This is a genomic window from Pseudoalteromonas sp. McH1-7 (genome assembly GCF_013366255.1).
GTDB classification, from domain to species: Bacteria; Pseudomonadota; Gammaproteobacteria; order Enterobacterales; family Alteromonadaceae; genus Pseudoalteromonas; species Pseudoalteromonas peptidolytica.
The window spans coordinates 1-57,671 of record NZ_JABWPQ010000014.1 but is presented as its reverse complement, the minus strand read 5'-3'; the positions used below and the strand labels follow the sequence as shown (position 1 = coordinate 57,671).

At 43.2% G+C, this 57,671-nt stretch carries 52 protein-coding genes, 7 tRNA genes and 1 pseudogene (1 of these 60 running past the window's edge); 31 read left to right on the top strand and 29 right to left on the bottom strand.

Annotated features, from left to right (window positions below):
- The 9 genes from ntrC to HUZ36_RS11515 form a co-directional block, all read right to left on the bottom strand.
- A protein-coding gene (gene ntrC, locus HUZ36_RS11555) for a nitrogen regulation protein NR(I) (RefSeq protein WP_125251351.1) crosses the window boundary here: on the bottom strand, positions 1-1,351 show its 5' portion. The gene continues 47 nt to the left of window position 1, outside the view; only the first 1,351 of its 1,398 coding nucleotides appear in the window; the start codon lies at positions 1,349-1,351; its stop codon lies beyond the left edge, outside the window.
- Entirely contained in the window at positions 1,348-2,430 is a 1,083-nt protein-coding gene (gene glnL / locus HUZ36_RS11550; protein ID WP_176032914.1) for a nitrogen regulation protein NR(II), read from the bottom strand. The genes ntrC and glnL overlap by 4 nt, the downstream gene beginning before the upstream one ends.
- 290 nt (positions 2,431-2,720) lie before the next feature.
- Positions 2,721-3,251, bottom strand: a complete 531-nt coding sequence (locus HUZ36_RS11545) for a DUF4124 domain-containing protein (protein WP_241651667.1) — start codon at positions 3,249-3,251, stop codon at positions 2,721-2,723.
- A gap of 413 nt (positions 3,252-3,664) precedes the next feature.
- Entirely contained in the window at positions 3,665-5,071 is a 1,407-nt protein-coding gene (gene glnA, locus HUZ36_RS11540; protein ID WP_128731747.1) for a glutamate--ammonia ligase, read from the bottom strand.
- A gap of 931 nt (positions 5,072-6,002) precedes the next feature.
- A complete protein-coding gene (locus HUZ36_RS11535; RefSeq protein WP_128731748.1) occupies positions 6,003-6,725 on the bottom strand; it encodes an ABC transporter ATP-binding protein in 723 nt (240 codons plus the stop codon).
- Between the two features lie 26 nt (positions 6,726-6,751).
- Positions 6,752-8,002 carry an efflux RND transporter periplasmic adaptor subunit gene (locus HUZ36_RS11530; protein ID WP_225740789.1) on the bottom strand — a complete coding sequence of 417 codons (1,251 nt, stop codon included), beginning with the start codon at positions 8,000-8,002 and terminating at the stop codon, positions 6,752-6,754.
- Positions 8,003-8,152: 150 nt separating this feature from the next.
- On the bottom strand, positions 8,153-9,448 hold the full coding sequence (locus HUZ36_RS11525) for a sensor histidine kinase (protein WP_147390088.1): 1,296 nt from the start codon (positions 9,446-9,448) through the stop codon (positions 8,153-8,155).
- Positions 9,435-10,802, bottom strand: coding sequence for a sigma-54-dependent transcriptional regulator (locus HUZ36_RS11520; RefSeq protein WP_176032913.1), 1,368 nt, complete (start codon positions 10,800-10,802; stop codon positions 9,435-9,437). The genes HUZ36_RS11525 and HUZ36_RS11520 overlap by 14 nt, the downstream gene beginning before the upstream one ends.
- A 30-nt stretch (positions 10,803-10,832) precedes the next feature.
- Positions 10,833-13,277 (bottom strand): ABC transporter permease, encoded by a 2,445-nt coding sequence (locus HUZ36_RS11515; RefSeq protein ID WP_176032912.1) that lies wholly within the window; start codon positions 13,275-13,277, stop codon positions 10,833-10,835.
- A 369-nt stretch (positions 13,278-13,646) separates the two neighbouring features.
- Between HUZ36_RS11515 and typA the strand changes: the two genes are divergently transcribed.
- Complete coding sequence (gene typA, locus HUZ36_RS11510; protein WP_125251358.1) at positions 13,647-15,467, top strand: translational GTPase TypA; 1,821 nt, start codon at positions 13,647-13,649, stop codon at positions 15,465-15,467.
- Positions 15,468-15,541: 74 nt separating this feature from the next.
- On the opposite strand, the gene HUZ36_RS11505 is transcribed toward typA, so the two are convergent.
- From HUZ36_RS11505 to HUZ36_RS11485, 5 genes are all read right to left on the bottom strand, one after another.
- Positions 15,542-16,390 carry a CZB domain-containing protein gene (locus tag HUZ36_RS11505; protein WP_125251359.1) on the bottom strand — a complete coding sequence of 283 codons (849 nt, stop codon included), beginning with the start codon at positions 16,388-16,390 and terminating at the stop codon, positions 15,542-15,544.
- 44 nt (positions 16,391-16,434) lie between these two features.
- Positions 16,435-17,529, bottom strand: coding sequence for an ABC transporter substrate-binding protein (locus HUZ36_RS11500; protein ID WP_176032911.1), 1,095 nt, complete (start codon positions 17,527-17,529; stop codon positions 16,435-16,437).
- Positions 17,510-19,579, bottom strand: a complete 2,070-nt coding sequence (locus HUZ36_RS11495) for a GNAT family N-acetyltransferase (RefSeq protein ID WP_176032910.1) — start codon at positions 19,577-19,579, stop codon at positions 17,510-17,512. Before HUZ36_RS11495 ends, HUZ36_RS11500 begins: the two co-directional genes overlap by 20 nt.
- Positions 19,557-21,722 (bottom strand): DNA helicase II, encoded by a 2,166-nt coding sequence (uvrD, locus tag HUZ36_RS11490; RefSeq protein WP_176032909.1) that lies wholly within the window; start codon positions 21,720-21,722, stop codon positions 19,557-19,559. The genes HUZ36_RS11495 and uvrD overlap by 23 nt, the downstream gene beginning before the upstream one ends.
- Positions 21,723-21,861: 139 nt before the next feature.
- Positions 21,862-22,809 (bottom strand): chemotaxis protein CheV, encoded by a 948-nt coding sequence (locus tag HUZ36_RS11485; RefSeq protein ID WP_176032908.1) that lies wholly within the window; start codon positions 22,807-22,809, stop codon positions 21,862-21,864.
- 122 nt (positions 22,810-22,931) lie between these two features.
- Here HUZ36_RS11485 and HUZ36_RS11480 point away from each other — a divergent pair, with 122 nt between their 5' ends.
- On the top strand, positions 22,932-24,011 hold the full coding sequence (locus HUZ36_RS11480; protein ID WP_176032907.1) for a potassium channel protein: 1,080 nt from the start codon (positions 22,932-22,934) through the stop codon (positions 24,009-24,011).
- 170 nt (positions 24,012-24,181) lie between these two features.
- Here HUZ36_RS11480 and HUZ36_RS11475 read toward each other — a convergent pair whose 3' ends face one another.
- Positions 24,182-24,643, bottom strand: a complete 462-nt coding sequence (locus tag HUZ36_RS11475; protein ID WP_176032906.1) for an EVE domain-containing protein — start codon at positions 24,641-24,643, stop codon at positions 24,182-24,184.
- Between the two features lie 125 nt (positions 24,644-24,768).
- Here HUZ36_RS11475 and tesB point away from each other — a divergent pair, with 125 nt between their 5' ends.
- From tesB to HUZ36_RS11435, 8 genes are all read left to right on the top strand, one after another.
- Positions 24,769-25,626: an acyl-CoA thioesterase II gene (gene tesB / locus HUZ36_RS11470; protein ID WP_128731758.1), complete on the top strand. Its 858-nt coding sequence runs from the start codon at positions 24,769-24,771 to the stop codon at positions 25,624-25,626.
- Positions 25,627-25,973: 347 nt separating this feature from the next.
- Positions 25,974-26,642 (top strand): CsgG/HfaB family protein, encoded by a 669-nt coding sequence (locus tag HUZ36_RS11465; RefSeq protein WP_125251367.1) that lies wholly within the window; start codon positions 25,974-25,976, stop codon positions 26,640-26,642.
- Positions 26,643-26,676: 34 nt separating this feature from the next.
- On the top strand, positions 26,677-27,021 hold the full coding sequence (locus HUZ36_RS11460) for a DUF4810 domain-containing protein (protein ID WP_147390096.1): 345 nt from the start codon (positions 26,677-26,679) through the stop codon (positions 27,019-27,021).
- A 1-nt stretch (position 27,022) separates the two neighbouring features.
- Positions 27,023-27,682, top strand: coding sequence for a DUF799 domain-containing protein (locus HUZ36_RS11455; RefSeq protein WP_176032905.1), 660 nt, complete (start codon positions 27,023-27,025; stop codon positions 27,680-27,682).
- A gap of 85 nt (positions 27,683-27,767) precedes the next feature.
- Positions 27,768-28,568, top strand: a complete 801-nt coding sequence (locus HUZ36_RS11450; protein WP_125251370.1) for a VOC family protein — start codon at positions 27,768-27,770, stop codon at positions 28,566-28,568.
- Between the two features lie 132 nt (positions 28,569-28,700).
- On the top strand, positions 28,701-29,366 hold the full coding sequence (locus tag HUZ36_RS11445; protein ID WP_176032904.1) for an SDR family oxidoreductase: 666 nt from the start codon (positions 28,701-28,703) through the stop codon (positions 29,364-29,366).
- A gap of 84 nt (positions 29,367-29,450) precedes the next feature.
- A complete protein-coding gene (locus HUZ36_RS11440) occupies positions 29,451-29,819 on the top strand; it encodes a hypothetical protein (protein ID WP_125251372.1) in 369 nt (122 codons plus the stop codon).
- Positions 29,820-32,153, top strand: a complete 2,334-nt coding sequence (locus HUZ36_RS11435) for a fatty acid cis/trans isomerase (RefSeq protein WP_176032903.1) — start codon at positions 29,820-29,822, stop codon at positions 32,151-32,153.
- A 51-nt stretch (positions 32,154-32,204) separates the two neighbouring features.
- Here HUZ36_RS11435 and HUZ36_RS11430 read toward each other — a convergent pair whose 3' ends face one another.
- Positions 32,205-32,831 (bottom strand): peroxiredoxin-like family protein, encoded by a 627-nt coding sequence (locus HUZ36_RS11430; RefSeq protein ID WP_176032902.1) that lies wholly within the window; start codon positions 32,829-32,831, stop codon positions 32,205-32,207.
- A gap of 113 nt (positions 32,832-32,944) precedes the next feature.
- Here HUZ36_RS11430 and HUZ36_RS11425 point away from each other — a divergent pair, with 113 nt between their 5' ends.
- Positions 32,945-33,565 (top strand): dUTP diphosphatase, encoded by a 621-nt coding sequence (locus HUZ36_RS11425; protein WP_125251375.1) that lies wholly within the window; start codon positions 32,945-32,947, stop codon positions 33,563-33,565.
- Here HUZ36_RS11425 and yrfG read toward each other — a convergent pair.
- A complete protein-coding gene (gene yrfG, locus HUZ36_RS11420; RefSeq protein WP_176032944.1) occupies positions 33,562-34,218 on the bottom strand; it encodes a GMP/IMP nucleotidase in 657 nt (218 codons plus the stop codon). The two genes, HUZ36_RS11425 and yrfG, sit on opposite strands and share 4 nt — an antisense overlap.
- Before the next feature lie 61 nt (positions 34,219-34,279).
- Here yrfG and nudE point away from each other — a divergent pair, with 61 nt between their 5' ends.
- From nudE to HUZ36_RS11390, 6 genes are all read left to right on the top strand, one after another.
- Positions 34,280-34,843: an ADP compounds hydrolase NudE gene (gene nudE, locus HUZ36_RS11415; protein ID WP_125251377.1), complete on the top strand. Its 564-nt coding sequence runs from the start codon at positions 34,280-34,282 to the stop codon at positions 34,841-34,843.
- A gap of 1 nt (position 34,844) precedes the next feature.
- Positions 34,845-35,648 (top strand): 3'(2'),5'-bisphosphate nucleotidase CysQ, encoded by an 804-nt coding sequence (gene cysQ, locus HUZ36_RS11410; protein WP_176032901.1) that lies wholly within the window; start codon positions 34,845-34,847, stop codon positions 35,646-35,648.
- A gap of 237 nt (positions 35,649-35,885) precedes the next feature.
- Positions 35,886-35,962: transfer RNA gene (locus HUZ36_RS11405), tRNA-Met, on the top strand.
- A 162-nt stretch (positions 35,963-36,124) separates the two neighbouring features.
- Positions 36,125-36,201 (top strand) — tRNA-Met (locus tag HUZ36_RS11400).
- Positions 36,202-36,362: 161 nt separating this feature from the next.
- Positions 36,363-36,439, top strand: a tRNA-Met gene (locus HUZ36_RS11395).
- A 383-nt stretch (positions 36,440-36,822) separates the two neighbouring features.
- Positions 36,823-38,412, top strand: a complete 1,590-nt coding sequence (locus tag HUZ36_RS11390) for a methyl-accepting chemotaxis protein (RefSeq protein ID WP_176032900.1) — start codon at positions 36,823-36,825, stop codon at positions 38,410-38,412.
- A gap of 48 nt (positions 38,413-38,460) precedes the next feature.
- On the opposite strand, the gene HUZ36_RS11385 is transcribed toward HUZ36_RS11390, so the two are convergent.
- Positions 38,461-39,645: a dipeptidase gene (locus tag HUZ36_RS11385; RefSeq protein ID WP_147390653.1), complete on the bottom strand. Its 1,185-nt coding sequence runs from the start codon at positions 39,643-39,645 to the stop codon at positions 38,461-38,463.
- A 177-nt stretch (positions 39,646-39,822) separates the two neighbouring features.
- Here HUZ36_RS11385 and HUZ36_RS11380 point away from each other — a divergent pair, with 177 nt between their 5' ends.
- The 3 genes from HUZ36_RS11380 to HUZ36_RS11370 all read left to right on the top strand — a co-directional run bounded on the left by HUZ36_RS11380 (position 39,823) and on the right by HUZ36_RS11370 (position 42,361).
- Complete coding sequence (locus HUZ36_RS11380; RefSeq protein WP_128730825.1) at positions 39,823-40,464, top strand: hypothetical protein; 642 nt, start codon at positions 39,823-39,825, stop codon at positions 40,462-40,464.
- Between the two features lie 114 nt (positions 40,465-40,578).
- Positions 40,579-41,655 (top strand): sensor histidine kinase, encoded by a 1,077-nt coding sequence (locus HUZ36_RS11375; protein WP_128730824.1) that lies wholly within the window; start codon positions 40,579-40,581, stop codon positions 41,653-41,655.
- Positions 41,633-42,361, top strand: a complete 729-nt coding sequence (locus HUZ36_RS11370) for a LytR/AlgR family response regulator transcription factor (protein ID WP_125254225.1) — start codon at positions 41,633-41,635, stop codon at positions 42,359-42,361. Before HUZ36_RS11375 ends, HUZ36_RS11370 begins: the two co-directional genes overlap by 23 nt.
- A 3-nt stretch (positions 42,362-42,364) precedes the next feature.
- Here HUZ36_RS11370 and HUZ36_RS11365 read toward each other — a convergent pair whose 3' ends face one another.
- The 5 genes from HUZ36_RS11365 to HUZ36_RS11345 all read right to left on the bottom strand — a co-directional run bounded on the left by HUZ36_RS11365 (position 42,365) and on the right by HUZ36_RS11345 (position 46,553).
- Entirely contained in the window at positions 42,365-42,622 is a 258-nt protein-coding gene (locus HUZ36_RS11365) for a YheU family protein (RefSeq protein ID WP_125254224.1), read from the bottom strand.
- A gap of 4 nt (positions 42,623-42,626) precedes the next feature.
- Positions 42,627-43,619 carry a hydrolase gene (locus HUZ36_RS11360; RefSeq protein ID WP_147390650.1) on the bottom strand — a complete coding sequence of 331 codons (993 nt, stop codon included), beginning with the start codon at positions 43,617-43,619 and terminating at the stop codon, positions 42,627-42,629.
- Between the two features lie 257 nt (positions 43,620-43,876).
- Positions 43,877-44,023 carry a hypothetical protein gene (locus tag HUZ36_RS11355; RefSeq protein ID WP_010374526.1) on the bottom strand — a complete coding sequence of 49 codons (147 nt, stop codon included), beginning with the start codon at positions 44,021-44,023 and terminating at the stop codon, positions 43,877-43,879.
- Between the two features lie 158 nt (positions 44,024-44,181).
- The gene (locus HUZ36_RS11350; protein WP_176032899.1) at positions 44,182-44,631 is read right to left on the bottom strand and encodes a TIGR02444 family protein; all 450 of its coding nucleotides are present in this window, start codon (positions 44,629-44,631) and stop codon (positions 44,182-44,184) included.
- The gene (locus tag HUZ36_RS11345; protein ID WP_176032898.1) at positions 44,625-46,553 is read right to left on the bottom strand and encodes an ATP-binding cassette domain-containing protein; all 1,929 of its coding nucleotides are present in this window, start codon (positions 46,551-46,553) and stop codon (positions 44,625-44,627) included. The genes HUZ36_RS11350 and HUZ36_RS11345 overlap by 7 nt, the downstream gene beginning before the upstream one ends.
- Positions 46,554-46,890: 337 nt before the next feature.
- Here HUZ36_RS11345 and HUZ36_RS11340 point away from each other — a divergent pair, with 337 nt between their 5' ends.
- Positions 46,891-47,091: a YheV family putative zinc ribbon protein gene (locus tag HUZ36_RS11340; protein ID WP_147390647.1), complete on the top strand. Its 201-nt coding sequence runs from the start codon at positions 46,891-46,893 to the stop codon at positions 47,089-47,091.
- A gap of 27 nt (positions 47,092-47,118) precedes the next feature.
- Here the strand turns inward: HUZ36_RS11340 and HUZ36_RS11335 are convergent, their stop codons facing one another.
- Together HUZ36_RS11335 and HUZ36_RS11330 are read right to left on the bottom strand one after the other, a co-directional pair.
- Entirely contained in the window at positions 47,119-47,331 is a 213-nt protein-coding gene (locus tag HUZ36_RS11335; protein ID WP_125254219.1) for a SlyX family protein, read from the bottom strand.
- The gene (locus HUZ36_RS11330; RefSeq protein ID WP_147390646.1) at positions 47,328-48,341 is read right to left on the bottom strand and encodes a WD40 repeat domain-containing protein; all 1,014 of its coding nucleotides are present in this window, start codon (positions 48,339-48,341) and stop codon (positions 47,328-47,330) included. Before HUZ36_RS11330 ends, HUZ36_RS11335 begins: the two co-directional genes overlap by 4 nt.
- 266 nt (positions 48,342-48,607) lie before the next feature.
- Here HUZ36_RS11330 and fkpA point away from each other — a divergent pair, with 266 nt between their 5' ends.
- The gene (gene fkpA / locus HUZ36_RS11325) at positions 48,608-49,363 is read left to right on the top strand and encodes an FKBP-type peptidyl-prolyl cis-trans isomerase (protein ID WP_125254217.1); all 756 of its coding nucleotides are present in this window, start codon (positions 48,608-48,610) and stop codon (positions 49,361-49,363) included.
- 99 nt (positions 49,364-49,462) lie between these two features.
- Here fkpA and rsd read toward each other — a convergent pair whose 3' ends face one another.
- Positions 49,463-49,933 (bottom strand): sigma D regulator, encoded by a 471-nt coding sequence (rsd, locus tag HUZ36_RS11320; protein ID WP_125254216.1) that lies wholly within the window; start codon positions 49,931-49,933, stop codon positions 49,463-49,465.
- 464 nt (positions 49,934-50,397) lie between these two features.
- Here rsd and hemE point away from each other — a divergent pair, with 464 nt between their 5' ends.
- Entirely contained in the window at positions 50,398-51,462 is a 1,065-nt protein-coding gene (gene hemE / locus HUZ36_RS11315; protein ID WP_125254215.1) for a uroporphyrinogen decarboxylase, read from the top strand.
- Between the two features lie 155 nt (positions 51,463-51,617).
- On the opposite strand, the gene HUZ36_RS11310 is transcribed toward hemE, so the two are convergent.
- The 3 genes from HUZ36_RS11310 to HUZ36_RS11300 all read right to left on the bottom strand — a co-directional run bounded on the left by HUZ36_RS11310 (position 51,618) and on the right by HUZ36_RS11300 (position 54,049).
- On the bottom strand, positions 51,618-51,788 hold the full coding sequence (locus tag HUZ36_RS11310; RefSeq protein WP_176032897.1) for a hypothetical protein: 171 nt from the start codon (positions 51,786-51,788) through the stop codon (positions 51,618-51,620).
- Between the two features lie 50 nt (positions 51,789-51,838).
- Positions 51,839-52,009 (bottom strand): hypothetical protein, encoded by a 171-nt coding sequence (locus HUZ36_RS11305; protein WP_176032896.1) that lies wholly within the window; start codon positions 52,007-52,009, stop codon positions 51,839-51,841.
- 192 nt (positions 52,010-52,201) lie between these two features.
- A complete protein-coding gene (locus HUZ36_RS11300) occupies positions 52,202-54,049 on the bottom strand; it encodes a M1 family metallopeptidase (protein WP_176032895.1) in 1,848 nt (615 codons plus the stop codon).
- Positions 54,050-54,229: 180 nt separating this feature from the next.
- Here HUZ36_RS11300 and murB point away from each other — a divergent pair, with 180 nt between their 5' ends.
- The 8 genes and pseudogenes from murB to HUZ36_RS11260 form a co-directional block, all read left to right on the top strand.
- Positions 54,230-55,249 (top strand): UDP-N-acetylmuramate dehydrogenase, encoded by a 1,020-nt coding sequence (murB, locus tag HUZ36_RS11295; protein ID WP_147390643.1) that lies wholly within the window; start codon positions 54,230-54,232, stop codon positions 55,247-55,249.
- Entirely contained in the window at positions 55,236-56,228 is a 993-nt protein-coding gene (gene birA, locus HUZ36_RS11290) for a bifunctional biotin--[acetyl-CoA-carboxylase] ligase/biotin operon repressor BirA (RefSeq protein WP_176032894.1), read from the top strand. Before murB ends, birA begins: the two co-directional genes overlap by 14 nt.
- Complete coding sequence (locus HUZ36_RS11285; protein WP_176032893.1) at positions 56,225-56,923, top strand: type III pantothenate kinase; 699 nt, start codon at positions 56,225-56,227, stop codon at positions 56,921-56,923. Before birA ends, HUZ36_RS11285 begins: the two co-directional genes overlap by 4 nt.
- Positions 56,924-57,041: 118 nt before the next feature.
- Positions 57,042-57,117 (top strand) — tRNA-Thr (locus HUZ36_RS11280).
- A gap of 47 nt (positions 57,118-57,164) precedes the next feature.
- Positions 57,165-57,249 (top strand) — tRNA-Tyr (locus tag HUZ36_RS11275).
- A gap of 44 nt (positions 57,250-57,293) precedes the next feature.
- Positions 57,294-57,368 (top strand) — tRNA-Gly (locus tag HUZ36_RS11270).
- A gap of 13 nt (positions 57,369-57,381) precedes the next feature.
- Positions 57,382-57,457 (top strand) — tRNA-Thr (locus HUZ36_RS11265).
- 137 nt (positions 57,458-57,594) lie between these two features.
- Positions 57,595-57,671: pseudogene (locus HUZ36_RS11260) on the top strand (GTP-binding protein); the annotation flags it as partial.

The window sequence follows — 57,671 nt, the reverse complement described above, 5'->3', positions numbered from 1 at the left end:
GTCCCCAACCTATCTTTAATGCAGCATCTTGCTTGTGACCATGGCATGCATGCAGTGCTGATTTTATTAAACGCGTCTCCAATTGTGCCTGTATATCTGGCCAAATATGATCTTTGCCTTTACGCAGTTCCGTATCAAGCCAAGATTGAAAAGCATCAAGCCAATGGGCTTGCTCAGCGGCTTCGAGTTGCTGTGGTTGCGCTAGTTCCTCTGGTAAGTCAGCAGCAGTAACAAGCTCACCAGGGGCCATTACTGTTAGCCAACGACAGGTATTTTCAAGCTGGCGAACATTACCAGGCCAATGATACGCCTGCATTTTTTGTAAGGCTTGTGTGGAGATAATTTTAGGATCAGCTTTTAGCTCTTTGGCACTTTTTGCTAAAAAATGGTCGCATAGTGCTGCAATGTCCTCAGGTCTTTCCCTAAGTGCCGGTAGCTTGAGACGTACAACGTTAAGGCGGTGAAACAAATCTTCACGGAATTTGCCCTGTTTTACCAGTGCTTCTAGGTTTTGGTGTGTGGCAGCTACAATTCGAACATCGACTTTAACACTGTTGTGGCCCCCAACGCGATAAAACTCGCCATCAGCAAGGACTCGCAATAATCGAGTTTGCACATCCAATGGCATATCACCAATTTCGTCAAGGAACAAAGTACCGCCATCTGCTTGTTCAAAACGTCCTCTACGCATGCTATCGGCCCCAGTGAAAGCCCCTTTTTCATGACCGAAAAGCTCAGACTCAACAAGATCTTTTGGTATAGCAGCCATATTGAGCGCAATAAATGCAGCATCTTTGCGCGGACTATGATTATGTAGTGCGCCTGCTACTAACTCTTTACCTGATCCGGACTCACCGTTGATGAGTACACTCATACTCGATGCTGAGAGTTTCCCAATGGCGCGAAACACCTCTTGCATGGCCGGTGCTTCGCCTATGATATCCGGGCTAGTCGCTTTGCTATTTGTGCGTTTGTGTTTTTTAGTCTGTTGACTGGCACGAAATGCTCGTTGCACCAGTGACACCGCTTCGTTTAAGTCAAAAGGTTTGGCAAGATACTCGAAAGCGCCTTTTTTGAACGCATTGACAGCGGAGTCTAAATCAGAATGCGCTGTCATAATGATGACAGGCAAAGTTGGGTGTAGACTCGCTATCTTGTCTAATAAGGCCATACCATCAATGCCTGGCATACGTACATCTGAAATCAGCACTGCGGGTTGCTCATATTCAAGCGCAGTTAACACGTCCTGAGCACTGGCGAAGCTTTCGGTTTCAAACTCTGCTCGCTTTAATGCTTTTTCTAAAACAAATCTAATTGAAGCGTCATCATCGACTAACCACACTGATTTCATTGCACGGTTCCTGTTTCGGTGTTGTCAAAGGGAAGGTAGATACTAAATTCAGTGTGTCCCGGCCAACTATCGCATTCGATAAACCCTTGGTGTTGCTCCACCAGCGTTTGTGCAATAGACAGCCCAAGCCCTGAGCCACCTTCTTTGTTCGTTATCATCGGGAAAAATAACGTTTCTTTTACCTCTTCTGCGATACCCGGACCATTATCGCTGATCCGCACAAGTAGCGCTTTTTTAAGCAGCCGCTCGCCATGATGCAGACGATGCTTAATACGCGTTGTGATGGTAATAGTGCCATCATGTTGTAGTGCTTGTTGAGCATTACGAAGCATATTGAGTAGCACCTGCTGGATTTTCGCCTGATCTATCACTATGGCTGGGATACTGGGATCATAATCCTTCACTAATTTGATCTCTGCATCGCGCTCCAAGGTAGTGAGCTTAATTACCGACTCTAGTGCTTGGTGTATATTACACGGCGCTTTTTGTGGTAATTGGTTTGGCCCAAGTAACTTGTCTACAAGTTCTCTGAGCCTGTCAGCTTGCTCAATGATAAGTGCTGCGCATTCTTCCCGTTCTTGCTGATCAGTTTCATACTGCAATAATTGCGCCGCACCTCTAATGCCACCAAGAGGGTTTTTTATCTCATGTGCTAAACCACGGATCAAATTTCTTGCTGCTTGAAACTGGTGCATCTGATTCGATGCTTGATCATAGCGCAGGGCGTCATCAACACGGCGGCACTCTAGTAATATATATGCTTGATCTGACTGCAATATCCGCCTTGCATGAAGGCTTAATGTTGCGACCCGGTTATCGACAAACACCACGTCAACCCTGTGCTGCTGGCAATCAACACCATCTTGGAGTACATATTTGGAGAGCCTTGCTAGGTCAATATGATGATGGTTAAAGATATTATCAATGGCCAATCCAGTGAGGCGCTTCGTACTCAATCCTAACAGCTCACTGCTGCTGTAATTCGCAAAGCAAATAGTAAGGTTATGGTCGAGCACTAAAATTGCAGTCGAAAGAGATTGCCACACTTTGTCTAAGTCAATTGAATTGTTTTGATCCATTTGTGTTCACCGTGCACCAAGTTGGTGCAATGAGAATAGCACAGTGTGTTACACATGTACGAAAATTATTATCCTGCCCAATACATTCATCGTTCTGAGCTTGCTCTTACTTATCCATTAATAAATCATGCCAACTTGATAAAGCGCTAATCCGCAACCGTTTGATTTGTGCTCATAGGGAATATTTTGTGACTCGTTAAATTTCAAAGGGAAGCATTATAGGTAACCTCTTGCCGCCTACCCAAAGGGGTGGTGCGCAACACACGTAGAAGGGGATTATTTTTGGAGGATCAGTTATTTACTGTGTTGCGATGTAAATAGAACTTATGCTCATTACTTTGGGCGACAACTTGACCTTTTTGATTGAAGACTTTTAGCACTAGCGCATGTTCACCACGATGTATATTGCGCAGCGAAAACTGAGCATTGGACTGTTTTGGTCCAGTTGCCTCACCATTTAGATAAAGCTGTACACTTAACCCCTGAGTAAACCTAGGTTCTACAGAGCCTGTGACATATACGCTACCGCTGTTGTCACGAATGGTTTGTTCATTTTCAGGGGAGGTTATCTTAGCTTGATAAGTAATGGTTGGTGTAGTGTCAGATTGTGATGCTAAAACTTTTGTATCGATGCTTGGCATGGTTAATATGTTCGAGTGTAGTTTGACCTCTTTAGAGCCAGGTTTCGGTATATCAGAATAAACCCAATGCCCGTTTTTATCTTTCCAGCGATAGATTTTAGGGTTGGACTCGGCAGTAGCATCAATGCTTATTATGGTTAGCATCATGCTAACCGAAAAAAAAATACCCCACTGACGCACCACAACTCTCCAAACTACATAACTCATCATACTTTAGTATAGAGTACTTTGAATTGCGAGTTTAGGCTTATACTAATTAGCCTGAATACTTGCTCAATTTGAAGAAGTAAACCTGACGCTAACCGCGTTAAAACTTCTTCTTTAGAACAACTAAATAGCGAAATTATTGGTTAGTTATCGACAAGATTTTCTCGCTTCAAAATAGACCACTTAATTAAGCTAATTGGTATAATATGCTGAGTTTTTACTCATCAAATGCGATTTCGGCCGAATTTGATAGCGGTGAATAAAAAAGCCCGCATAAGCGGGCTTGAGAACACATATGATTAAGAGTGCCAGAAACACATAATGCGTTTAGGCTCTACAAGCTCAATATCTGCACATTGAGCCAAGTAGCAGGTTTACTACAGAGCTTATACGCTGTAGTACATTTCGAACTCAACAGGGTGAGTTGTCATGTTTAATTTTTCAACTTCTTTTGACTTAAGCGTGATGTAAGCGTCAATTAAGTCGTCAGTGAATACGCCACCTTGAGTTAAGAACTCGCGGTCAGCATCTAGCGCAGCAAGTGCTTCATCAAGTGAAGCCGCAACGGTAGGGATCTCAGCTGCTTCTTCTGCTGGCAAGTCATATAAATCTTTATCCATTGCATCACCAGGGTGGATCTTATTCTTGATACCATCTAGGCCAGCCATTAACATTGCAGAGAAAGCAAGGTATGGGTTTGCAGTTGGATCTGGGAAGCGTACCTCAATACGACGCGCTTTTTCTGATGGCACCACTGGAATACGGATTGATGCAGAGCGGTTACGTGCAGAGTATGCAAGCATTACTGGCGCTTCAAATCCTGGTACTAAACGCTTGTATGAGTTAGTTGATGCGTTAGCAAAGGCGTTTATTGCTTTAGCGTGCTTGATGATACCGCCGATGTAATAAAGTGCATCTTCAGATAGACCGCCGTATTTATCGCCAGCAAAAATGTTTTTACCATCTTTAGCTAATGATTGGTGGCAGTGCATCCCTGAACCGTTATCGCCAACAATAGGTTTAGGCATAAACGTTGCTGTTTTGCCGTATAGATGTGCCATGTTGTGAATAACATACTTCATTTCTTGGATTTCATCTGCTTTTAGCACCATAGTGTTAAAGCGAGTTGCAATCTCATTTTGGCCAGCGGTTGCCACTTCATGGTGGTGCGCTTCAACTACCTGACCCATTTCTTCTAACACGAGGCAAGTAGCGCTACGCCAGTCTTGCGAAGAGTCAACAGGTGCAACTGGGAAGTAGCCGCCCTTAACACCTGGGCGATGACCTGTGTTGCCACCTTCGTAATCTTTGTCCGAGTTCCAACATGCTTCTTCTGCATCGATTTTATACATTGAACCAGACATGTCTGTTTTAAACTTAACATCGTCAAATAAGAAAAATTCTGGCTCTGGACCGAATAAAACCGTATCTGCGATACCCGTTGAGCGCATGTATTCTTCAGCGCGCTTTGATACTGAGCGAGGGTCGCGCTCGTAGCCTTGATGTGTATTTGGCTCAACCACGTCACAACGTACAATAAGGGTTGTTTCTTCTGCGAATGGGTCTAGCTTTGCGCTTTGTGCATCAGGCATAAGCACCATGTCAGATTCGTTGATGCCTTTCCAACCAGCAATAGATGAGCCGTCAAACATCTTGCCGTCTTCAAAGAAATCTTCATCGGCTTGATGGTGTGGGATAGATACGTGTTGTTCTTTACCTTTTGTATCAGTAAAACGTAAATCAACAAATTTTACGTCGTGCTCTTTAATAAAATCTAAAACCGATTGTGACATGTGTCCTCCGACTCGTTGGGTTATTTTGCTGCAATGTACTGCAATTGAACACAGATAAGCTTGATCTGTGCCAAAGTTTTATCAGTATGATAAGTAAAGGCTTTTTAAGTATTTCATGACGTGTCAATTGTTGTGTTGCACCAAATTGGTGCTCTGTTGCTACACGGTGGTGCGCAAGTGTAGTGCTGTTCGTTCCATGCCTTTATTACTTTTACCTATAAATGAATGTGGGTGCTGGCTTTCGCTGTGAGTAACGACCTATTCTGTAATTACCGCCGTTCTCTATCAATTTGCTTTGTAGCACGCTGCTAATTTCGAATTCAGATTAGTTTAAGAACCTCTGTTAGGCAAAATGATTGGGCTGATATTTTGATAAAAAGTGCAACATGCGACTTCATTACTACTGGTCTCAAGGAGTAACGAGATCAGTGTGAAATCGCTACATCCTACTGTGTCTCTGATCTATAAAGCGGCTTTAGGAGCCTTAGCGCCGTTTAGCATTTGGGTAGGGTGGGCAGCGCTTAATTAGCGTGTCTGCTGCGCAGCCCCACATAGATGTGGGGGAAGGTGACTTTGCATGAGCACCAAGTTTTTATCATCTGACTCACATAAAATAACTATGCTACGCAAGCTCTGCCTTGCATTGATACCAAGTAAACTGATGCGACAATAATACCAATTTGACTTAATACTTGCTCAATTTGAAGGAGTCAATCTGGCGCTAACAGCGTTAAAAATTTCTTATTTAGAACAACTAAATAGCAAAATTTTTGCTTTGCTTACACGGAGGTAGGTACCTTGGCGATAGCAGGACGCGGTAGCGGGGTTATCGACAAGATTTTCTCGCCTCAACATAGACCACTTAATTAAGAAAATTGGTATTACCCAGCACGCATGCCCGTGCTGAGATACTTTTGATTTCCGAATACTTTTAAAACGCATCAACCAGTGTAGGGTGAGCTGTTTGCGCTTGTGGAGCCAGTATCTTTCCATCTAACAGATGTAGCTTGCGTGTTGCCATATCTGCATACCTGGGATCGTGCGTTACCATGCATAGTGTTGTGCCTTCCAAGTTTAGTGTTTTAAGCATATCCATTACCGCATCCCCATTTTTAGAATCGAGGTTACCTGTCGGCTCATCCACAAGCAGTAAAGCAGGGTTACCTACCAAGGCTCTGGCAATCGCTATCCGCTGCTGTTGTCCACCAGATAATTGATTAGGGCGGTGCTTTGTACGATGTGCCATATCGACTTTTGTTAGGCAGCTCATTACCGCTTGGTCAATGTCCGAGTTACTCATTGGGTTTTGACGGTAGCGTAATGGTAGCGCAATATTGTCATACACAGAGAGTTCGTCGATTAGATTAAAAGACTGAAATATAAATCCAATTTTTTCATTTCTGATATGTGCGGCAGCGGTCAAGCTAAGTTGGCTGACTTCTGTACCTTCAATAACATAACTCCCTGTGCTGGGCATATCGAGTAACCCGAGGATGGAGAGTAGAGTGGACTTACCGCAGCCAGATGGGCCACAAATTGAAACAAAATCACCTTTGTCAATCTCGAGGTTAATTCCACGTAATGCGTGTGTCTCCATTTCTTCAGTGCTAAATACTTTGGTAATATCTGACATCTTTAAAATCGTTTCTTTCATAACTTAGTCCTAATATTGAGGATGACTTACTGCATGATCCGTACTTGTTTTGCATTTTTATAGGTGCTGGTATCGGATAATATAATTTGTTGATTGGCCGAGATGCCGCTTTCAATTTGCAAGAACTTTCCGGCATCAATACCAAAAGAAACTAACTGAGGCACCGCAATATCCTGCTCTAACACAAACAATGTTTGCTGACTATGAGATTGGGTATTACTGGGGCGTTCCACGTATAAAACGTTTTTGAGTTGATGTGTGTTGATCTGTGCATCAACATTAAGTTCAGGCCTTGCTGAATCAGGCACGCCATTGATAAAGGTGAGCTCAACTTCAATCGTTCCCTCTTGGACTTGAGGGCTGATGCGAGTCACTTTTGCTTGTACTTGTTCACGGCGAGTATTGACCATTGCTGATTGACCAACTTGAATTTGCTCTGCTTTGGATTGTGATACTCGAACTAAAGCTTGGAGATCCTTACTGCTCCCGACTTGTGCCAGCTCTTGACCTGCAACTACGCTTTGACCTAGCTCAACGGCTAAACGTTGTAAAACGCCTTCTGTGCCAGCCCGTACGGTTAGTTTTGCTTCCCGCTCTGCTAATCGAGCAAGGATCGAGTGTGCTTGATTGATAAGCTCTTGTGATATGGTTAAATCTTCAGAATGTACCAACTTTAGCTGCGCTATTCTTTGCTCTTGAAGCTTTACCCGCTCGGCAAGCTGCTGCTCCTCAAGTTCTGCTGTCTTGACCTCAATTGCTGGCACTACACCTTGATCTCTTAATGTTTGCTGGGCTTCACGGCGCATAACAAGTGATTGGTGCTGACTGGTTAGTTCAGCTAATGTAGCCATTTCCATCAGTAGCTCACGCTGATTGGCCAGCTTTTGTCGGCGAAAGTTGGCTTGTTGACGATTAAGCTCCATTTCTGCACTTTCCAGCTGTTGCGTGAGATCTGGATCTTGCATCTTTAGAATAATGGTATCGGGCTTAACAGCTCCACCAGGGCGAACAAGTATTTCATATACGGTTGCTGGGTCTTGTGTAGTGATGAGTTTTTGTTTATTTGAGCGCAGTACCCCATAACCATCAACACTGACATTTAAGTCACCTTGTTTTACTTGCCCCACAATGATCGCCTGTCTTTGCAATTTAAAATCATCTGAGGTTGAAAATAGCTCAAGGCTAAGCCAAGCGAATAGGAGCACCATCGACACACCGATGATAAGCCTCACTTTTTGCAAAGGCCTTACTTGCTTTTGCTTTACTACATCCATCATAAGTTACCTTGATTGGTTCGATTAACTTACTTTGAGCAAGCCATATGCCAAATTTTAAACCATTGATCTAGTTATTATTTTATATTCTTGTGATGGAGTGGAGTCCGATTATGGACGCTGTGTTATAAAAACTGGACTGTAAGATAAGCATTAATTTATCAAAACAGGAAAGCTCAGCTGGCAAATAGCTCCCGTTTTATCTTGTCGGTTGGTTAGGTTGATCGTGCCCGACATTTGCTCAACAAAGTAGCGACTGATATACAAACCTATCCCTTCTCCTGCTTGTTTTGTTGAGTAAAAAGGCACAAAGAGGTTATCGCTGTTTGCCACCCCGTTTCCTTCATCAATGACTTCAAAATACGCCATATTATCTTTGGTATATATTTTCAGTGTAATGGTGGCGTGAGCAGAGCTTGCCTCTATCGCATTTTTTACAATATTTATTAAAACTTGATTGATAAGCGTTGGATCAACATGAAAATAGGCTGGCGATAACTCAACTTGCCATTGCACCTCTGGGAAAAAGCTTTGAATCGACTGACTCAGCTCTAAGCCTGATATTCGCCGAAGGTCGACTTTGATTGGTTGATTTAATTGGCTGTATTTGTGGATGAAATCCTGCAAGTGAAAACATCGTTCAAGTACGATATTAAATGCCTCATTATCTCTGGGGTCTTTGGCTCGAGTCTGTAAACGCTCAAGTATCGCTGAGACAGGAGTAAGGGAGTTGCGTATTTCATGACTAATGACACGTATTAATCGCTGCCAAGCTTGTAACTCTTGATCGCGCAGCGCTTGATGAATATCAATGCAAGCAACGAGATGGTAAGAGGAATTTTGTCGGGTAAACGTACTGTGTCTCACTTGCCATCGCTTATTCCGCTCAGGGTCGATGAAATGCCAATTAGGTTCAGGTGTTAGCCCGATTGCTTCTGGTGGACTGTATCTTAGTGTTTGCCACGGTTTTTGGAAAAGTTCTACGCATTCGTCATTACCAAAGCATAGTTGCATACGTTGGTCGAAAATAAAGATGGGAGTGTTTAACACGCTGATTAACTCTGCAACTAAAAAGGACTGTACATCTTCATCTGTTTTTTCACTTTGAAGCATTTCAGAAACACCATTTAGTTGCTGGTGCAGATGCGCAACCACCCCTGTTGAGAATGTAGGTTTAGCTCTGAGGCTAAAGTCGCGCTTTAGCCATGCCTCTGCTTGGTAGCTACATCGCTCAAATGAGTGTTTGCAGCGCATGTAGAGTTGTCTGAATAGTAGACCCTGCATAATCAAAAAGCTGGTGATAATTAGCGCGGTTGATGTAGACAAAGCCGTCGGCAAGTTTATGTCTAAGTGCCAACTGAGTGCAGCAACCCCGAAAACTTCAACGGCTACCAACAATATAAACTTAACAATAAAGTAGCCCGCTAGAGGTTCTTTAATTATGGCCATACTTTTCAAGACGACGGTAGAGCGCTTGCTTAGTAATACCCAATAACTCAGCGGCTTGCTGCTTGTTTCCAGAGGTATTTGCTAGCGCTTGTGTGATTAATTGCTGCTCAGCTTGCTCCAACGTAATAAGAGGCAAGGGGGCGGTTGCACTGCTGCTTAGCGATAAGGAAGATGATGCACTTAGTTGTAGTTGTTCAGTGCTGATCTCTCCTGTGCGGCTCAATAAAACGGCACGCTCTAATAAATGACTCAATTCCCTAGTATTACCTGGCCAATCATACTGTTTTAGTTGCGCTATCGCCATGGGTGTAAGTGAGCATTCACTTTTTCCATATCGGTTACCATGTGATTTGATAAAATGTCGAGCGAGTAACTCAATGTCTTCTGGGCGTGAGCGTAAAGGCGGGATCTCGATAGTAAAGGTGTTGATGCGGTAAAACAAATCTTGACGAAACTCTGCTTTGGCGATTTGTTGCTCCAATTTGGCATTAGTCGCACTGATTAGTCTGACATCGGCTATTTCGGTTTTACTTGAACCCACAGCTTCATATTCTCGAGATTCAAGGACGCGAAGTAGTTTACTCTGCTGATTAATGGGAAGTGTGCCAATTTCATCTAAGAATAAGGTGCCGAGGTTAGCCAGTTTAAATCGTCCGGCACGATCAGATTTAGCATCGGTAAACGCGCCTTTGGTATGACCGAATAGTTCACTTTCAAACAGCTGATCGGGAATGGTAGCCATATTTACCGAGATAAATGGTTGCATCGCTCGCGTTGAGTGCTGGTGGATCCACTGCGCTATCAGGCTTTTGCCAACACCGTTTTCTCCAGTAAGGAGAATATTTGCATCGGTTGGTGCCATGATCTCCAGCTGCTCCATCAGTTGCTGCATCGCATTGCTCTGCCAAAGCACGGTGCTTTTCTCTCCAGCCAGCGCATGTTGTAATGCCTGATTTTTATTACTCAGTTCACTGAGTTGGAGTTGGTGGCGAATGACTTGCTCGAAACGTTGGTTTTTCCATGGTTTTTCTAGGAAGTCCGCAGCACCAAGCTGCATTGCTTGTACAACTAACTCGGTATGTGACCATGCCGTCATTGCGACCACGGGGATGGTGTTGCCCAGCTGCTGTTGTTGACGTAAAAACCTAAGCCCTTCTTGTCCAGAGGTGGAATCTAGCTCAAAGTTCATATCGAGCAAAATCAGACTAGGCTGGCGTTGTTCGAGGAAAGTGAGTGCCTGAACCGGATTTTCGACTTCTTCTACAGCTAAGCCTAAATCTTCCAGTACAAATCTTGCTGCTAATCGGACTTCTCTGTTGTCTTCGACTAGTAATATTAGTGGCTTGGCACTCACAGTAAACTTCCTTGATGGTAAAAAATGTTATTATTCTCCGCGCAGTGCGTGCAGTGCTGGGCGGGCAATAATGTCTCTGGCAGAGGCTAGGGTCACACCAGTAACTAAAGTTATCACAGCCGCCAACGATACTAGCCAGTGCACAATACTACTGGCTGTATTAGGTACAAGCGTATCCTGAAGTGCTGAAATACTCAATAAAATACATGCAGATGCACAAACCGCGATAAGTAGGGGTCGCAAGTTATCCTTTAATATTAGAATCAATACGGTTATCGGTGTTGCGCCTATGGACATTCTCACCCCCAGCTCGAAACGGCGTAATGCAATGTTATATTTGCAGACACCATAGATCCCGATTGCAGCTAGGACTAAGGCAATGACAGACAATACCAATGTAAAGATACTAGCGACACGATCTCGCTGTAAATGTGTTGCAAGTAGTGTTGTTGTCGACTGAAAATTATAGACTCGCATCTGTGGGTGAATATCGACCAAAAGCTGGTTTATTTCTGCTTTGCTGATACCTGTATTGGCCTTAGTTTCAATCATGATAAAAGGGTAGCCAGTTGGTATTGCGGGAATAAAAATTCTAGCAATATTTGGCTGATTAGGTAGATAAATATCATCGACTACGCCAATAACTTCAACACTGTTTTGACTGTTACGGGAATATAATTTGGCACCGAGCACTTGTCCTCTTTCTCTAAGCTGCCTTGCCAGATACTGATTGATAATAACGACGGACTCGTTGTTAATGGCTTCTTCCATCGTGAAGGCTCTACCATCAATGAGCTTGGTTCCGAAAGCGTTAAAGTAAGATGCCGTACCAGCCGTGCTTTGAAATTCAAATGAGTTTTTCTTGATCCCTGGCTCAAATTGCATCTGACGACTAGAAAAGCCAGGAACCCAATAAGAAATGGGAGGGTAGCCGCCGATCCCTGCATGCTCGACTTGTGGTAATGCCCGCAGGGAGTCTAATGCTGAGAGTAATAGCTGCCGGCGTTCCTCAAGCGTCATTTGTTGCAGTAATGTGCCAAGATTCAGTGCCACTTGGTAGGTATTTTGTTCTTTTATGCCCGTTTCACGCTGTAAATGCTGCCAGCTTGTTTGAAATACACCAAGGCAAACGGTAAGCAAAGAGAGGCAAATAAGCAGTTGAAAAGAGATGAGTAAGTTACGGGTGGTAGCAGAGATTTGTACACCAGTCCCTTTACCACTGCTTTGTAATTGGCGAATAATGTTCTGATAATTAAGCTGACGGCTGACAATCCAAGCGAGCATCAAACACAAGGCAACACTAGTAATTAAAGCAAATACCACGGTATGCAGTTCAAGTTGTAGTGTTTGCAAACGCGCAAGAGGCCCCGCCATGCCAGATTTTAGTAACCAGATAATAGCGGTTGCGACTACAAGGGAAATCGCGGCCGCGCAGGTAAACAAGAGCCCTAACTCTGTTACTATGTGATGAAACAAGTGGCTTGGTCTTGCACCTAAAGCAGCTTGAACAGCAAAGTTTCTTTGTTGCTCTACAGCTCGCGATAGTACTAAGTTACAGATATTACTTAGTGCAATTAACAACAATACAATGCTGCCAAGTAACATCATCAAGCTGACCTGTGAGGCATCGCCAACAATACGAGTTTTGAACGGGATCAATTCCAGTTTGACTCTACTATTTGCGAAATCTTGCATACCTCTGGTTTGCTGATGTAGCTGCTCATTAAACCAGTTTTCCAGAGACAGCTGTGCTGTTTGAGAGTCTGCTGACTTATGTAATTTTAGGATCTGGTAGGTTTGAATGTTGTTACGTTGCCACTGAGGAGCCGGTGAATCGTTGTAGTCATAGGTTAGCCAAACATCAGTATGCCAATTTGGTGTTGAAAGCACTGGTTCGTCAAATTGTGAGGCCGTTACACCAATAATTCTGAAACTGACGCCTTTAAAAACCACCGTTTTTTCTAAAACATCAGGGTTACCAGCGAAATATTGTTGCCACACAGAATATGAAATCATTGCAACCGGCTGCTGACTACCTAGACCTTCATCGCTGGAAAAGTAGCGACCGAGTGCCATCGGTGCATCAAGTAACTGCATGTACTCAGGGGTGATGGCACCGATATTAAATGTAGGACTACTTGGTAAGCTTTGCTCCACATCAATACTAATGTTTTGTAGTGCTATGTTTTCAATCTCGGGGAATTGGGGTTGTTTCTCATAAGACGTTAAGCTTCCAGCGTGTGGAATAAAGTTGCTTTGTTTTATTTCATTATTGTCATCGACTAGCGCGCCGCGTAACAACATCAACCGCTCCGCATCTGGATAAGGGAGTGGTGCTGCGAGTAATTGATAATTGAGGTTGTATGTCGACACCAAAGCACCTAGTGCGAGCCCAAGTGTCAGAATAATAGTGACTGTATAACTGATATGACGTTTGAGCCGTTGCCAAGCCATGTTTATTGAATGTGTTACCATATTTGCTCCAAGTACAGTGAGGTGTCACGATGGTTTATTATTAATATTTCACCTTGATTGGTACTTTAGCAACGTATGTGCCAAACGCTATTGTCATGATATTAATAGGCTTTATTGTATTTTTGCAAGGGCTAAGTCCAGAATCGGACGAGCAAAGTATTGTAATCGGACTCGACCTAGTCGCGTTTTACTGCCCTCTTTACCAGAGAAATTCATGCTAGATTATTGAAAAAAATGTTGGATAAACTTTCATCTGTCACATTAATAGTAGATAATACGCGACCTTTAATTCTCAATCGGGCAATCTCAACGCGCATTTTTGCGTAGATCGACTAGGATCACTGAGGGCCAACTTCACTGAGTAATAATATGAGCATCGAAAAGTTAAGAAATATCGCGATTATCGCGCACGTAGACCACGGTAAAACAACGCTTGTAGACAAGCTACTTGAGCAATCAGGTACACTACAGCAGCGCGGTGGTAATGAAGAGCGAGTGATGGACTCAAACGATCTTGAAAGAGAACGTGGTATCACCATCCTTGCAAAAAATACCGCAATCAAGTGGAACGACTACCGTATCAATATCGTAGATACTCCGGGACACGCCGACTTCGGTGGTGAAGTAGAACGTGTTCTTTCGATGGCTGACTCAGTATTACTACTAGTTGATGCACAAGAAGGTCCGATGCCACAAACGCGTTTCGTAACACAAAAGGCGTTTGCTCAGGGTCTTAAGCCTATTGTTGTAATCAACAAAATTGACAAGCCGGGCGCTCGTCCTGATTGGGTAATGGACCAAGTTTTTGACCTATTCGACAACTTAGGTGCAACTGACGAACAGCTAGACTTTAAAGTGATTTACGCATCAGCAATCAACGGCTGGGCAACACTTGATCTAGATGAGCCGTCTGACAACATGGAACCAATGTTCCAAGCTATCGTAGATGAAGTTGAAGCGCCTAACGCGGATCCTGAAGGTCCGTTCCAGATGCAAATTTCTCAGCTTGATTACAACTCATACGTAGGTGTTATCGGTGTTGGCCGCATCAAGCGTGGTTCAGTTAAGCCTAACCAACAGGTGACTATCGTCGGTGCTGATGGTAAAACACGTAACGGTAAAGTAGGTCAAGTACTTGGTTACTTAGGTCTTGACCGTCATGAGGTTGAGCAAGCAACTGCAGGTGATATCATCGCAATCACAGGTCTTGGCGAACTGAAAATTTCTGACACTATCTGTTGCCAGAACAATGTTGAAGCATTGCCTCCGTTATCTGTTGATGAACCAACAGTAACAATGACTTTCTCTGTAAACACGTCTCCATTCTCAGGCCAAGAAGGTAAATACGTCACCTCGCGTAATATCCTTGAGCGTCTAGAAGCTGAGCTTGTGCACAACGTTGCACTACGTGTTGAAGAAACCGATAACCCAGATAGCTTCCGTGTATCTGGTCGTGGTGAACTTCACTTGGGTATTCTTATTGAGAATATGCGTCGTGAAGGCTACGAGATTGCAGTATCTCGTCCAGAAGTAATCCTACGTGAAGTTGATGGTCAGCTAGAAGAGCCGTACGAAACAGTAACCATTGACTGTCAAGAAGAGCACCAAGGTTCTATCATGGAGCAGCTTGGTCTTCGTAAAGCAGAAATGACTGACATGTCTCCAGATGGCAAAGGTCGTGTGCGTATGGACTTCATGATGCCTGCACGTGGTCTAATTGGTTTCCAAACAGAATTTATGACGTTAACGTCTGGTTCTGGTTTGATGTACCACACGTTCTCGCATTACGGTCCACACAAAGGCGGTAACATTGGTCAGCGCAAGAATGGTGTACTAATCGCGAATGCACCAGGTAAAGCGCTAACAAACGCACTATTTAACCTACAAGAACGTGGTCGTCTATTTATCGGTCACGGTGTTGAGGTTTACGAAGGTATGATTATCGGTATTCATAGCCGTGACAACGACCTAACGGTAAATGCACTTAAAGGTAAGCAGTTAACTAACGTACGTGCAGCAGGTACTGACGAAGCACAAAACCTTGTGCCACCTATCGTGATGTCGCTAGAACAAGCGCTTGAGTTCATTGATGATGATGAGCTAGTAGAAGTAACGCCTGAAAGCATCCGTATTCGTAAGAAATTACTGACTGAAAGCGAGCGTAAACGCGCTAGCCGCCAAGCTAAGTAATCACTAATCTGAGCTCAGATTATAAAGTACAAAACGCCGCGAATAGCGGCGTTTTTGTGTGTAACTGTATAGTGTTAAAACAAACCGTACTCTTCGGTTTCTTCTGGCTCATAATGTTGTAAATGTTCTGGTCGGAAAATAGCACTAGGGTCAATCAACACGCTGTGGCGTTCACCCATTTTTACTAATCCTTTCATTAATTTCTTCGTTTGTGCATCGATCTCGAAGCCAATACTGGTCATTTCATGAAGTGACTTGATATCGCTTTCTTCACAGTGCACGTTATCTTCGACTTTGTCGACAAGCAAGCCAATATGGGGGCTTTGGCCATCCTGGGTCGTGAATACAATAATAGGCTTATGATCTAGCATAATTTGGTCGCGGGCAGACTCAAAGAGTCGCATGAGTTTATTGAATGTCGTTCTTTTCTCTCGCGCTAACATGTCTAATGCTTCTTGCTTGTTGCCTTTGGCACAAAGGGTGAGGAGTTTATCGGCTAACGCATGTAACTGTTCATGTGGGATCTCAAAGCGTTTTAGTAACGCTTTGAGATCATCATTGTCAGTTTTAAAACTATAAAACCATTGTCCAAAAGCGCACTGTTTTGGATCTTTCGCTTTTAAAAAAGGGGCATCATTAAAAATACTTGCTTCTAGAGCGTGTAGCCATTCTTTATGGTCTTCTTCTCGCTTTTTAAGCATGTCTACAAGTTCTTGGTTAGTATCATAAGAAGAACGTTTGTTGAGGATGATCCCTAAGTCGAATATGGGAGTGGGTATTCCCATATAATCTTTAACACCAAGAAAGCTCGGGTTGTCGTTAGGTAAGTCTGTTAAGTTTTCTTCGTAACGCTCAGTTAATAAAATATCGAGGATTTGCAGTGATATTGTTTTTTTTCCGACCCGAAAGTTAATTAAATCCATGTCAGCCTCGCCTATAGTCAATCTCTCCTAAGGATAGAACATTATTAGAAAAATGAGCGGTAAACTGGCAATTTCTTTTGTCCAGGTTGCAACATAAATACATCACGAATAAGTTGGTTATTTTCTAACTGATCTTGTAACGCATTCAGTAGGCAGGTACTTTGCAGCGGCAACTGACAAGCTTGAATAGCGCTGGTGAGTAAATAGGCGTTGAGAAACCCTTCAAACACCTGTTCATTTAAGGGCAGGTTAGTTTGATTGATGGTCTGTCGGAAGTGATCACACAGTTGTGCTTTGCAAATCACAGGATCAGGGACAACTTCGGTGACGAGTACCTTAGGCTGTCCTTTGAGGCGGGCAAATAGCTCGTTAGAAGAAGCAAAAGAAACCGTTGCATAGTGTGCTTCTAACCCTGAAAATTTTGCTTGATTAATAAACTTGGCTAAAGGCTGATAGGTACCAACCATGGCAAACGCCTCTATTTTATGGCGCTTAGCTCGTTTCAGTGCTTTATCTATATCGTCACTATTACGCCTAAAGCGTGTAATAACAACAGGCCGCATGCCATGTTCTGACAAGGCTTTGGTCAGGCCTTTTTCAACCGTTAAGCCAAATTCATCTGCTTGAATAAGTAAAGCAATACGTTTGAATTTTAGCTCATCTACAAAGTAGTGAATGATATCTTGGGTTTCTTTATTGTAGCTGGCGCGTAGGTTGAATACATCGAAGGTAGTAGGGTTTTGTAAAAACTCAGCGCCTGTGTACGGCATTAATAAAGGGATGTGGGAGTGCTCTAGTATGGGCTTAATTGCATAAGAGGTGGGGGTGCCCATTACTCCAAATAACGCATCTACTTTGTGTTCATAAATAAGCTTGCGTGCATTGATGACGGTTTTATGCGGTTCATAACCATCGTCTAAGGCTTCGAGCGTCACAGGCAACGCGTCAGCCGGTTTATGCTGATTATAGTGATCCAAGTGTAACTCTGCACCGGCTTTTAACTGCTGACCAATCTCCTGGGCTGGTCCTGAAAGTGCCGTCGACATTCCCATTTTGACCGCTTGTTTGGCAGATAACGGAAGGCTCGAGCTCAGAATCATGACTGCCAACAGCAGCAGTTTAATGCCGGAAATATTCATATACTTGCTGTAAGGCCTCTCTTAATTTAATAACTAATGCTTTTTTACCAGAAAGTCCTAGCATTTGCTGTACGACTTGGGTTGCATGCTGCTGTAATACTAGCCTAATAATTAATTCTGAGGAAATATTAGTTAAGCTTTTAACTAATATTGGTTGTAGTGTGACAAGTTGCCATAAAAAGGGGCATATTTGTTGTTCATTAGGTGTACTTTGTGAAAGAAAGTGCAGGTAGCTCAGTTGCTCACTACTTACTTGCTGTGATTGTAGTGTCGCCAAGACCGCTGTGACGGTACTAGTATCAAGGTGTTGATAAGTCGTACGTAACTGGTAGACAAACCCTTGCCTAAATAACGCTTGATAAGAAGCCGATATTGGCTCTTTTCTGGGCTTTAGAGCAATCAAGGCATATTCACCGCTGGCTTTATCTTGTTTAAAACCGATTTTTAAAGGTTGGTATCCTTGCTGATGCCAAAATGTCAGCAACTCGGTGGTGAGGCCAAAACTGGTACCAACTGCGCTGATATGCCTAGGCAACGAGTTCTCAACAGCGCTTAATAGTTGGCTGCCAATCCCGCGACGCTGCATATCTGGGTGTACTGCAATACGGATAATGCGAGCATGATGAGCGCTAACAAAGTGGCGATCGCCGTAGGTGGTGGCGAGCTGTTGTGACATCAGGTGCCCAGCTGGCCTGCGCTTACCATTGATAATATCCTGCGCCAATGGGTCAGGCATTCCGCCTTCTAATACCGCGAGACAAATTGCTACCAACTGATCATCGCAAAAAGCGCCGTACAGGTACAGATCTGGTGCATCTAACAGTTGTCTCAAATCATCAACACTGGTTTGATAATGCGCCAATACTAACAAAGAAAACACCTGTTCAAGCAATGTGTTATTCGTAGCCAATTCGGCTTGTGTAATTGCGCGCATTGAGTACTGATAAGAGGAGGAGGGCGGTTTGATTTTACACTCTAATGCGAATAACCGCCGAATTTGTTGCTCTAATGGATCATTGGACGCATAACGAATAGGTGATGTTAGAGTGAAATCAAGATGTTTTGGGTAGTGGGTGGCAAGGTGGCGTTTAAACCTTAAGGTATAGCCCCGGCCATTTCCTTCATAACCTACTAAGGTACTCGAAAATACACAACGAAAGCCAAGCTGCGCAACTTGAATTAAAAAAGGCACTGGCAGTGTGGCTGCTTCGTCTATTAACAAAATCGTATTGCTATCCAGAGATGGCGCTTGCTGTAGTAACGCATCTGGTGCTAGATAACTTAGATTGGCGAGTGTTTTGCTATTGTGCTTGACGGGCTGATTGAGTGTATTCGCACGCATCGCAAAACAACTGTGCAAAGCATGGAAATGACGGCTGCAAATAACAAATGGTTGTTCAGGCAGCTTTGCTGCTAGTAACCCTAAAAGCGCACTCTTACCGCGTCCGCGATCGGCACTGAGCAAGATAGGAGTATGGTTATTTATTAGTGCACTAGTGATGCGGGATAATACGTGTTGCTGCGCTTCGATACCGCACGTCGTCGGGCCCGATGGGTGGTAATTTTTGGGCAGCGAGCTTTCGTGTTTTTCGCTAATTTGCCAAGCTGGTTGGTGCTGCCATAGTTGCTGCCATCGGTTTAAAAAGTAGCTGTGTGTTGGCGCATACCCCTCTGAACTCCAGCGTTGAATTGCGGAGTCTATCCAGTGTTCCAGCTCGCTCAACTCAGGAAGTAGTAGTACAAACAAACCGCCCGCTTTTACGGTACCGGCAGCTGCTGCGATTTTGTTGGGGAGAATCCCACTAAAGCCATCGTAAATTAGGTGGTCAAACTCTTGTCCAAGTATTTGATGTAAGTGATCCGGCCATATTGCTTGGCTAAGTAATTGGTTATTACTGAGCACCAAACAGTCACTTGATTGCGTAAGCAGTTGTTCAGATTGTTGATAACACCAAGCTTGGCGACCAGTGACGAGCAACAGCTGCCGATGGCGGGCATCAGCAAGCTGTTTGAGTAAGGTTGGGAGGTTAGAGTGCTTGTAATCTAGCATAGGCTGTCACTAACCACTTGCTACCCACGTCATCAAAATTGACTTGAATACGTGATTGCGCTCCTGCGCCTTCGTAATTCAATACGGTGCCTGCACCAAACTTCGCATGTAGTACACGTTGTCCAAGGTTGAAGCCACTTTCTTCAAAAGTTGCATGGCTGATTGAAGGGCTGAATCTCCCCGTATTTGCAGGGCGAGAGATTTGCGTTTTAATTCGGATCTCTTCCATACAGTCTTCAGGGATTTCTCGGAGGAAACGTGATGGGCTGTGGTGCTTTTCTTGACCATATAAACGCCGACTTTCTGCATGGCTAATGTAAAGCTTATCCATGGCGCGTGTCATACCAACGTAGCAGAGGCGGCGCTCTTCTTCTAGTCGACCGGACTCTTCATTACTTTGCTGTGATGGAAACATGCCTTCCTCCACACCAACCATAAATACTAAGGGGAATTCTAGACCTTTAGCTGAGTGCAGCGTCATCATTTGCACTGCATCCTCGTGCTCGTCTGCTTGGCCTTCACCAGCTTCTAATGAGGTATAGGCTAAGAAGCCCTGTAGCGGTGAAGTGAAGTCTTCATCAATAGGCAGTTCATACTGACCACAGGCGCTGATGAGTTCTTCCAAGTTTTCTACTCGTGCGCGGCCTTTTTCGCCTTTTTCTGCTTGATACATAGCCATCAAACCTGACTGTTCAATCGCTGTCTGTGCTTGCTGCGCAAGTTCCAGTTCAGTGATTTTGTCGTCTAGTTGTTCGATTAAGTCGATAAACTTAGTGACTGCGGTGGCGGCTCGCCCTGCCAAATGTTTTTGCGCCAGCACTGCTTTTGCTGCATCCCAAAGTGACAAGGATTCATGACGTGCACAGTCGCGAATATGACTTAGGGTTTTATCACCAATCCCCCGTGCTGGAGTATTAATAACGCGCTCAAAGGCGGCATCATCGTTACGGTTACTGATAATGCGTAAGTAAGAAAGCGCATCTTTTATTTCTTGGCGTTCGAAAAAGCGCATACCACCGTAGATCCGGTACTTTAGTCCTTCTTGCAGTAGTGCTTCTTCTAATACCCGTGATTGTGCGTTATTTCTATACAGCACCGCGCTGTCGCTCAGCGCATTACCAGCTTGCAGCCATGACTTGATTTTACCCACGACAAATCTTGCTTCATCAAGCTCATTGAAAGCCGCGTAAATTGAAATGGGTTCACCTTGATTACCGTCCGTCCATAGGCTTTTTCCCATACGCTCTGAATTATTTTCAATTAGCGCATTTGATGCTTTTAGAATCGTCGCGGTAGAGCGGTAATTTTGCTCAAGGCGAATGGTCTGTGCGTTAAAGTCATCTAGGAATCGTTTGATGTTTTCAACTTTTGCACCGCGCCAACCATATATACTTTGGTCATCATCGCCTACGATCATGATGTTGTTTTCGCTTCCAGCAAGCAGGCGTAACCATAAGTATTGAATACTGTTGGTATCTTGGAATTCGTCTACCAGCATGTGGCGAAATCGCTGTTGATAATGACGCAATAAAGTCGGTTGTTGCTGTAACAGTTCATAACAGCGGAGTAAGATCTCAGCAAAATCAACCAAGCCGGCTCTGTCGCAAGCATCTTGATAAGCGCTGTAAACTTTTAACATCAGTTGTTCATTGACATCATATGCTTGAATATCTTTTGGCCTTAACCCTTCATCTTTTCGAGCACTGATATACCAGCTTAACTGTTTAGGTGGCCATTTTTTCTCATCGATATTCATAGCTTTGAGCAAGCGGCGGATCATCCGCTGTTGATCATCGCTGTCTAAGATTTGAAACGACTCAGGCAGTTTTGCTTCACGATGATGGGCGCGTAACATTCGGTGAGCAAGGCCGTGGAAGGTACCAATCCACATACCACCAACAGGAGCACTTATCGTTGCCTCGACGCGCGCACGCATTTCTTTGGCAGCCTTGTTGGTAAAAGTTACCGCGAAAATACTAAACGGCGAGGCATGTTCAACTTGCATAAGCCAAGCAATGCGGTGAACAAGTACTCGTGTTTTACCTGACCCCGCGCCCGCGAGCACTAACATGTTTTGCAGAGGAGCTGCGACTGCATCGCGCTGTTTGTCGTTAAGGCCGTCGAGTAGTTCTGATACGTCCATTGCTTTGCCTATTTGCTCAAATGATGGCAAGTATACCGAGTCACTGGGTTAAATCCCAGCATCTCGCTAAGTAAAGCAAGGCTTAGAAAAGCAACGCTATGATTTATAAGAAAAATAAAACTGTTTTTTTATACAGTGTTTATTTGTTTTCTAACACGTCTTTCAGGCGGCTCTGCACTTCGGTCACTAACAAGTCGGGCTGAAATTTTGACAAGAAGGCATTACATCCAACTTTTTCGACCATAGCATTATTGAAACTGCCGCTCAGTGAGGTATTAAGGATGACGTAAAGATCCTTTAGACGACTATCGTTACGGATCTCATAAGTCAGGCGATACCCGTCCATAACGGGCATCTCGGCGTCGGTGATAACTGCTAAGAGTTCGTTTTGTACATCAATGCCTTCATCGGCCCAGTGTTTTAGTACATTCAGCGCCTCTTGGCCATCAGTCGCTGGGATTATCTCGATTCCCAGCTGCGCTAATGTATCGGCCACTTGTCTGCGTGCGGTAGGGGAGTCATCCGCATGTAAAATCTTGCGACCATGAAATTCATTGATAATGGCTTTATCAAGAATACCTTGTGGGATCTCGACGGTGTACTCAACAATTTCAGCTAACACTTTCTCTACATCAATGATTTCAACAATATGCTCTACACCACTGCGTTGTATTTTAGTCAATGCAGTAAGGTAGTGGTTACGACCAACAGATTTGGGGGTCGGCATAATGTCTGACCAAGTGGTGTTAATTATTTGGTCGACTTTTCCAACTAAAAAGGCCTGAACCGAGCGGTTATATTCGGTGATGACTAGATTGCAATCTTTATCTCGTTCGCATGGCGGCATACAGATAGCTTGGCGCAGATCAATAACTGGGATCGACTCTCCGCGGATATTGGTTACACCGCACACTTTGGGATGGGCATTAGGCATCTTATTGAGGTGAGGGAGTTTAACGACTTCTTTTACTTTAAAGACGTTAAGCGCAAAAAAATGGCGACTATGAAGATGAAACAATAGTAGTTCAAGGCGGTTTTCACCCACCAGTTGCGTGCGTTGATCTACTGAGGCCAATACACCAGCCATGTTAACCCCTCATTACTTCTTGTAACCTTTTCTAAGACTATATCAAAGAAGTCGATATGTCGTGTTGTTTTTTGGGTAAAATCTACAGTATGGTAGCAGTATGTATATGATAGGGAAGTAATATGCCTATATTTTTTAAGCGCTTAGTTGTTTTGATGCGAGCTCATGTCGATAAAGCCAGTTGGCAGCTGCTGTTTATGGCAACGCTTATTCACATGTCGGTGACATGGGGGCTATTATGGCTCAGTAATGAAACGGCGTTATTGCCACTAAGTACATTTTTTTATTATTACGTCGTGACGACCTCGACGGTTGGGTATGGCGACTTTAGTGCAACAACAGACTTTGGGCGTTTGGTTGTGGCTACAATACAGATCCCATTTGGCCTAGCGCTATTTGGTGTGTTGTTAGGGAAAGCTGGACAGTTTGTGACGTTTTGGGTGAGAAGAGGCATGACAGGGGAAAAAGATTTCGCACACTTGCAAAATCATATTGTAATTTTTGGTTGGCATGATGTCAGGACAAAAAAGATGGTGGATTACATTTTAGGTGATAACAAGCGGGAAGAAAGAAAGATAGTACTGGCAGTTACTGACATGATGGAACATCCATTATTAAGTTATCCAGATGTCGCTTTTGCCAGATTAACAAGTTTTACTGATGACGAGCAATTAACCCGTATTAATATTGAGCGTGCCGACAAAGTCATTATTGACGGTGACGACGATAATCAAACTTTTACCACTGCTTTAAAACTGAGCCGAGTTGTAAAACCAGAAGCACATATCACAGCCCATTTTTTAGACGACAGTAAGGCACTGTTATTAAGAGAGCATTGTTCCAACGTTGAATGTTCAGCGTCGATGTCTGCTGAAATTTTGGTGCGTGCCATGCAAGACCCTGGGTCAAGTAGAGTACAGGAAGAGTTATTATCAACACTACATGGTGACACACAATTTAGCTTGACCATTCCCGTTGAGGTCGGCAGCTTAACCTTTGAGGATATTTTTGGTTACTTCAAGCAGCATCATGACGCGACCTTATTGGGCGTTGCGCATGATCTCAATGGCTTAAATATGGACCTTAATCCGCCTTTGGATTATCGCATTAGTGGAGGTGATATTTTACATTATATCGCGCCACAGCGTGTATTGGCATCAGAGGTGAATTGGCCAGGGTTATGTTCGAAACCCCACTGTTAATCTTCGGTGCTGTGTGTGCTTCCTGTCACTTTGGTTGCAGGAAGTAAACGCACGAAAGGTCATGAGAAAAATGGGTGGCTAATCGGAACATTATTGTTTTCATGGGTCGCCTTGCTGCTTTATATCAGTATTGTCCCTAAACATGGGTGGAATAAAAATAGGAGCAAGCGTTAGCTCGCTCCTGACATTGCTAATATGGCGTGCCATTCAACATCCACAACTGGCATGACAGATAGCCGACCTGCTTTTTTTAGCGCAATTTCCGTTAATGCTGGATTTGCCTTGATGGCTTGAAGTGTGACAGGGCGCAAATGCCTCTCATAAGCTAAAGTGACCCCGACCCAGCGCGGGTTATCTGTAGAGGACTTTGGGTCGTAGTAGTCACTGTTGAGATCAAACTGATGAGGATCTGGAGTTGCTGCCTTTATCACTCGGGCAATACCAACTACCGCGGGTACTTTGCAACTGGAATGATAAATAAACACCAAATCGCCTATCTTCACTTCATCACGCAAAAAATTACGAGCCTGATAGTTGCGGATCCCTTCCCAAAAAGTCCGCTGTTCAGGTGCATTTTTGAGATCATCAATTGAGAAAGCATCAGGTTCAGTTTTAAACAGCCAATAAGCCATATGGGTTAGTCCAATAGGTTGAGTTATGATGTATTATACTCATTTGAGCAATGTATTTGGATTGGTCAAGGTATTACGTCATTATATCTACTATTGCCAGTTCTACTAGACGTTCGGAGCGCAGCATGAGTCAAGTATTACAAAACCTATTGGATCTTCTTAGCCTCGAGGAGATCGAGCAAGGCATCTACCGTGGGCAGAGTCAAGATCTGGGCTTTCCGCAAGTATTTGGTGGTCAAGTGATGGGACAGGCATTGTCTGCGGCGAAATATACCTTGCCTGAAGGTCGGTATGTTAATTCACTCCATTCGTACTTCTTACGTCCAGGAGATGCGAGTAAGCCGATTGTTTATGATGTTGAGAATATTCGTGATGGGCGCAGTTTTAGCACACGCAGAGTTAGCGCTATTCAGTATGGCAAGCCGATTTTTTACATGACTGCGTCATTTCAAGGGGATGAGCCAGGCTTGTCTCATCAGTCCTTAATGCCAGATGTACCAGAGCCGGAGAGTTTAAAGTCATCGCTTCATTTTTATCAGGAACATACAGACTTAATTCCAGAAACGTTGCGCGCCAAATTTACGCAAGAAATGCCCTTGGATATGCGCCCAGTTAACTTCCAAAATCCTTTTCAGCCTAAAAAGCAATCACCGGTTAGGAACGTCTGGTTTAAAGCTAATGGTGAGATGCCCGACGACCGTCGAATACATAACTATTTATTGGCGTATGCGTCAGACTTTGAGTTTTTGCCAACTGCATTGCAACCACACGGGCTGTCGTTTATGCAGCCGAATATGCAGGTTGCAACCATTGATCATGCGATGTGGTTTCATCGTCCATTTAGAATGGATGAGTGGATTTTGTATAGTGTGGATAGTCCGAGTGCTTCTAATGGCCGTGGTCTTGTCAGAGGGCAGTTTTTTAATCGTCAAGGTGAACTTGTGGCCTCTACTATCCAAGAAGGGGTTATGCGCCAACGTTGATTTGTAGAAAAGTGTAAATTGGCTTCAATATCATACCTTTTTTGTTTAGTGCCGCTAATGGCACTAAGCACCACTCTCCTCTTTCTTCTTTAACACCTTGTATATAAATAACTATTTTCTATAAACCTAGCTAGGTTTAATGCGCTTTGCTGCAAAAGGCAAACAGGTGGCACAAGGCTATACTTAGTATGTCTTGTTACGACTTCACCAAATGTAGTGTGAGGTACACCTTTGACAAACAAAAATTAACATCAAAGCGCATCAAGTTTGATTACATTAGTTAGCAACAAGGCACAGATTATTCTGGGCTGTTTTTACAAGGCCTGAACCTCATTAGGAGATAAACAATGAACAAACAACTCGTGACTGTATTTGCGCTAACTTTTATTGGACTGACTGCGGGTTGCGCAACGGAAGCATCAAGAACACTCGAGAGCCCAAAAGTGGCAACATACAACCAAGCTTACAATGGCCCGAAGAGCCAGTTAGCGGTTGGTAAGTTACAAAACCGCTCCGCTTATCTCAACGGTGTTTTTAATTCTGGCGCCGATCGTCTTGGCTCTCAGGCTAAAACGATTCTTACTACGCATCTGCAACAAAGTAATCGATTTGTCGTGCTAGATAGAGAAAATATGAGTGAAATTTCTCAAGAAGCGGGCTTTTCAGGGGCAAAACAAAAGATCAAAGGCGCTAATTTTGTGGTGACTGGTGATGTATCTGAGTTTGGTAGAAAAGAAGTTGGTGATAAACAATTATTCGGCATTTTGGGTAAAGGTAAATCGCAAGTTGCGTACGCCAAAGTCAACTTGAATATTGTTGATGTTAACAGTTCGGAAGTTGTGTACTCGGTACAAGGCGCTGGTGAATATAGTTTATCTAATCGTGAAGTAATAGGGTTTGGTGGTACTGCCAGTTATGACTCAACGTTAAACGGTAAAGTATTGGATTTGGCCATTCGTGAAGCGGTTAACAACTTAGTAAATGGTATTGAACAGGGCGATTGGCAGCCTTTATAAACCCATTTAGCGCAATCTAATATTCAGGTAAATTATGAAAAAAACGATATTTTTGGTGGTGTTGCTATTGGTATTGTCAGGGTGTCAAAGTACAACACCGCAATATTATTACGGCTCTTATGAGCGCAATGTCTACGCGTTTTTTCGTGGCGATATGGCGGCACTGAATGAACAAATCGCCGAATTAGAGTCTGATATAGCACGTGCTGAAGCTAACCAATTGAGTCCTGCGCCGGGAATGTATGCTCACCTTGGATATTTACATTTACTTCAAGGTGATCAAACAAAGGGATTTAGTTATTTTGAGCAAGAGAAGCAGCTGTTTCCTGAGTCTCAGCACTATATTAACTTTCTCATGGTCAATGCACAGGGAGAATAATATGAAATGGTTCAGGTGCGCGTTGGTATTCGTTACGTTGACTTTGCTAAATGGCTGTAAAACGTCACCAAGTCAAGACTATAGCGCTTTTATTCAAAGTGATCCTAAATCCATCTTGGTATTACCGCCAATCAATAACTCAAATGAAGTTATTGCACCTTACAGTGTGATGGCAACCGTAATACAGCCTCTGGCTGATTCGGGGTACTATGTGTTTCCAGTATCGTTAGTGCAAGAGACATTTAAAAGTAATGGCCTTGCAATTGCACACGACGTTCATAATGTAGCGCCTAGCAAGCTGCACGAGATATTCTCTGCAGATGCTGCTTTGTATATTGAAGTTCAAGATTATGGAACTTCTTATATTGTGATCGATAGCGACACTAAGGTTGCATTATCTGCAAAGTTAGTCGATCTACAAACTGGTCAAGTGATCTGGCAGGGACACGCTCAAGCTGCTAGTAGTGAAGATCGCGATGATAATGATAACAGTCTAGCAGGCGCTTTAATTGGTGCAGTGCTGAATCAAGTGATTGAAAGTACCTTCGATATGGGCTTCGAAGTATCACAAGAGGCATCTCAGCGCTTGCTATCTGCAGGGTCAACAAATGGTTTGCTGTATGGCCCTCGCTCGCCCAAGTACGGTCAATTAAAGGAATAACCCTTGGTTATCTGACTTAGCAGCACTTCATTATTACCAGAACACTGCTATATTCACTTGACTAGGTTTCATTGGAGAAATGGTGATGTCAGTTGTCAGCGAATTTAGACCCGGTTACTTTTGTTGGATTGAGTTGTGCTCAAGTGACTGGAAATCAGCAAAACCCTTTTATAGTCAGTTATTCGATTGGCAGATTCTAGATCAGCCGATAGGTGAAGATTGTTATTACACTATGCTGCAAAAAGGCGCCGATGATATAGCTGCGATGTATCAGATGACAGCTGAGCAGCAGAAAAACGGCGCAGTGAGTCATTGGCTTGCTTATGTTGCAGTAACCCATGTCGATAACAGTGTGGCTCGTGCTGTGGAATTAGGTGCAAAAGTGTTGGCAGGGCCCCATGATGTAGCTGGTGCTGGGCGCATGGTAATGTTGCAAGAGCCTGGGGGTGCCATTTTTGCATTATGGCAAGAAGGTGGGCATATCGGCACACAACGTCAGCTAGAAGCTAATACCCCTTATTGGTTTGAACTGGTGAGTAAAAATAGTCAGAAAAGTCGCGATTTTTATACTTCGTTATTTGATTGGCAAGTTGAAACCAAAGATATGGGGGAGATGGAATATACGCTATTTAAAGTCGATGACCACCCGGTTGCAGGGATGATAGAAATGACTGCAGAGTGGGGGGAGGATATTCCGCCACATTGGATGGTATACCTTGCTGTATTAGATTGTGACAGTAAAGCAGCGCACGCGCAAAAGCTAGGTGGTGAAATATGTGTGCCACCAACAGATGTGCCTGAAGTTGGGCGGTTTTGTGTCATTACAGATCCACAAGGGGCGGTTTTTTCTATGCTTGAGTCTGCAACGGATGATATTTGCGCATAAAATCTGACTTTTCACCCTAGTATGACTATTGTATCGATTTTTCGTGACTTATAAATTCAGGCTCGATTGATCTTGAGTTTGGTACACTCACACCAATAGTAATACTTTGAGCAATAAAATGAGGAGAAGGATATGGCATTGCATGTTTTGGTGACAGGTGCAAATCGTGGGATTGGATTAGAGTTTTGTAAGCAATATCAAGCGTTAGGCTGTGAGGTAACGGCTGTTGTTCGTAATACTTCAGAAGAGCTAGAAGCATTAGGGATCAACACGATTGAAAATATTGATGTTGCTACAGAAAATGGCGTTAAAAAGCTGCTGGCGGCACTGGGCACAAAACAAGTGGATGTGCTGGTGAACAACGCTGGGGTGTTCCACAATGAAACGCTCGCAGATATGGATTTTAAAACTCTTGAGCAACAGTTTCATGTCAATGCGATGGGGCCAATTCGGGTTACTCATGCGCTCTTAAAGAACTTCAGTGCAGGCAGTAAAGTTGCGATGATAACCAGCCGAATGGGTTCCATTGCTGATAATGGTTCTGGTGGATATATTGGTTATCGTATGTCAAAAGCGGCACTCAATGCTGCGAGCGTGAGCATGGCTCATGAACTAAAAAATCAGGGAATTTCGGTTGGACTGTTCCATCCGGGGTTTGTGCAAACGCAAATGGTTGGGTTTGCTGGAGATATTACCCCGGATGTCGCCGCTGAGCGTTTAATTAAAAGAATTGAACACTTGAACATCGAAAATAGTGGAGGCTTTTGGCACTCTAACGGTGAAACCTTACCTTGGTAAATGGGGCGCTTTGTTGCGCTCTTTTTCAGCTATCAGCCATCTAGCTGTGCTAATATAAAGTAAATACTCAGATGGTAACCTTTGATGGAATTACAACAAGATACCCCCTTGTCACTACCGCTTTTTTTGTTAGATGACAATATTGAAAATCGTGACGTTAATGTTCCAGACGCCGAAGTGTCTGTGATCTTGAGTGAGAACTTACTTGCTCACTTATGTCAGAACCCTAAAGAAGATGAAAATATCAGCTTGCATATTGATGACTATGAGCTTCTTAATATCAGTGCGAATGTCACCGCGTTGCTAGAAGCAGGCCATCAACTGCAACTGTTGCTTAACCGAGGTCCCGTACTTAGCGCTGTATTGAGCACCGAAGGTGAGGCATTATTTGTTTCTCCTCCGATGGAAATGTTACCTACATTTGACCTAGGCTTAGATGACGAGGACGAGTAAATGTCTAAACGTGTATTGTTTTGTGCGCTGATGCTCACTGTGTTATCGGGTTGTGTGGCGCTCGGCGTTTCCAAGTACGACGACATGTTTGGCCCTGAGCAGCCGCAAGCACGGATTGAGCAGCACCATCAAAGCGGTACACGTTATTTGCACACGGTGAAGCCTATTTTAGAGTCCCGCTGTGTGGTGTGTCATGGTTGTTATGATGCGCCTTGCCAGCTTAAGCTATCCTCCCCCGAAGGGATCGATAGAGGGCTTTCGAAGGAGCTTGTATACGATGGCACACGGCTGCTAGCACAAACGCCAACACGCTTGTTATTTGATGCACAAACTACAACACAATGGCGTGAACGAGGCTTCACAGCAGTACTGAATGAGCGCCAACAGTCTGACTATAGCAACCTTGCAGGTAGTGTGCTCTACAACAGTTTGCTGCTCAAAATGTCTCACCCCTTCCCGAAGCAAGGTATATTGGGTAAAGAGTTTGACTTTTCTCTTGATAGGGAGCAATCCTGTCCAACCATGGATGAGTTCTCTGCACTGGCGAAGCAACAGCCACATGCCGGTATGCCTTACGGGCTGCCCGCTCTGAGCCATGATGAGTTTAAAACACTTGAACAGTGGCTAAAAAATGGCAGCAAAATGCAGCAAATAGCCGAACCAAGCGATGTTGATCAAAAAGAAGTGGCAAAATGGGAGCAATTTTTAAATCAAGATACCAATAAGCATCGCTTAGCAGCACGCTATATTTTTGAGCATTGGTATCTTGCCCACATCTATTTTCCAAAAAGTGATGATGGTTCATTTTTTCAATTGGTGCGCTCCAGCACTCCCCCTGGGCAACCGATTGCGTTAGTGAAGGCAGTGAGACCGTTTGATGATCCAAAAATAGATAGAGTCTATTATCGTTTGATGCAAGTCCGCAGCACCATTTTGTCAAAAACACACATGCCATTAGCGCTCGATGACGCTAAGCTAGCTCGTTTACACCAGCAGTTTTATGCTGCTGATTATCAAGTACAATCACTGCCTGGCTATGAACCCGAGCTTGCAGCAAACCCATTCAAAGTATTCAAAGACATTCCAGTTAAATCCCGTTATCAGTTCATGCTAGATGAAGCTGAGCTTATTGTTAAAGGGTTTATCAAAGGGCCTGTTTGCCGTGGTCAAATCGCACTGAATGTTATTAATGATCACTTTTGGGTGGCATTTGTTGACCCTGAAAAAAACAGCAATGAAGCCGTTAATCAACTGCTGTTAAAACACGACGAGGATTTGGTCTTGCCTGCGGCGGAGCAAAGTAATGCGTTGCCACTTTCTAGTTGGGCAAAATATGCAAGTAAGCAACAAGACTATTTACGTGCCAAAACAGCACTTGCGGAAACGATGTTTGCTGATGGCCAGCGCCTCAATATGGACTTAATCTGGCGCGGTGAAGGAGAAAACCCTAATGCTGCGCTAACCATCTTCCGTCATTTTGACAGTGCGACAGTTGTGAAAGGATTTATCGGTCAACCACCTAAAACTACTTGGGTACTCGATTATGCTCTGTTTGAGCGCATTCACTATTTGCTGGTAGCGGGTTTTGATGTGTATGGCAACATTGGCCATCAGCTGATAACTCGCTTATATATGGACTTCTTAAGGCTAGAGGGGGAACAAAACTTTTTAAACTTGTTGCCGCTTAGCCACCGTCAAGAAATTAAGCGTCACTGGTATCGCAAATCACATTTGAGTTTAAGCGAGTTTATTAACCGCAAGTCTCTGATAGGTGCGCCAACGGGCATAAAATACAAAACTGACGACCCCAAGCAAGAACTATATCAGCAATTGCATACGGTGCTCGAACCTGTTCTTAATAAGGATTACGACTACCGTGTTGTCGGAAAACCTCTACAAGCACTAAACAGTATGCCCGTGGAAGCAATTAATCTGTTACCTCAGGTTTCGTTTATCATTACTAAGCAAAGTGACGGTTCACATCAAGCGTTCTCATTATTACACCACAATGCGCACTTCAATATTTCAAGCTTACTCAATGAAGAGGGCCAAAGAGCATATGCTGAAGACACGGCGACAATAGTCCCAGGTTTTATTGGCGATTACCCCGAAGCAATTTGGTACTTAGAAAACAAAGCAGCGCAAGAGGACTTTGTATCATTATTTAGTCAAATGACGAGTGAACCTGACTACCTTGCGCTACGAGCGCAATATGGTATTCGTAGAACTCACCCCGAATTTTGGCGCTATAGCGACTTAATCCACAAAATTGCCGAGCAAACACGTGGTGTTGAATATGGGTTATTTGATTACAACCGTTTAGAGAATCGCTAAAAAAATGGAGTCCTAGACTCCATTTTTTATAGTTACCTGAGGTTGAGAGGTTTAGAGCTGGCTTGCGGCTTTTACTGCGGCCAGTAATACGCTTTCGTCCAATCGTACTTTGTAATTAGGGTTTGCATATTGGAACTGAATTAAGCCTTTTTTATCAATTACAAATACCGCAGGCACTGGTAAAGCAACTTTGTCTTTGCCGTCTAAATCGACAAAATTTACGCCAAGCTTATTACGGTATGCCAGTGCAGTATTGTCGTCTAAAAAATAAGCAAGCCCAAGTGCTTGGCTCATCTGCATCTCATTATCAGACAACAGTTGGTAATGGGGTGACGCTACGGTGCTTTTTGCTAGCGCCTCAGGTGAGTCCGGGGAAATGGCAATGATTTGGGCGCCCATCTTGACCAACTGCGACTCAATTTCCTGGATCCCTGCAAGCTGTCTTGAGCAATATGGGCACCAGCCGCCACGATAGACCACAAGTACACTGATTTTTTCCCTGTAACGTGCTGCTAAATCTATCGTGTTGCCAGATTTATCTTTAAGGTGCAGTGCTGGAGCATTGATGCCAGGCAGAAGTGGACTGACTTTTTCAGGGGCTGCTGCAATATTGGTGACCTCAGCAGCGCTAAGAAAAGCTGAAAAAGCCAAGATGAAAAAGAAAATAAGTTGACGCATAAAAGTTCCTGAGGTTTGCAATTGAATTCGACTCAGAAGACCTAAGTTATGGCGAAAATCTTTCACTACGGTATGATATCGTCCGTAATTGATTTCCATGAAGAGAGAGCACAATGTCTGCTAACATCACTAAGCTTGTGGTAATGCTAGAAATGCAACATGCCATGAATACCAAAGTACACCAACAGTGGTTTGAACAAGGGTTTGAATGGTACCGTGCAATTTGGGTTGAGTGTGCAGAAATGCTAGATCATTACGGCTGGAAATGGTGGAAGAAACAAACGCCAGATACAGAACAAGTAATTTTAGAGTTGGTTGATATTTTTCACTTTGGCTTGTCTTTGCGTATTGATGGTGAAACTGCATTTGAGCAACTTGCATCGCAGCTAGAGCAAGAGCTGGCAAAGCCAATTAAGGCGGGAGACTTCAAGGAGACACTTGAGCTACTAGCAAGTGCCGCAGTAACAAAGCGTGAGTTTGATGCGCACGCGTTTGCCGGTTGTATGCAGCAAATTGGGATGTCTATTGATGACCTATACCGCGGATATGTCGGTAAAAACACCCTTAACTTCTTCCGCCAAGACCATGGTTATAAAGATGGTTCATATATTAAAGTATGGAATGGCAAAGAAGATAACGAGCACTTAGTTGAAGTAGTAAAAAGCCTAGACACCGCACATCCAGACTTTAAAACACAAGTGTATGATGGCTTAAAAGCCCGTTACCCTGCTTAATAGATAGGTAGCAAAGTGCGATAGTCAGAGACTGAGAGGTATTCTTTGACCTCTCGCGCTGGTTGCTGACTATCTGGATTGGCCACCGCGAGTAAGTGGCCAATGCCAAACTTTTTGGCGGCATTTAGCACGCTAATGCTATCGTCGACAAATAAAGTTCGAGACTTATCAAAGCCTAAGTCTTGCTCTACTTGATGCCATAACTCCTGACTTTCTTTACTTACACCGTACTCATGGGTTGACACTAACTTGTCTAGGTATTGATCAAATTGAGTGCGTTCAATCTTGAGACTTAAACTATTTGGGTGTGCGTTGGTTAACAAAATAAGCTGTTTGCCACTTTTTCTTAGTGCGTCTAAGAATTCAGGTACATCATCACGAACGGATATTAAATGTTGCACTTCACGTTTGAGTTCCATAATGGGGAGTTGGAGCTGCTCTTGCCAATAATCTAGACAATACCACTCAATTTGACCCATCACGGCTTCATAGCGTGCAAGAATATCAGCTCTGGCAGCCTCTAACGTGAGTCCTTGACGTTTGGCATGTGCTTTAGGCACAACGTCGAGAAAAAAATGATTATCAAAATGGAGGTCCAGCAATGTGCCATCCATATCTAACAACACGGTATCGATATTTGACCAATTTAGCATAGGCATTTAACTTCAAAGGCTTTATGATTAGATTATTGGTCATGATAGCAAATAATAATTTATGTCACACAAAAAGCACCCAACACCACCTGAAATTTTAGCATGCGATGTCGTTGCAAAAAGTAAGCTATTTACAGTAGAAGCCCTTTCTTTATCATTTTCTAATGGAGAGCAGCGCGAATATGAAAGAGTTCGTGGTGGTGGCCGAGGTGCGGTAATGATAGTGCCAATAACAGCTGAGAATGAGCTATTATTAGTAAGAGAGTATTGTGCAGGAACACACGACTATCAGTTAGGTTTTCCCAAAGGTTTGATTGACCCTGGTGAAACTCCCATTGAGGCTGGAAACCGGGAACTAAAAGAAGAGGTTGGCTTTGGCGCAAATGCTTTTTCTGATCTCAAAGTCGTTTCCCTAGCTCCAAGCTACTTCAATGCTAAGATGCACATTCTGGTCGCCAGTGAGCTATACCCAGAACAGTTAGAAGGTGATGAACCTGAGCCTTTGGTAGTTGTGAAGTGGCCATTGGATAAGTTAGGGGAGTTGCTACATCAAGAGGACTTTACTGAAGCAAGAAGTGTTGCTGCACTATTGTTACTGAAAGCACACTTGAACTTGGAGGCGTAAATTGCAGTCGTTTTTAGAGCCTTGTATTGCGCTAGCACAACGTGCTGGTGAAGCTATTATGTCAATTTATCAGGCAGAAGATATTGGTAAAAAAGAAAAGTCGGATCATACTCCGGTTACCGCCGCAGACCTTGCTTCCAATGAAGTGCTCATGGCAGGGCTTGCTAAAATTGCGCCTGATATTCCAGTCATGTCTGAAGAAACCCCCATTCCTCCTCTACACGAACGTCAACACTGGCAGCGATATTGGTTACTCGACCCCATGGATGGAACTGGGGAGTTTATTCTTGAAAGTGGAGACTTTGCGGTCAATATCGCTTTGATTGAGGATAACCATCCCGTGTTAGGTGTTATTTATTGGCCGTCACAAGGAGTGACCTATTATGCTAGCAAAGACAATGGAGCTTTTAAGCGTAAAGATGGTGGTGATAGCGAACGTATTTTCGTTTCACCTAGAGAAACCCTTACTCTCGCGGTTAGTCGTAGGCAAAAGCTCGAAGCCGTAAGCCAGTATTTAAATAGCCAGTTTGATACGGTCGCGCTGGGTTCGTGTTCGTTAAAAGCCTGCATTATTGCAGAAGGTAAGGCTGATTGCTTTTTACGTGTCGGGCCTACCGGTGAGTGGGACACGGGGGCATCACAGGTGATTATTGAAGAAGCGGGAGGGTGCATTACTGATTCTGAGTTCAATCCGCTTACATATAACCAACGAGAAACGACAGAAAATCCAGATTTTATCGTGATGGGGCATCCTGATTGGCAATGGCAAAAATTGATCAGTCCGCATAATAGGATCGTAGACTAGTTAGGTGCCAGCGCCGTGTTTGTAGGAATTTTGCGCATTTGAAAGCTTTTATGCGCTAAATCCCTTGCAATAAAATTTTAATCCATTATTATAGCGACCTCTTCAAAAGGAAGTCCTTTTAAAGAATATACAGGCGCGGAATGGAGCAGGATGATAAATTATTCGTCGGACTCGCTAAACCTGAAAGAGCCGAAAGTCGTCGGTACCCGACGATAATAAGTTCTAAAAATATACAGGCGCGGGATGGAGCAGCCTGGTAGCTCGTCGGGCTCATAACCCGAAGGTCGTCGGTTCAAATCCGGCTCCCGCAACCAATATTTTTTGGCTGTATTAGTCTCTTGTACAGAGACTTAAAAATAAGTACAAACTCAGGCGCGGGATGGAGCAGAATGATAAATCATTCGTCGGACTCGCTAAACCTGAAAGAGCCGAAGGTCGTCGGTACCCGACGATAATAAGTTCTAAAAATATACAGGCGCGGGATGGAGCAGCCTGGTAGCTCGTCGGGCTCATAACCCGAAGGTCGTCGGTTCAAATCCGGCTCCCGCAACCAATATTTTTTGGCTGTATTAGTCTCTTGTACAAAGACTTAAAAATAAGTACAAATTCAGGCGCGGGATGGAGCAGAATGATAAATCATTCGTCGGACTCACTAAACCTGAAAGAGCCGAAGGTCGTCGGTACCCGACGATAATAAGTTCTAAAAAATACAGGCGCGGGATGGAGCAGCCTGGTAGCTCGTCGGGCTCATAACCCGAAGGTCGTCGGTTCAAATCCGGCTCCCGCAACCAATACTTTAGAATCTAGTCGTTCAAGATTATGTTCTAAACACATCCAGTTCATATCCAATAAAGCCTCCAGCTTACTCTCAATCAAATACAAGATATCCTCTGTAATTCTGCTTGGTTATTTTTTGATAAATCGATACTCATGAACATCATCCTGTCTTATACCAATTATCTTAATCATCCGAGGCTCAGGTCATTTAGTTGTTCTAAATAAGAAATCTTTAACGCAGTTAGCATCAGATTTACTCCTTCAAATTGAGCAAGTACTAAGGTTAATTTGGTATTAGTAATACTTCTCTTATCTTGCCACTAGAAAATGAATTATTTGTCTATAAATCTCCATATAGTCTAGGCTTTAACTATCTGTTTTTGTAAGGCTGTTGATTATGAATTTACATAGTATTAGAGTTAAAAGCTCATTGCCTACCGTGATGCTGGCGATCCTGCTGCTATTTGTATTTTTTGGTCTAACAACGTTATTGAGTAAGGTGCAATCTGCACTTGAAGTACAAACTGAAAACTACTTGCGTGCTGTGTCTGTCGTACTCAACGCTGACCGTGACTTCTACCAAGCTCAAGAGGCATATTTGATGTTACTCGCAGGGGAAGACAGGCGAGATGATTTTGAAGAAAACGCACAACAAGTAAAACAGCGCCATCAAAAGTATATTCAATTTATGCAGCTTCACCGTAGCGAATTAAACGCATTTTCTACGTTCGATACAAAATTTCAAAACTGGTACCGAGTGACATCTTCGAGTATCACAGCGCCCGAAGACAAGGTATTGCGGCTAGAGTCTGCGAAATTATTCAGTGCAGTTAGAGGGTTACTTGATGAGGCCGGAGAGTTTGCTGATGCAAAGTCTGCTGCTAGTCGAGCACAAGTTATTTCCGAGGTGACACAACTCAAGTGGAGCTTGGGTGTGGGGGCATTCCTATTACTCTCCATTGCATGTTGGATAGCCTACTGGATCCCAAAGCAGTTAGCCAACCAAATTAATTTTGTTTCAGACAGAATCGCCGAGATCGCTTCTGGTGATGGTGATTTGACAGGTAGGATAGAGACCAAAGGTAACGATGAGTTTGCAAAGCTGTCTCGCAACTTCAATCATTTTCTTGCAAGTTTACAAGCCATGGTGACCGCTGTAGTCACAGACGGGGGGGAATTATCCAAACTATCATCAAAACTAAGTAAATATGCGACTCAAAGCCACGATTTAGTTGATTCACTTGGTAATGCTTCGCACGCTATATTAGGTGCCATTCACCAGCTAAGTCATACTAGTGAAGAGGTTTCACACGTAGCTGAAAACTCTCTCAAAGAAGCTGAATCCTCACACCGCTATGCTGCACAAGGTAAAACGGTTCTAACCGACTCAAAGCAAAAAATAATGCAGCTTGCAGATAATATGCAGGCTGCATTAGCAAGCTCTATGGCGTTACAAAAAAATTCAGAAAATATTACTCAAGTGCTTGATGTTATTCGAGGAATTGCCGAGCAAACTAATTTGTTGGCACTCAACGCAGCTATTGAAGCGGCGAGGGCTGGCGAGCAAGGTCGTGGCTTTGCAGTTGTTGCTGATGAGGTAAGGTCACTAGCCACTCGAACACAAGACAGTACTAATGACATTCAAAAGATGTTAGAAGCATTTTCACATAGTGTTGAAGATTCACAGAAGACGATTGAAGATGGTAAAGAGTATGTGGATGTTGCTGTGGAAAGCTTTGCTAAGGCGACAGAGTTATTAGAGTTAATAGCGCAAAGTGCGGTAAAAGTAACGGAACTATCAGAGCAAACGGCTCATGCAACACAGCAACAAAACTGCGTATCGACTGAAATTAGCAGCAATCTAACGGACTTAAATGACAAGACATTGGATGGCGAGCGACTATCTGGAGAAACGCACCAAATTTCCGATGATGTATTGCGAGTAACTTGTAAATTAGTGGAAGAGTTATCTCAATTTAAAGTTTAAAGTTAGTTTATAAGGTGTGCTAAGTAGCACACCTTATAAATGCTGTGGTTATCTCGTAAACTTGCTTGCGTAAGCTTCAGCTTGTTTCCATACGCGCAAGGTGTTACCGCCTAAAATCTTTTTGATATCAGAATCGCTGTAACCTCTATCCAAAAGGCCTTGTACAAGATTTGGGTAGGTAGATACATCTTTCAGACCAACTGGTAGTGAGTCTCCCACACCATCGTAATCAGAACCGATCCCGACGTGGTCGATACCAATTAACTTCACAACATGGTCGATGTGGTCGAGTACTTGATCAAGGGTTGCAAACGGAAATGGATTTTTAGCTCTAAACGCAGCTCTAAAGTCAGTCGTGTCTTTACCTTTAGCTGCTTCTTGTGCTTTTTCTCGCTTATCATACCAAGCGCCAGCTTTTGCTGTTACAAAGCTTGAGCCAAAGTTTATTTGGATAACGCCACCATTTTTGGCCAAGGCTTTAAGCATGTCGTCATCCATGTTGCGTTCAAAGCCCGGCGTGTATTTACGAAGAGATGAGTGTGAAGCAACGACGGGCACTTTTGAAATTTCCATTACCTGATAAAACGCGTCATCGGAAATATGTGATACGTCAATAAGCATCCCAATCTTATTCATTTCAACAACAAGCTCTTTGCCAAATGGGCTCAAGCCTTTCCACTTGCGGCGAATATCATAAGAAGAGTCAGAAATATGATTACTCTGAGAGTGAGCTAACGTGATGTAGCGAACACCGCGGTCATAAAAATGCTTTAGGTTTTTCATCTCACCTTCAATCGGTGAGCCATTTTCCATTCCCATCGCGATAGACATAATACCGTTGCTAAACTGTTGGTATATATCATCGGTATTATATGCCATTGCAAATTTGTCTGGCGCGCGATGTGCTAATGCTTCCATACCATCAATCAGTTGGTTGGCGAGCTGATAGCTTTTTCCCTTACCTTCAAATTCTAAATTAGCAGGAATATAAATAGACATAAATGGCGCGTTTAGACCACCTTTTACCGCACGAGGATAATCAAAGTCACCGCCTTCGGTCGCTTGGCTAACGTCATCCCACTTATTTTTAATACGATATGGAACGTCGATGTGTGTATCAATTAGGATGTTATCGTGAGCGAGCTTAACTGCGCGTTCAGAGGCCTGATATTCAGTTGCATAAGCTGAAGAGACAGCCAGCGCTAACGCGCCAAGTGCAATGCCGAGCTTCATAGTATTGCCTTTCCTTTATAGTTATAGAGATCTGATTGTAACAAGTATACGTTCATCCTCAATATTTTACGTTTATCACTTTCTTTTACCGCTCGTCATTATCTACAACTCGAGTGCAGCGGATCTCGTTATTATTTTTTCCAGACAAAACAAGTAATGAAAATAAAGGAAAGAAAAATGAGAGCGTCACTACAAAAGAAAACACAAGCTATGTTATCACTTGCTTTATTGTTGGCTGGAGCGACTGTGCAAGCCAACACGTTTGAGGAAAATATCAATGTTGAAGCGTCAAATGTGATGGCGGGCGGCTTTGGTATCGATGCAATCTATATAGATGTAGACAATGCAGTGGCTGACTTTGGTGTGGGACTTAATTACCGTAAGGCCATTGATATTACGCCAACAAAGTCCAGCTATGTAGATACTGCGACTGCGTATTTTCGGGTAGATTACCGCATTGCTTCAAAAGAGCAGAACACGGTTGAGCAGAAAGAAATGGAATTTGGCTTGAATTTAACCTTTTCTGACTCGTTGCAAATATTTGCTGAAGTTGGTGTGCTATATGACAGCTTAGAGCTTTCTGGCCACGCTTCAACTACACAATATGATACATCAGCCTTGGGCATGCGTCTTAATTATTTAGGTGACTTTACAATTGTACCAGCTATCGAATACAGAAATAGCGATCTAACAAGTGACTTTGGATACTCTATTACGTTTGAGAAAAAGGTCTCTGAGGGCGGGATCAAGCCAAGTTATGGTTATAAGCAAATTGGTGATGAGAAGAGTGTATTTGTTAACTTACTTTATCGTTTTTAATTCCATAAAAGGTTAACAAGTTGGCCTCTTTGGGACAAGTTTTGCGGTACTATTTATTAATTTTCAGTATGATGGCCTCCAACCAGATAAAAGATAAAAAAGAGGAGGCCACCGATGCGTACATATTGGAAGTGTCAGATTTTTGTGTTCTTAGCAATGATCTCAACCAACATGTTTACTGCAATATTAATGTTTGATCTCGGTGATGAAAGATTATTTCTACTATTCCTTCGCACGATATTAGGTGCACTTAGTTTTATATTAATTAGTCACTTTGTACTTCGTAATTTTGCGAAACGCTGGGCAGTATATCGAGGTAAAGCGAGAGCGAACCTCCTTACATTGATGCTGATATCACTCATATGTGCTCCTTTGCATTTTGCGCTCGGCGTCAAACTTGTGAAGCAGGTTGTTACAATAGAAAGTACGGAAGAAGTGTCTAGTCTAAGAATTCAAGACAACGATGAAGCGCTCGGAGGGGAAACAGTAAAAACCAGTGACTTGGCGACACTAATATTTTACATCGGCTACTTTTGGCTTTGGTCAGGTTGCTATTTGGGGATTGTTACAAGGCGGGAAAAGAGAGTGTTAGCAAAGCAACTTCAAGAACAACAGTTAGCCAATTTGATGAATCAGGTAAACCCTCACTTCCTTTTCAATTCCTTGAATACGATCCGAGCGTTGATTTATCAAGATAAAGACAAGGCCGCAGAAGTGGTAACTCAGCTCTCAGAGCTATTTCGCTACAACTTAATGCAGGATATGCGCGCACTGGTCACCTTAAAAGAAGAGTGGAAAGTATGTGAGGATTTTCTTGGTATAGAACAAGTGCGACTAGGTAAGCGCTTATCGGTTACAACTCAGGGACTAGAGAGCTTTTACAATATTCATATCCCCAGTATGTCGCTGTTTACTTTGTTAGAAAATGCGGTGAAACACGGTATTGCACATCTGCCAAAAGGGGGAGAAATTGCAATTCAGGTGGTTAGAAAAGCGCAAAATATTCACATCTCAATGACTAACCCGTATGATGCCACTCGTGTTCAAACCGGCACCCAGCAGGGGCTAAAGAACATTCAAGCACGTTTAGCCTTGATGTATAACAAGAGTGCAAAGTTAACAGTCAATGATGGAGGTGGGCTTTTCCAGGCCACATTGGAGATCCCGTATGAATCAAAAAACAACAATTAATGTGATGCTGGTTGACGATGAGCCGTTAGCAAGGGTGGAATTGAATCGCTTGCTAAAAGCTCACCCGCAAGTGAAAGTCGTTGCTGAAGCTGAAAACATTATGGACGCGGCACAATTACTAGAGCTACATACGATAGATGCCTTATTTTTAGATATTGAAATGCCTGGCGGTACAGGCATTGAGTTGGCGCAGCAACTGCAAGGCGAAATACCTATTGTGTTTTGTACTGCGTATAACGAGTTTGCTGTCGACGCTTTTTCTCTCAATGCAGTTGATTACTTATTGAAACCAGTGGTGGCTAATCGACTGCAAACCGCACTCGACAAGCTTCAGGCTTTGACCGACCAAAGCGAGTCTGCTGCTCTTGAGGATGAGTTTAAACTGATGGTAAAGATCGCAGATAAAATGAAGATTATTCAGCTTGGTGATATTACACGTTTTGAGAGTATTGGTAATCACGCTGCTATTTACACCGCTCAGGGTAAAGCTTACCTTCACAGCTCGTTATCTAAAATTGAAAGTAGGCTCAATCCTAACCAGTATTTCCGCGCAAGTCGTAGTGATATTATTCGCTTGGACGCCATTGAAGAGTTAGAAGAAACGATTAACTATGGTTTACAAGCACAGCTTACCTATGGTGGTGAAGTTGAAATCTCTCGTCGCCAAGCGGTTAAGCTTAAAAAGCAGATGAGTTTGGCGCTATAGCGCCTACTCTATGCTTTGATACTCGTAATCTTCCTGGGCCTGCATGGCTTGAAACTGCTGCTTACTCACAATATTTACCGATTCGTGTAGCTCAGAGAAAACGATAAGTGCATCGCCTGATTGCAGCTGTGCTTTTACTTGTGCAACTTTGCTTTCGGTACTGACCTCAATATCCCCATAATCAGTACCTTCACGTAGTACATAGTGTTCAATGAGATTATCTAAGGTTTCAGCTGGAATTTGCTGATATGGAATGAGCATACTACTAAGCCTTACAATTAAATTGACGTAAATATTGTGGGATCACACTTTCTAACCAAAATTGGGGTTTGAGGGGGTTCTTTCCCGAGATAAACCCTACGTGTCCACCTTGCTGACTCACAGCGAGTGTCACAGCAGAATTAACCTGTGCGAATGTCGGAACCGCTTGAGCAGAAAGCATGGGATCATCTTCTGCGTGGATTATTAGAGTTGGCGTTGTGATGTCACTTAAATAAGGTTGTGCACTCGCTTGGGCATAATAATCTTCAGCGCCCGCAAAGCCATGCAATGGGGCGGTTATTTTATCGTCAAACTGCCAAAGGTCATTAATGTTACGTAGCGCCTCTTGGTCAATATTTATTTGAGATTGAATGACATCGAGTTTGCGGGAGAAGGATTTTTTCATTCGATCTAGTAAATATTTTTGATAGAGCTTAAAACAGCTCTTTCGGATCACTTGGCAAGAAGAAGATAGATGATAAGGAGCTGAAACTGCGACTCCGGCTTCTAGGCCGCTGTGTGTTTTGCTTTCACCTAAGTATTTTGCCAGCACGTTACCACCAAGTGAAAAGCCTACAGCAAAGAGTGGGCGTTTGGGAAAGCGTGCTTTTAATGTACTGATAAAGTAACCAAGATCTGAAGTTTCACCACTATGATAGGCTCTAGGTTGACGGTTTGCTTCCCGTGAACAATTACGAAAGTGCATTAAAACGGCATCGAAACCCGTGCTTACGAGTGATTTCAGTAGTCCCTTGGCATAAAAGCTATTTATATTTCCCTCGAGACCATGTAAAACCACCACCAGTGGCGCGTTTCTATCTCCATGCTTGGCCCATGCTAGTTCTAGAAAGTCATCATCAGGCGTTTCTAGCGTTTCATAGTTTACTGGTACATGTAATCTAGGCCTAAAAAAGCGTGGCAAGATGGTTTGGGCATGGCGATTGCGCATCCACCAAGCAGGCTTGAAAGTTAAGTCACTCGTTGTCATGGTTTTCATGGCTTGATTCTTTATAGAAAGTACGTTGGCTTTTGACTATAAGTGGTAAATTAAGGATTTTATCCACGTTTCAAAACAAGTTTTCAGCAGTTTAACGTATATTTCTACAGGGGTTAAGCAAATAAAAAGCACCCGACCAGTAAACTGATAAGGTGCTTTGTGCGTCGTGCTTAATTCTTATAGTTGGGGAACTACACAGAGCCGATTTTGTACTACTTATTCTGCAATCGTCTCTAGGTAATACTTTTAAATCTGTTTTATTGTTCGTTAGGTACTTCAGCATCCATGACTTTTTTGATGAAGAAATAGACGTAATAACAGCACAGCAAAATTACAATTCCTAAAAAGCCAAAAGACAGAAACAACACAGGGTCGGAAAAAAAGTCTCTAAAGAATACGTTCATGGCTGTGCCTCCTAATTTGTCGATGAGTAAATAGTAGTGGAGGTATGAGGGGCTTGATATGATCAAGATCAAGTTTCAACCCCAAGCAAAACTAAACTAAGTGAAAGGCTTGATCTCGATCAGTTTTTGCGCGCTGAATAGGTTACGAGCGCACAGCTTCAATCATTGACTGGAGCAAATAATGCTGTGTACTCATTGTCACTGAGGTAATGTCTAAGATTACTGCCTTGTTGTAAGGGATAAAGGTGGCTGTGTTGCAGCACCTCAAGCAACAAAGCTTGCTGACGCTTCTCCAGTTCCAGCTCCGCAGTCAACATGGCAGCTCTGAGTTGCAGATAGTCTTCATAGTGATGATGTTGTGCTTTAAGGAGGCTGCGAATGCGGCGTTGTGGTTGGAGTATGATTTCGTCAAAGTGCTTGCACGTCTCAATGAGTGTTGAGACAGCTTCAGGCTCGACTGTCAGTGCCAATTTATCTAGATAACAAAGCAGCAAGCACAAGTTAATATTTTTGCTTCCATTATCCTGTAAAGCCAATAGCCGCGCCTGCATTTCAGGACGGCTATAAAATTCACAGGAAAATAGCCAAAAGTCTTGCCGACTTAACATATTTCTCCTGTTGTATCGAAGTGATTTTGCTTTTCTTCCAACTCCTCTAGCGCCATTAGTAGCGCTTCTTCGGTGTCATTGAGTTCTGGTGTCACGGTAGCTTGTTTTGCTAATAGTTCGCTTAATTTAGCCTTATTTTCATCGGTATATAAATTGTTGTCAGCGAGTGCTGTTTCAATTTCATCAGCCTGTTCGGTGAGCTTATCTAGCTGCTTTTCTAGCTTTTCAATCGACTTTTTAAGAGGTTGAGTGGCTTTTCTAAACTCTGCCTCAAGGCGTTTTTGCTCTTTTCTATTCGCATTGGAATGCTGTTTTGGTTCAGCCTCTGTGGTGGCGGACTTGGCTTGCTCTTTATTGGCATTCATCAGCCATTGATAATAAGCCTCTAAGTCATAACCAAACTGTGAAACGCTACCATTATCAACGAGATAATATTCGTCAGCAGTGTTTTTTAGCATATGACGATCGTGAGAAACCGTGACCATTGCCCCTTCAAAACCCTGTAATGCCATCACTAACGCATGTCGCATTTCTAAATCTAAGTGGTTGGTTGGCTCATCGAGTAGCAGTAGGTTTGGTTTTTGGTAGACCAGCATTGCCAGTACCAGCCTAGCTTTTTCACCACCTGAAAATGGCGCAACAGGCTCAAGTGCTTTATCACCGTGAAAGGCAAAACCACCCAAGAAGTCCCGAATGACTTGTTCTGGTGCTTTTGGGTCTAGCCGTTGGATATGAGTGACGGCACTGGCTTCAAGGTCTAGAGACTCCAGCTGATGCTGAGCAAAATAGCCGACATTTAGTCCTTGGTGCTGAAATACTTCACCTGCTTGTGGGGTTAAGTCGCCAGCAAGTAACTTAATGAGTGTCGATTTACCAGCGCCGTTACGGCCAAGTAAGGCGATTCGACTTCCTGGGACTAGATTAAGCTTTATGTCATGCAAAATGGTAATATCACCGTAACCTGCTTTAGCCTTCTCCAATGTCATTAGTGGGTTCGGTAAGCTAGTTGGCTCTGCAAATTCAAAATTAAAGGGTGAGTCGGCATGAGCTGGTGCAAGCATTTCCATGCGTTCTAGGGCTTTTACACGACTTTGTGCTTGTTTCGCTTTACTGGCTTTGGCTTTAAAGCGAGTAATAAACTTTTCTAGGTGCGCGATAGTTTCTTGCTGCTTCTCAAAAAGCGCTTGATGTTGTGCCATACGTTCGGCTTTTTGGCGCTCAAACTGAGAGTAGTGGCCCTTGTATACGTTGATTTTTTGTTGATCAATATGCCAAATCTCACCAACAACAGCGTCTAAGAACTCGCGGTCATGAGAAATGAGTACCAGCGTACCTTGATAGCCACGCAAAAAGCGCTCTAGCCAGTATACCGCATCTAAATCTAGGTGGTTGGTAGGTTCATCCAACAGCAATAAATCGGCATCGCGGATCAAGGCTTGTGCAAGGTTTAAACGCATTCGCCATCCACCAGAGAAGTCGCTGACGGCAAATCCAATCTGCGCATTGCTAAAACCTAGGCCGTGAAGTAACTCTCCCGCTTTAGCTTCGATACTATAGCCTTTGATATTTTCTAGTTGTTGGTGAGCCTTTGCTTGGCCTTCACCATCGCCATCCTGTTCAGCTTGTTGTAGTTGTGTTCTAAGAGCATAGTATTCAGGATGCCCTTGCAATACATATTCAAGTGCGCTGATAGACAGTGCCGGAGTTTCTTGTTTTACCGATGCAGTAGACCAGTCTTTTGGAATGCTAAAATCACCAGAATCGAGTTGCAACTCGCCTTTTAGTAGTGCAAAAAGAGAAGATTTACCACACCCATTGGCGCCTACTAGGCCAGCTTTATGTTGGGGGTAAAGTGTCGCATTTGCCTGTTTGAGTAGTGTTTTACTACCACGAAGTAGCTCGATATCAGTGAGTTGAATCATAATTCTAAAAGTCTGTTTAAACTGTGTGCATGATAACACGGATCGGTTCGTTGACTTCAAGCGTATCAACACAAATAAAATTAGGATAAAATAACGGCTAATTGGTACCAATTGGTCTTGATACTTGCTCAGTTTGAAAGCGTAGATGAAACGCTAACGGCGCTAAGATTTATTATTTGGAACATCTAAATAAGAAATTTTTGTCAAGCTTGTATGGAGTAGGCAATTGGGCGTTAGCTGGATGCGGTAACGATGTTATCGACAAGGTTTTCTCGCTTCAAGATTGAAAGCTTAATTAAGTGAATTGGTATAACTCGGTATTCTTAGAGGTGTAGAGTTGAAAGTGAAAAAGCGCTTTATTGCGGGGGCATCATGTCCGGAATGCCAAAAGCTAGATGTCATGATGCTTTACAAAGAGCATGATGTGGAAAAGGTGGAGTGTGTTGAGTGTGGTCATATCATGACACAACCAAAGGATGCGGTGCAGGCCTCCACACGCCAATTTGAGCAAGTCATTGGCGTGTTTACACCGGAGTAATCATTACTCCGGTCAGCATTGCTTTCATTAGTAATGCGGTGGCGGCGGCTCTTGGTGTTGCGGCATCAATCCAGGGTCTCTTCCTTCCTTCATTTTTTCAGCCAGCAATTCTATTTGCCTTTGCATTTTTGCAAGGCGTTGTTGGTGCGCCTTCAATTCTTCGTTTAATGTTTCTATAGTATCTTCTTGAAAGGCAAGCTTAGCCTCAAGCTCGGTAATTCGATTGTCGATTTCATTCATGGCTTTTCTACCTGCGCAAATTTTTCCAGCAGGCCGCTGGAGCTTTCAGTTAACAGTGCAGAGTCATTTTCTTGAAAGGCAACGTCAAACACGACCGCTGACTTCGGACGACTTCCTTCTCGTGGCTGCACGCGCCAAGTTTGTATGCGTTCACCATCGCTTACTCGCCATAAAGCCAGCTCGCGATTGGGGGAACCAGTTGCTAATAAAGACGCGTCTTGATTGAAGCGTACTGCACTGAAAATTTTCTGGCGAGCAATATACTGTAATTGTGCTTTAAGATCACCAGAAGTTAGTTGCCAAATACTGGCTTTTTTCATGCTGTCAGCTGTAAACGCAAAGCGCCCTTGTTCGTCTAGCGCAACTTTCGTGACTCGACTCGGATGATTAAAGCGATGAATGACTTGCCCTGTTCTGGTATCCCAAAAATAAGCTGCATAATCATTTCCTCCAGTTAACGCAAAGTGTCCGTTTGGGGACATGGCAATAGAGTTAATATTTTCTTGATGACCAAGGAACTCTATACGCCTACCGCTTTCTAAGTCGAGGTGGACAACAACGTTATCGCTACGAGCGTAGAGCACGTATTTGCCTGCATTGCTAATTGCGATGTCTCTGATGGTGCCTGATTCAATCTCGAAATATCCTAGGTTTTGGCCGTTCTCAAGGCTCCAAACAGCAAAGGTATTATCATTGGCTGTAACGGCAGTGGAGTTATCATTTGCCAGTGCAAGTGAGTGGATAAGGTCATCACTGGCATTAGAGTGACGCCATTGATATTTAAGGCCTTGCTCTTGATTATCCCAAAGTACGGCCCCATGCTCTATGGAGGAAACTAGGCTATAGTTGCCATCGGCAGAAAGTGCCGCTGAAAATGCGCCTCTGCTGGCGTGTTCAATGGTCAAAATAGACTTTGATATATCGGGGCCACAGCCCACTAATGCGCTAACGCCTAGCATAATTAAGCTAGCAAGGAGACTTTTCCACTTGATGTTGACGAGTTTGACCATAAATGGGGTAAATCCTCCTTAACTCCAAAGTCTACAACAGGTAAACTAAAGGCATTAAAAACAAGATATTATTTTGATACTAGCGTATTAAAAGCGTAATGTCGTTACGTAATAATGGCAAGCAAATGGATATTGGCATTCTTATTATAGAATGGTAATGTGGCTAGCACCTTTTCTTATTAATATAAAATTAACAATGACACCGAATATCAAGCTCTGTTGTGTGAGCATCAGCCTTGGTAGTAGGAAATGTCGGAGAGTGTAGAATGAAACAGACAATTAAACTGTCACTCGTTGCCGCTTCAGTATTAGCACTGGTAGCATGTAACAAACAAGCAGAAGAACAAAAACCAGTTGAAGTAAAGCTGGACACTGAATTACAACAGCAAGCGTACGGAATAGGTGCTTCTGTAGGTAACTTTTTACAAAAAGATCTAGCAGATAAAAAAGAGTTAGGCGTTGAGCTTGACCAAGAGTTATTAATGCGTGGTTTTAAAGACGCATTAGCTGGTGAAGCAAAGTTAGACGAAGCAAAGATCCGTGAAGTACTTACTGCACTTGATTCTTCAGTTCGTGAAAAGCAAGCTGCAAAAGCTGAAGCTGACGCTGAAAAGAATAAAGCAGAAGGTGAAAAGTACCTAGCTGAAAACGCGAAGAAAGAAGGCGTAAGCGTTACTGAGTCTGGTCTTCAGTATGAAGTGTTAAGTGAAGGTGAAGGTGCAAAGCCAGTTGCAACAGACATGGTTAAAGTACATTATAAAGGTACTTTGCTAGATGGTTCTGAATTTGATAGCTCGTATGCACGTAATGAACCTGCAAGCTTCCGTTTAAATCAAGTTATTGCTGGTTGGACTGAAGGTCTTCAGCTAATGACGGTAGGTTCAAAGTATAAATTTACTATTCCTTCAGAGCTTGCCTATGGCACGCGTGACCTTGGTAAGATCCCTGCTAATTCAACATTGGTATTTGAAGTTGAATTGTTAGATATCGAAGGCGAAGCTGAAGAGAAAGCAGCGGAGTAATAGAGGTACGTATTAATCTCTAAAGATCAATACGTACAATCAAAAAAGGTGAGTACTCTATGGCTCACCTTTTTTGTTGTTAGGACACCCGCACTTTAATTATTCAGTATGATTAGAATAAAGATTATCAATTAGCTCGTCTTCCAATTGGAAGCGTAGCTCTAATGTCTCACCTAATACAGACAAGTCATTATCAAACTCTGCAAGATCATGAGTTTCTTGATTTATCTCTGCGTATTTATCGTTGAAATCAAGCGCTGTGTCAGTTGTTTCTGTGATCCTTGGATACAGCGACTGTGCAAGCTTGGCACTTTCAGGTCCTTTCTCCTGACAAGCTTCGACGATGTTGTCATAAATCTCAAAGTGACCAGCTGAGAGGTAATCCATTAAAATTTGGCAGAATGATTGAATATCAACCTGCTCTGGCAGTGCTTTACCATTTCGTGTTGGTGAGCATCCTGCGACTTTATAATATAAAACCAATAGTTCCTGACGCTCTGCTAACCATGCATCAATTACACTATGGCTACCTCCCCATTTTTGTTGGGCTTGTTCTAACTGCGAAAGCATAGTGACTCTCCTTTAGCGGGTTACCTACCTCTATGGAAAGGGAAAGCGCACAAAAGGTCAACCAATTTTTTCTGAAAAAGCCGAAAAAGATCAAAAGATTATTGGTGTAATAATAGGGAATGTTAACAAATTCATGGAGATAAAAATAAAAAACCACCAAAGGAGTTCTTTGGTGGTTCAAAATAGCAGTTTAGCTTGTTGCGTAATATTGTTATTTTTATAGTGAAGGTGTTTTGTTGTTATTTTTGTAACGCCATATTTTTATACCAATCTTTTAATCGTGTTGCAATCAGTTTAATTGTATGTTTCTAGATTAATTTGTTAAGCACATGAATTTGTTCCTAATAAAGTATGCCTTAATCTAGATCATAGACCCAGATTCTTGGGGATAGTTTAGATAGTGCCCATGTGTACTTAGTGATACAATCGGCATAATTGATTTTTAGTATTGGAACTGAGACGCTATGAGCGAATTAAAAAACGATCGTTATTTACGAGCGCTATTAAAACAACCAGTTGACGTCACACCAGTATGGATGATGCGTCAAGCTGGTCGTTATCTGCCAGAGTATCGTGCGACAAGAGCACAAGCTGGTGATTTCATGAGCCTTTGTAAGAATGCAGAGTTAGCTTGTGAAGTAACGCTCCAGCCACTTCGTCGTTATCCACTGGATGCGGCAATTTTGTTCAGCGATATTTTGACAATTCCAGATGCAATGGGGCTAGGGCTTTATTTTGAAACTGGCGAAGGTCCTAAATTTGAGCGTCCAATCCAATCACTAGATGATGTTAAAAAGCTACCTAAATTAGACCCAACAGACGAGCTTGGCTATGTAATGAATGCGGTGAGCACAATTCGTCGTGAGCTTAAAGGTGAAGTACCACTTATTGGTTTCTCAGGGTCTCCTTGGACGCTAGCGACGTATATGATCGAGGGTGGTAGCAGTAAAACCTTTGGTAAGATTAAGAAAATGGCCTTTGCTGAGCCACAAACATTACACTTACTACTGGATAAAGTCGCTGACTCAGTTATTGACTACCTTAATGCCCAAGTGAAAGCTGGTGCGCAATCGCTAATGATTTTCGACTCTTGGGGTGGGGTGCTAAGCCCACGTGATTACAAAGAGTTCTCACTACAATACATGCACAAGATTGTAGACGGTCTTATTCGTGAAAATGATGGTCGGAAAGTACCTGTGACATTATTTACGAAGAACGGCGGTCAATGGATTGAAGCTATTGCAGCGACAGGCTGTGATGCGGTTGGTCTTGATTGGACAATTGATATTGCTGATGCGAAGCGTCGTGTCGGTGATAAAGTCGCATTACAAGGCAATATGGATCCGTCAATGCTACATGGAACACACGACCGTATTCGTGAAGAGGTGCAGCATATTCTAGCGGGCTTTGGTGAAGGTAACGGTCACGTATTTAACTTAGGCCATGGCATTACGCCTGATGTTGACCCAGAAAACGCGGGCGTATTTATCAATGCGGTTCACGAGTTTAGCCGTCAGTACCACAAATAAGTTAGACCAATCACAGTCAGTGTAGGCGAGCTAACTTTAGGTTTATAAAACTTTCCTTGTCTCTAAATTCAGAGGCAAGGAAAGTTTTTCTCACTTCAGCATAGACCAGTTAATAAAGATAATTGGTATAAAACATCAGTGATTGGTGTTCTCAGTTATTTACTCACTGTAGGTTGAGCGCCATCGGAACCACCACCTTGTGGTTTAATCGTCATCTGGATATACTGAGCTCTAGGTTGAGCACCATCACCACCGGTACCACCACCAGAAACTTGCTTGAGCATTGTTGGCTTAAGGTTGAGGATGTTTCTCTTCTTTAATTTCATATTGTTTTCCTTTTTTATATAAATATATGAATAGACACAATATGGTGTGATTAGCGACTCGGTTGATCGCCATCACCAGTAGATGCAAAAGGCTTTAGGTGTGAGTCAGGGTTGTGTACTTTCACTTTGGATGGTTGAACACCATCACTTGTGATACCGCCATAAACCTGTTTTAACTGCGATGTGAGGATGTTTTTTAACTTTTTCTTTTTTAATTGCATTGTCATTTCCTTAACCTTGTACCTTTATGGGTTCCAATACGTTAACTCAGTTAAACTTCGATAGCAATAAACTTTGTATTAAAAATAAACAGTGTCAGGGAAAGGGAATAATGTTTTAAATTTGGATTAAGTACTGGCTTAAAAGACAGGCAGCCAAGTAAATGGAGGCTGCCTGTGTTGGAAATATAGGGGTTACTTAAATAAAGCGTCGATAGTGCCCTGAGCAAGTGGATGGTACCCAGGTCGTGCTTGTTGATAAACACGATAAGCCCAGTCACGTTTGCCATTGTTAATGAGTGATTTGTATAAATTCACAATAAGCTTACGGCGCCCAATACTTACTAGATGCTTTTCAAGATCTGGGTAAATAGCCTGATAGCCGTTACCTACTGCTAGCATGTACCACGCAAACGCGCGTTCTGCGTTGGTCGATTGTGTGAGCTGAAATGCTTTGTCCAATGCTTCCATGCGTTCGATGGCAAGATCTCTTGGTAAGTTATTAATAAAGTGCAGCCATTCATGTACCGTCCAAGCATCGGTTGGTAGGTCTGCAAGTGTTTTTTCATCTTTTAGCCAAGCTTGAGTGAGCGCATCCACTTTTTCGAAAGCATCAGAAGTAGGATTTGGGGCGTCGCTTGGTAAACCTGGCTCATAGATCCATTCTTTGGCTTTTTCTAAGCTGACGATACCAGGATATTGCTGTAGCAAGTTTTTGTCTAAGTAAGCAACAAACTCATCGGTAGTCAGAGATTTAAAAGAGAAGGTGTTAAAGTAGGTTTTAACAAACTTGTCGAACCTGTCACGACCAAACTTTTCCTCAAGATAGATAAGGAATAGTTGCCCTTTTGTGTAAGGTACTGAGCTAAACGCATCGTCAGGATCGCGACCATTAAGCTCCAAATTCATGCGTGTATCAGGAGCCGCGATGGTTTTTAGTTGAGCGCGTAGGCTCGCCGCATCCAGCGCCTGCTCCATCACCGCACGGTCACGACCAAACACTTCTTCCATAATGCGGTTTTCAACGTAAGAGGTGAACCCTTCGTTTAGCCATAAGTCCTCCCATGTCGCATTGGTGACTAAGTTGCCAGACCAAGAATGTGCTAACTCGTGTGCGATTAGGTTTACTAAGCTTTTGTCGCCGGCCACAACGGTTGGTGTGATAAATGATAGGCGCGGATTTTCCATACCACCAAATGGGAAGCTAGGTGGCAACATGAGCAGGTCATATCTACCCCAAGCGTATTCACCGTACATGGCATTGGTTTTGTCGATCATCGCTTGCGTATCGTTAAATTCTGCGACCGAGGCATCAAGAATTTGTGGCTCTGCAAAAATTGCAGTTTGGTGTGACATTTCTTTATATTCAAGATTACCTGCACCAATAGCGATCAAATAGGGTGGTATTGCTTGCGGCATATCAAACCAATAATCGCCATCTTTGATAAATGCGCCAGTATTATCTGCACTCATTACCGCGCGTACATCTTTAGGTGTTTGCACTCGAGCTGAATAAGTGACGCGCATTGCTGGCGTATCTTGCACGGGGATCCAACTACGAGCATGAATAGCTTGAGACTGGCTATACATAAATGGGTGAGACTTACTTGCGGTTTGCTGCGGTGTTAACCACTGCAAGCCAGATGCAACAGGCAAACTGTTGTAGTAAATACGCGCTTTCTTAGCTTGCTCTTTAAAGTGAATAGTTAACTTTGCACCTTTCACATCATCGCGCTTGGCAAGATCAAACTTTGCGATATGCCAGTTGCCACTCTTGCCTTGATACATCACTTTGTCGATTTCGAGATCGCGTGTATCGAGTACTAACGTTGTAGCCTGACTGTTTTGCCAGTCTAGTGTATGTTCAACAAACCCCTCTAGTTGCTTATCATCAAAATCAACATCGAGGTCTAAATGCAGGTGAGTGGTGATGACGTCATTAAGATTGGCATAAGTGTGCTCGTCAACTGCTGCATTTACATTAGCAGTGTGGACAAGGCCAGCCATGGCAAGACTGAGTGTCAGTGCAGAAAGTTTAGTCATAATGCTGCTCTTATAAAAATAATATTCCCAATTAGAATGGCTAACATAACTAATTTCTAACTATTTAAACAGCATAAGCCGATAGGTAACGTAAAATGCTGGGCAAGATGACATTAATGCGCAAGTCAGGGCAATGCGCTACACTAGCGCCAGTTTAGTTTATATCAACAAGGTGCTGCAGTGATTAGTTTGCAGTCTTATCACACATTTTCACTACCATCAGGTTGTGAGTCACTTATTGTTATTGAAGACCCAAAGGAGCTCGTTCAGCTCAACTATGACCAAGCTTTCTTTTTACTTGGAGAGGGCAGTAATACGATTTTTCTTGAAGATTATGCTGGTGTGGTGATTAAGCTTGCGACCTCAGGTGTCAATATTGAGGCTCGGGATGACCACTACTTAATTCGTGCGGCTGCTGGTGAGAATTGGCACCAATTGGTATTAACGCTACTCGAACAAGGTATTGGCGGCCTAGAAAATCTTGCTTTGATCCCCGGCACGGTTGGTGCTGCACCAGTACAAAATATCGGCGCCTATGGTGTCGAAGTATCACAATATATCACTGCGGTTACGGGCTTTGACATCACTCAAGGACACTTTACGACACTGAGCAGTACGGAGTGTCAATTTGGCTATCGAGATTCGGTGTTTAAGCATCGTTTAAAAGACAAGTTTATTATTACCGAAGTCACGTTTGCATTGCCCATATGTTGGCAACCAAAGTTAAGTTATGGTCCTTTGCAAAACCTCAGTGGTGCTGCAACTGCAAAAGATGTGTGTGATGCAGTAATTGCAATACGAAACAGTAAGCTTCCCGATCCTTGTAAGCTTGCTAATGCTGGGAGCTTTTTTAAAAACCCGATTGTTGATAAGGCATTTGCTGTGCAATTGCAATCTATGTTTCCAGACATGCCTGTATTTAAAGTAGATGAAAATAGTGTAAAGCTCGCAGCTGGCTGGTTGATTGACAAGGCCGGCCTCAAAGGATGCCAGCGTGGCACTATCCGTGTATACGAGCAGCAAGCGCTAGTATTGGTACATGAAGGTGGCAGTAGTGGGGCGGATCTGAAGCAGCTAGTTAGCCACATTCAAAGAACCGTTTGGCAAAAGTTTGCGGTAAAGCTGGAACATGAAGTGCGACTTATCGCAAAGCAGGGGGAGTGTCAGTTGCAAAGTGTGGAATGTCATGAAAACATCTGATCATAAAAAGCAAACAATTTTAGCGGCACTAAATCAAGGCACATTTATCTCTGGACAGGAGTTAGGTGAGCAGCTTGGGATCAGTCGTGCAGCTATCGCCAAACATATTACAGCACTGCAAGACATGGGAGTGGACATCTTTCGGGTTAATGGTCGGGGGTATAAACTCAATTACAGTCTGCCATTGATCAATCAAAATAAGTTAAATAGCCTTTGGCAGCAACAGTTTCATATGGATTGCCCCATTGAGTATCATGCGATTGTTGATTCTACCAATAGCGAATTAATGCGACGTCTACAAAGTGACCTTAATATGGCTTCTGGTCATGTGTTGGTAGCTGAAATGCAGCAAGCCGGAAGAGGGCGCAGAGGTCGAACATGGCAATCACCATTTGGTGCAAACCTTTATTATAGCTACTACTGGATGTTTGATGCTGGTATGCAAGCGGCAATGGGATTATCTATTGCTGTTGGCTTAGCTGTTTATGACGCATTGAAGGTATTGTATGGGATTAATGTCGAACTAAAATGGCCAAATGACATTTATCTAAACCAACAGAAACTAGCGGGTATCTTGGTCGAGCTTGAAGGGCAGGTTGAAGGTCCTTGTCATTTGGTAATAGGAATAGGACTGAATATTTGTATGCCAGAATCAGCATCTAAGCATATTGATCAAGCGTGGACAGATCTGCAAACACACATAGGCTCAATTGATAAAAATCAGCTTGTGGTGCAGCTAACTCATTCTTTATCTGAGCGCCTCGTGCAGTATAAAGAGTCAGGACTTAAGGAAATGGTTTCCCAGTGGAACAGATTAAATGCTTTCAAAGGTGAGCTTGTAACACTAAGTACAGGTCAAAGACAGTGGTGCGGTATTTGCGAAGGCATTGACGCACAGGGCGGAATACTGTTGAGGCAAGATGGTGAATTAAAAGCTTTTTATGGTGGCGAAGTTTCGCTAAGAAAGGTGACATCGTGAAACTGCTAATTGATGTGGGAAACACCGCTGTAAAATATGCGGTTGCTGATGAAGACAACATTCGCGTAGTAAAAGAGAATGATATTGAATGGCATAAAATAACATCCATTATTTGTTCACAGGTAGGTAAAGGAACAAATTTACAAGCAATTAATAGCCGAGCTGCTGAGTTTGCAATTCCGCTAGAGCAGGCTTATGTATCTTCAGCACGGGCTGGTGTTACCTGTGCATACCCTGCATTTCAGAACTTGGGAATTGATCGCTGGCTGACTGTACTTGCAGCTCATGCGCTTTATCCAACACAAGATGTAATTGTAATTGACTCAGGTACTGCGACCACTGTAGATGTCGTTACCGCACAGGGACAGCATCTAGGTGGTTGGATTGTACCTGGTCTCGATTTGATGGCTACAAGTGTCACCGCCCGAGCAGAACGCGTTTTTTGTGATGATAACACGCCTTTTTTAGCTGAATTTGCGAAAAATACACCAGAGGCAGTTAAAAATGGAGCATTAGCGGCAACGATTGGCTTAGTTCAGAGCGCAAAGCTGCAATTAGATAACAAGTCTGCGTTGGTTTTATGCACCGGGGGTTATGGAAAATTGATAAAGCAGCATGTGGATCTTGCTGTTTTTGATGACCTGTTAGTATTCAAAGGACTCTTGGTTTGGTGGAAAAACCCACAACAATTCTAAAAATGTCATGGTTTTGGCTTAAATGTGAGCACTTGAACAATAAATTTAAACTTTTTTGCATATTCCTGTTGCATCAAGTCAGCGGTTGCTCTAATATCTCGCCCCGTACTAAAGCAGTGCCGACTTAGCTCAGTTGGTAGAGCAACTGACTTGTAATCAGTAGGTCATCCGTTCGACTCGGATAGTCGGCACCATCTTTTTACCCTATTTTATAGGATGCTTTAGGAAAGAATTTTTACGTGGAGGGGTTCCCGAGCGGCCAAAGGGATCAGACTGTAAATCTGACGGCTCTGCCTTCGCTGGTTCGAATCCAGCTCCCTCCACCACTTTATTCTTGACGGTTAGAGGTAGTTAAGAACAGGTTCCTAAAGCGGGCATCGTATAATGGCTATTACCTCAGCCTTCCAAGCTGATGATGCGGGTTCGATTCCCGCTGCCCGCTCCAGTTCGTCTGGCGTGCTGATATAGCTCAGTTGGTAGAGCGCACCCTTGGTAAGGGTGAGGTCGGCAGTTCAAATCTGCCTATCAGCACCAGTCTCCGAAGAATCTTCTCAAATACTTCCTTTGAATTGTCGAAAAAATATTTATAATAGACTGAATAATTCTAGTCCACATTCGTCGTGGATTATTTTTATATGTAATCTAGATACACAAAACTTATAGGTTTCGTCATGGCAAAAGAAAAGTTTGAACGCGTAAAACCGCACGTAAACGTAGGTACAATCGGCCACGTTGACCACGGTAAAAC

Coding starts and splice junctions, on each gene's coding strand:
- HUZ36_RS11330 (WP_147390646.1), bottom strand. CDS start 48,341: ATGGTCAAACTCGTCAACATCAAGTGGAAAAGTCTCCTTGCTAGCTTA.
- HUZ36_RS11475 (WP_176032906.1), bottom strand. CDS start 24,643: ATGGCTTATTGGCTGTTTAAAACTGAACCTGATGCTTTCTCAATTGAT.
- HUZ36_RS11310 (WP_176032897.1), bottom strand. CDS start 51,788: ATGAAATTAAAGAAGAGAAACATCCTCAACCTTAAGCCAACAATGCTC.
- HUZ36_RS11300 (WP_176032895.1), bottom strand. CDS start 54,049: ATGACTAAACTTTCTGCACTGACACTCAGTCTTGCCATGGCTGGCCTT.
- HUZ36_RS11535 (WP_128731748.1), bottom strand. CDS start 6,725: ATGAAAGAAACGATTTTAAAGATGTCAGATATTACCAAAGTATTTAGC.
- HUZ36_RS11375 (WP_128730824.1), top strand. CDS start 40,579: ATGCGTACATATTGGAAGTGTCAGATTTTTGTGTTCTTAGCAATGATC.
- glnL (WP_176032914.1), bottom strand. CDS start 2,430: ATGGATCAAAACAATTCAATTGACTTAGACAAAGTGTGGCAATCTCTT.
- tesB (WP_128731758.1), top strand. CDS start 24,769: ATGAGTCAAGTATTACAAAACCTATTGGATCTTCTTAGCCTCGAGGAG.
- HUZ36_RS11460 (WP_147390096.1), top strand. CDS start 26,677: ATGAAAAAAACGATATTTTTGGTGGTGTTGCTATTGGTATTGTCAGGG.
- HUZ36_RS11380 (WP_128730825.1), top strand. CDS start 39,823: ATGAGAGCGTCACTACAAAAGAAAACACAAGCTATGTTATCACTTGCT.
- HUZ36_RS11500 (WP_176032911.1), bottom strand. CDS start 17,529: ATGAATATTTCCGGCATTAAACTGCTGCTGTTGGCAGTCATGATTCTG.
- uvrD (WP_176032909.1), bottom strand. CDS start 21,722: ATGGACGTATCAGAACTACTCGACGGCCTTAACGACAAACAGCGCGAT.
- HUZ36_RS11530 (WP_225740789.1), bottom strand. CDS start 8,002: ATGATGGATGTAGTAAAGCAAAAGCAAGTAAGGCCTTTGCAAAAAGTG.
- HUZ36_RS11350 (WP_176032899.1), bottom strand. CDS start 44,631: ATGTTAAGTCGGCAAGACTTTTGGCTATTTTCCTGTGAATTTTATAGC.
- HUZ36_RS11430 (WP_176032902.1), bottom strand. CDS start 32,831: ATGCGTCAACTTATTTTCTTTTTCATCTTGGCTTTTTCAGCTTTTCTT.
- HUZ36_RS11450 (WP_125251370.1), top strand. CDS start 27,768: ATGTCAGTTGTCAGCGAATTTAGACCCGGTTACTTTTGTTGGATTGAG.
- typA (WP_125251358.1), top strand. CDS start 13,647: ATGAGCATCGAAAAGTTAAGAAATATCGCGATTATCGCGCACGTAGAC.
- HUZ36_RS11445 (WP_176032904.1), top strand. CDS start 28,701: ATGGCATTGCATGTTTTGGTGACAGGTGCAAATCGTGGGATTGGATTA.
- HUZ36_RS11345 (WP_176032898.1), bottom strand. CDS start 46,553: ATGATTCAACTCACTGATATCGAGCTACTTCGTGGTAGTAAAACACTA.
- nudE (WP_125251377.1), top strand. CDS start 34,280: ATGTCACACAAAAAGCACCCAACACCACCTGAAATTTTAGCATGCGAT.
- HUZ36_RS11365 (WP_125254224.1), bottom strand. CDS start 42,622: ATGCTCATTCCATATCAGCAAATTCCAGCTGAAACCTTAGATAATCTC.
- HUZ36_RS11435 (WP_176032903.1), top strand. CDS start 29,820: ATGTCTAAACGTGTATTGTTTTGTGCGCTGATGCTCACTGTGTTATCG.
- HUZ36_RS11425 (WP_125251375.1), top strand. CDS start 32,945: ATGTCTGCTAACATCACTAAGCTTGTGGTAATGCTAGAAATGCAACAT.
- yrfG (WP_176032944.1), bottom strand. CDS start 34,218: ATGCTAAATTGGTCAAATATCGATACCGTGTTGTTAGATATGGATGGC.
- HUZ36_RS11515 (WP_176032912.1), bottom strand. CDS start 13,277: ATGGTAACACATTCAATAAACATGGCTTGGCAACGGCTCAAACGTCAT.
- HUZ36_RS11480 (WP_176032907.1), top strand. CDS start 22,932: ATGCCTATATTTTTTAAGCGCTTAGTTGTTTTGATGCGAGCTCATGTC.
- HUZ36_RS11455 (WP_176032905.1), top strand. CDS start 27,023: ATGAAATGGTTCAGGTGCGCGTTGGTATTCGTTACGTTGACTTTGCTA.
- HUZ36_RS11305 (WP_176032896.1), bottom strand. CDS start 52,009: ATGCAATTAAAAAAGAAAAAGTTAAAAAACATCCTCACATCGCAGTTA.
- fkpA (WP_125254217.1), top strand. CDS start 48,608: ATGAAACAGACAATTAAACTGTCACTCGTTGCCGCTTCAGTATTAGCA.
- HUZ36_RS11495 (WP_176032910.1), bottom strand. CDS start 19,579: ATGCTAGATTACAAGCACTCTAACCTCCCAACCTTACTCAAACAGCTT.
- HUZ36_RS11465 (WP_125251367.1), top strand. CDS start 25,974: ATGAACAAACAACTCGTGACTGTATTTGCGCTAACTTTTATTGGACTG.
- HUZ36_RS11355 (WP_010374526.1), bottom strand. CDS start 44,023: ATGAACGTATTCTTTAGAGACTTTTTTTCCGACCCTGTGTTGTTTCTG.
- HUZ36_RS11390 (WP_176032900.1), top strand. CDS start 36,823: ATGAATTTACATAGTATTAGAGTTAAAAGCTCATTGCCTACCGTGATG.
- HUZ36_RS11525 (WP_147390088.1), bottom strand. CDS start 9,448: ATGGCCATAATTAAAGAACCTCTAGCGGGCTACTTTATTGTTAAGTTT.
- HUZ36_RS11360 (WP_147390650.1), bottom strand. CDS start 43,619: ATGAAAACCATGACAACGAGTGACTTAACTTTCAAGCCTGCTTGGTGG.
- rsd (WP_125254216.1), bottom strand. CDS start 49,933: ATGCTTTCGCAGTTAGAACAAGCCCAACAAAAATGGGGAGGTAGCCAT.
- HUZ36_RS11440 (WP_125251372.1), top strand. CDS start 29,451: ATGGAATTACAACAAGATACCCCCTTGTCACTACCGCTTTTTTTGTTA.
- HUZ36_RS11335 (WP_125254219.1), bottom strand. CDS start 47,331: ATGAATGAAATCGACAATCGAATTACCGAGCTTGAGGCTAAGCTTGCC.
- HUZ36_RS11370 (WP_125254225.1), top strand. CDS start 41,633: ATGAATCAAAAAACAACAATTAATGTGATGCTGGTTGACGATGAGCCG.
- HUZ36_RS11485 (WP_176032908.1), bottom strand. CDS start 22,809: ATGGCTGGTGTATTGGCCTCAGTAGATCAACGCACGCAACTGGTGGGT.
- HUZ36_RS11505 (WP_125251359.1), bottom strand. CDS start 16,390: ATGGATTTAATTAACTTTCGGGTCGGAAAAAAAACAATATCACTGCAA.
- glnA (WP_128731747.1), bottom strand. CDS start 5,071: ATGTCACAATCGGTTTTAGATTTTATTAAAGAGCACGACGTAAAATTT.
- HUZ36_RS11385 (WP_147390653.1), bottom strand. CDS start 39,645: ATGAAGCTCGGCATTGCACTTGGCGCGTTAGCGCTGGCTGTCTCTTCA.
- hemE (WP_125254215.1), top strand. CDS start 50,398: ATGAGCGAATTAAAAAACGATCGTTATTTACGAGCGCTATTAAAACAA.
- birA (WP_176032894.1), top strand. CDS start 55,236: ATGAAAACATCTGATCATAAAAAGCAAACAATTTTAGCGGCACTAAAT.